The sequence below is a fragment of the Chryseobacterium lactis genome (genome assembly GCF_003815875.1).
Lineage (GTDB): Bacteria > Bacteroidota > Bacteroidia > Flavobacteriales > Weeksellaceae > Chryseobacterium > Chryseobacterium lactis.
This window is the reverse complement of record NZ_CP033924.1, coordinates 4,786,501-4,844,171: the sequence shown is the minus strand read 5'-3', so window position 1 is coordinate 4,844,171 and position 57,671 is coordinate 4,786,501. Positions and strand designations below refer to the sequence as shown.

The window sequence follows — 57,671 nt, the reverse complement described above, 5'->3', positions numbered from 1 at the left end:
TTACTTGGTTTTATGATTCCCGTTTTCGGAATCGGAGCCGCTCCGGCCATCGTAGCATTGCTGATCTATGCGCTTTTACCTATCATCAGAAATACCTACACCGGAATTACAGAAGTAGATCCAATGGTAATCGAAGCCGCACAAGCAATGGGAATGAACAGTAAACAATTGCTTTTTAAAGTTGAACTTCCTTTAGCAATGCCTGTCATTATTGCGGGAATCAGAACGGCAGCGGTGATCAATGTCGGGGTGGCGACATTAGCGTCATTTGTTGCAGCAGGCGGTTTGGGTGAATTTATTTTTGGCGGAATTTCCCTTAATAATACGAATATGATTCTGGCGGGAGCGATTCCGGCTGCGTTACTGGCTATTTTTTTAGACCAAATTATCGCAGTTATACAGAAGTCAGGCTATCAGTTTGTGAAGAAATTAAAATATATCGTTCCGGTTGTATTACTCATCACCGGAGTCATTTATCTTCTGGCTTCTGTTTCTGATCGTAAGCTTAAAGCAGGTTTTACACCCGAATTTATGGGACGGCAGGACGGTGACCTTGGACTTCGCTCAGTGTATGGGCTGGATGTACATCCTATGGTTGTCAGCGATGCTATTATGTACAAGGCAGCATACGAAAAAGACCTGGATCTGATCAGCGGATATTCTACAGACGGAAGAATCAAAGCTTTTGATCTGTATGTTTTGGAGGATGATAAAAAGATTTTCCCACCTTATTTTGCTGCTCCGATTATTAAGACCAAAACTTTGGAAAAGTTTCCCGGATTAGAAGAAACACTAAATCTTTTATCAGGAAAATTTAATGATTCCATAATGACGGATCTGAATTATAAAGCAGATTATCTCAAACAAACTCCTGAGAAAATTGCCAAAGATTTTTTAATACAAACGAATTTATATAAAAATCCACGCAAAGGAAATTCTCAAACCATAAAAATCGGGTCTAAAATTTTTGGTGAACAGTATATTCTTACTGAAATGTACAGGATGCTCATTGAAGGCTACACAGATTATAAAGTACAAACCAAGACCGGATTGGGTGGAACGAAAATCTGCTTTGATGCTTTAACGAATGATGCCATCGATTTTTATCCCGAATATACAGGAACAGGGCTCTTGGTTTTGTTGAAACCTTCTGCCAAAACAATAGAAGATGTTTCTAAAAGCCCGGAAAAAACTTTTGATTACGTGAATCAGGAGTTCCGGAAACAATATGGAATCGAATGGCTAAAACCTCTTGGATTTAATAATGCTTACGCTTTAATGATGCGCAGAAAACAAGCTCAGGAACTTAAAATTAAGAATATTTCAGACCTGAAAAATTATCTGGATTCAAAATAATGATCTACACATGAAATACAATTTCGACGAAATCATAGAAAGAAGAGGAACCGACTCTGTAAAATGGGATTGGGCAAAAGAAGATGTCTTACCGATGTGGGTAGCTGATATGGATTTTAAAACCGCTCCAGAAGTGATTCAGGCCATCTCCGAAAAAGTTTCGCATGGCGTTTTTGGGTATGGTACAATTCCTGAAAATTTCAATCAATCGGTGATGGATTGGTGGGAAACTCATCATAATTTTACCATAGAAAAAGAATGGCTTTTGCCTGCGACAGGAATTCTTCCGTCACTTTCAGCGATTGTTCGTACGTTTGTGAAACCTGATGAAAACATCATTTTGCAAACCCCTGTTTACAATCACTTTTTTACCATTTTAGAGAATTACGGCTGTCATATTGTTTGCAATGATTTAAAATATAAAGATGGAAATTATAGCATCGATTTTGAGGATCTGGAAAAGAAAGCTTCTGATGCGAAAACGAAACTTTTATTGTTGTGCAATCCACATAATCCGGTTGGGAAAGTCTGGACCAGAGCAGATTTAGAAAGAATTGCCGAGATCTGTTCCCGGAATAAAGTGATGGTAGTTTCTGACGAAATTCATTCCGATTTGATTTTTAATGATCGCCGGCATATTCCATTTGTTTCGGTAGCTCAACATTACGAACTTGAATCGGTGACTTGTGGGTCTCCATGTAAGACTTTTAATTTTTCAGGTTTGCCAATATCATATCTTATTTCCTGGGATAAAAATATTCTGGAACAGACACGTAAGACTTTAGAACTTCAGGAAAACAGTTATCCTAATCCCATTGCTATGGAAGCCTTGATTGCAGCCTACACAAAAGGACACGAATGGATGAATGAACTTAAAGAATATCTGTATCAGAATTTTATATTTCTGAAAAATTTTTGCAATGAACATTTGCCGGAAATTAAAGTAATCCCATTGGAAGCCACTTACCTGGTTTGGCTGGATTGCAGTGCATTAGGTAAAACTTCTGATGAATTATCGAAAATCCTTCTGACGGAGGGGAAAGTCTGGCTTAATTCGGGAATGATGTATGGTGAAAACGGGGAGGGTTTTCTCAGAATCAATATCGGATGCCCAAGGGAGCTTCTGACGGAAGGGCTGGAACGATTGAAAAAAGCTTTGAAGCAATAAAATGATAATGCTTCCCTTTTTATTTGTTGTTTCTGTATGAAGCAGCTTTTCAACTTAAAATATTCTTTTAATAACAGATTAAAAAGCATACAGGAAATATTCTGATTGTTTTTTTAATCTTAACAACCGCTGGAATTTCAAAGGCAATGCTAAGGAATTCTTCAAATGGAATGTGATTTCGTCAGCCGGATCAGCAACATCAGAGTTTCTGTTAGGATGATTTTAGAAAAAAACATAATTAATTAGCAAAGAATCTGACAAATACACATAGATTTGAGCAATAGACTCATCCATGAAAAATGTACATTTCGAAAATTGTTATAAGTGTCATTTTTAAACTCGAAAATATATGAAATCAAAAATTCTAACACTTTTATTATTATGCCTTTTTATGACAGGATATGGGCAGACTAAAAAAAAATCTAAAGACGGGGCTGATCCAAAATTTGATAGTTTAAAAATCTCTGCAGAAAAATTAATGAGATTGAAAAAGCTCAAAGGTCTTAGTGTGGCTGTTTTTGAAAATTACAAAGTAATCTGGACCAACCAATGGGGAGTGAAGGAGGCTGGTTCTCCGGAAAAAATTGATGTAAATACGGCATTTTCTACAGCCTCAATATCCAAACCGATTACTGCTATTGTATGTGCAATTTTGGAAGAAAAGGGGCTGATTAACTTAGATGAGCCTATTTCGAAATATATTAAAAGATGGGAGTTACCAAAAAGTGATTTTACAAAAGACACTGAAGTAACCTGGAAACATCTTTTATCTCACACTTCCGGAACGTCTCAGGGCGGATTTGAAGATTATTATCAGGGTGATTCCATACCGAATATTGTACAGAGTTTAAATGGTATATTATTACCAAGAACCAAAGAACCGATTAAATTTTTGTTTAAACCGGGTACCAACTGGGAATACAGTGGTGGCGGGTATGTTATTGTACAGCTTGCCCTTGAGGATCATTTACAAAAGCCGATGTCAGCCATTGTGAAAGAGTACCTGCTTGATCCCTTGCGGCTTAAGAATTCAACGATGATTCAACCTAATGAAAAGGGGTTTCTTACCAATATTGCCAAAGTGCACAATGATAACGGAGAGATTATAAGAACTGGAATACCAATCACACCACAGGTTGCTCCTTCAGGTCTATGGTCAACTCCTTCCGATTTGGCTGTTATCGCTATAGAAATGCAAAAAGCATTATTGGGAAAAGGGAATAAGGTTATTTCTTCTCATGTTGCCAGAAAAGTTACGGATATCGTAACGCTTATGGGTCCAAGAGGTTGGGGGTACGGCTGGCAGCGCGGTGTAGGCTGGGGAAATCAGGAATGGTTTTTTCATGATGGGTCAAATACAGGAGTGGGTGGTGATGTTCTGGCGAATATGAAGAACGGCAGTGGGATTGTCATTTTAGCGAATGGGGACAAGCCAAACAGGTTTCCATTGATGAGCCACGTTAAAAACAAAGTTTTCAACATACTTCATTGGAACATTCCAAAAGATACAAAGCGGGTAAAAAAAGTACCTGAAAATTTGGCTAAAGTAGTCATTGGGGTATATAACGAATTTCTTCTGGGGTATACCCGAATAGGGATGAATACAATATTTCAGGAAAATAATGAGCTGTATATCAATTCACCGGTTCTAAAGCAGGATATAGGAATTGGAAAAAACAAAATGTATTACCTTGGTAACAATACGTTTATGATTGATAACTATCCGAATCTTGTCCAATTTGATCTCAATAAAAACAATGAACTGGTAGGAATGACGATTTTTAAAGAAAAGGAAAACGTAAAAGAACTAATCATTCCTATTGAGAAACTTAAGACTGTAGACACGAAATTATATGATGCCTTTATTAATAATGATTCGGCAAAAGCCTTACTTCTATATCAGCAACTAAAAATGGAGTACCCAACCATTAACTTTGAAAATGCACTGAATAGTTTAGGATATCAATTGTATGCCGAGAACCGAAGCACAGATGCTTTTCATGTTTTTGATTTCAATGTAAAGGAGTTTCCAAAGTCGTCTAACGTATATGACAGCAGGGCTGAGTATTATTTTAATAATAAACAATATGTACTTGCAAAGAAAGATTATGAAAAATGTTTAGAATTAAATCCTGAAAGTGGAAATGCCAAAGAAATGCTTCTCAGAATCAATAATCTTCTACAACAGTAGGCGTAGTAGTTATCTGAAAAAAGAGATTCTTCACAAATAGATTTACAATTTGATAATGGTATGATGCGTTGGTAAGGTGTTTCAAATATGCGGTGTAGTGTGCTTATAATAGCATTTAGTCTGGAATGCTTTCTACCATTGATATATTTAAAATAGGATAATGTAAAATTTTATTCAAAAATCATCATTATGTCAAATAATTTATTAATTTTGTCAAAAACTATAACCTGAAATGAGAAAAAAAAAGATTTCCTATATATCTTTTTTAATTATCCTAATGGCTGCTATTTCATTCACTATGACAAGCTGTTCCGGAAGGGATGAAGATGTTAACACAAAAGCTGATGATCCTGTCTATAAAGTTGAAATTAAATACACAGGTGATCTCCAAAACTGGGAAGAGAAATTATCAGTCTCCACATCATTTAAAGACAACGTAACTCCAACGATAACCGGCGTAAGTATAGATTCATCTCAAAAGATATCTGATACCGGCTATATTTTTACATTACCCGTAAGTTCACCTTCTAATAAAACATTTAAAACCAGTTCAAATGTTATCGGAATTTCAATAAACGGTAATATTACAAAGAAGAATTCGAATGCCGGTCAACTGACTGCCACAGTAAAAGTTTACAAAAATAATGCTGTGAAATTCGAATCACCATTTGTTTTTGATTCTACAAATACATATCCATATTACAATATAAATGTTGATTAATATCTAGTAGTAACAAGGATATTTGGAATTTTAGAATTAAAACACACCTAACCCGCCATTTCTTAAAATTTTAATTGTTTTTTATAATCATATCCTATACATGGTGTAGGACACAAAATCTGTGTGACCATTTTTGGGCTGGTCTTCCAATATGTATGCGATTTATAAAATGCAACATTTATAAATTGAATCGTTGTTGCAAAAAATTTTAAAATTTAACCATGAATACAAAAAAACTAACAAGATTAATCGTTTTAATGATTATGATAGGGTCAACTTATATGATCGCGACATCGGGGCGTTCTAAAAACCCTTTACCTCCTAAACCAACAACTCCACAGCCGGCAATTCCCGATAAAACATTAGTTGTTTCCCTACAATCGGTGAGCGCTTTACCAAAGCCTTCTTTTAGAAATCTTCCTTGTCCGTCATATCCTTATATTGGATCGGGTAATGGTAATGGGCCTGCACAAACAATTTATGATCAGAACAAGTATTATTGTCTTATTACGGTGAGAAATGTCAATGATAATACCTGGGGAGTGAATGGAGTAAAAACCAAAGTATGGGATGTAGCTAATCCTTCTAAAACTACAATTGAAGTTCAGGTTCCCGGAGGACATAATTACAAAGTAACAATTGATTACTACGAAGTTAGAAACGGTTTTTGGACCGATAATGTTTATGCAAGAGGAAAATGGACAACAGAGCAAAATTTTAATGCAGGCTATGTTGGGCAATGGAATTTTAATCAATGGGCATTTATGTCAAGACAATAATAAATAAAATACTTATGAAAAAAATATTCGCATCACTCTTTTTTGCAGCATTATTAACAATGTCTTGCTCTAATGAAAGCACAAACATTACCAAAGCAGATGAAAAATTAGCTACTTACCAGGATGTAATATCAAAAATCTATAATTCAGAAGCTAAAAACCACATACTTATTGAAAACCTGGGAGGTCTTTATAGTAAAAACAGGATGTTTAGTATATCCTCACGCTCAAAGGGTGCAGAACCACTAGGTATTACTTTTGGGGGTAGAGAATATAGCTCACAGGTTAACTATTCAGAATTTGGGAACTCCTGGATCAGCAATGTTGATAATTCTAGTTTATTTGGAAAGAAAATTAGTATCAGTCAAAAAAACGGTAAATTAATTTTTGCACAAGAAACAAACTCCACTACTGCTAAAGGTGAGCAGGAAGGTGCATCAGGTATCCACGTTTATATACCTGAATTAGTGCAAGTTGGTGTTTCCGGTCTTGTGAACGGAAAACTGGTTCCCGGTACCGTTATTACATGGAATAAGGATCCTAAGAATGAAAACGGGATGATATTGGGCGTTGAATATAACCCTTATGAACAAGAAGATTTAGTGATAAGAGAATCAAAACCAAACAATGAAGTCGTTTATGATAAGGTGGAAGATAACGGAAGCTATACGGTAACAAAAGAAGATCTTGAGAAGTTTCCTAAGGGAGCCTTTCTATCTTTTTATATTGGCAGAATGGCATATACAATAGATTCATCAGGCTCTGTTGTGAATGAGACATCAGTGGGAGCATTAACTGCGGTACGCGCTGATTACCAAATCAATTACTAAGTTAAAAATTTATAATAAAAAGAAGGTTGTCATTCTAAATGGCAACCTTTAAATTATTGATTATGCTTAAATATTACTTATTTATTTTCCTTTTTATTCTACCTCTTCCCACCTCATTAGCACAGGCGCCCAGAACTTCAGACGGTAAAGAATTAATTTATAATGTGAGTATAGGCTCTATAATCGGAGTCGTTGGGGCAATTATTAACAAGAACAAAAATGAGAAATTAGGAAAGGTCGTACTAAAAGGCTTTTGCCAGGGTGCGCTAGGTGGCTATTTAACTTTTGAAAGTAAGAGGCTGGTAAGACTTTCAGAAGAAGAAAATGACTGGAAATTAATATGGGCTGCCAAATTGGTCAATGCAGCAGGAACTTCCATCAAAGAAAATGCAGCTTTAAACAATAATTTCTGGGAATACTGGCATCTTAATTTTGGATTTAGCAGAATTGAACTGATTGCCAAAGAAAAATTAGAAGTAAAATATAAACTAATGCCGGTAGCATTTATTTATACGCTCGGTGTCGCTTTACAATCTAAATCAAAATTTGAATTAAAAAGGACTCTGCAAAACGGACAAGTTATCTTCTCAAACAGCAGTGATCTTTTTGAGAAATACAACACGCTTGCAGCGACCTATCCGGGAGTGATTGTATATAAATCTTCGGAGCATGATAATGTACAGCTCATCCCGCATGAGGTGATTCATATATTTCAGGCAAATGATTTCTCAGTTACAGAAAGCTTTTTACGTAAACCACTGGCAAATATGAATGCAAAAAGTAAAACATTAAACAAAATAAACAGTTTCATTCATTATGATTTCAGATATGTACCATTTATTTTATTAAATAATTTGGAATTCAAAAATTCAACATACTATTACCAGAACTTTTTTGAACGGGAAGCTGGGTATTTCTCTGATACCTTTGATCAAAATCTGCTGAAATGATCCTTAGATACCTGAAATTACTGACTTTATTTGCTTGCATGGCATTTATATCCTGGAATTATATTGGAATAATTTTCATCGCTAACTTAGTTGTCCTATATACATTTTTAAACGATATCCAGCACAGGAGCTTCGGATATCGATTTGTATATATCTTCCCTGTGTTTCTGGCGTTAAACGTTTTTGCAACATTTTGGCTTTTCACAGTGGATGCTACTAATTCTATAATAACATATTTGGCGAACTCTACAGTAATGACACTTTTCTTTGTCCTTATTTCTTACTTGAAAACAAATAAAATAAGCAATAAAGTTACCTTGATAATTTTCTGGCCGATCAGTGAATGGATATTAACAAAATGGGATATTGCATGGCCTTGGTTGACTTTTGGAAATGTGTTGGCAAATCAATGGTTTTTAGTTCAGTGGTACTCTTTTACCGGGGTGTACAGCGGAACTGCCTGGTTACTGTGTATTGCGTTAATCATTTACATAGTAATCACCTCTGAAAATAGAAAGAAATATTATGCATTATTATTCCTGTTATTTTTGATTCCCATCCTTTCATTGTTTACCTATCTGAAACCAAATGATAAAATTTATAAAACAGAAAATATGGTGTGCTTTGTCCCTTCAAAGCAAGATATGAGTTTATCTAATTATGATAAAACTAAATTAATCTTACGATATCTTGAAGTAAAAAAGGCAGCTAAAGGACTCACGCTTATAACACCCGAGTTATTTTATTCTACAAGTTCCAAAGATCTCAAGTATAGCGAAGCTTCCTATCTTTTAAATAATTTCCTTACACTTAATAACTATAAAATTGTATTGGGTTCGGAAATTTTAAATGACAGCATTAACAAGTTTAACGGTATAACTTATGTTGACAAAGAGAAATCCTTATTTCGTACCAAAAAGAAATATGTACCGGTCACTGAATATACTTCACCATTTTTAACCCCTTTTTTTGGAAAATCCAATTATCTTAAAAATAATGTAGATGATGAATCACAAATAAGTAGAAGCCTACATTCATTTCCTTTTGTTTGTTATGAAATTTTATTTTCTGATTTTGTGGCAAAAAAATCTCTTAACTCTAACAAATTATTACTGTTAACAAGCGAAGAATTTATGAACAATTCTTTCTATGGAAGAAAGCAATATTTAGATATCGTGAGATTAAGAGCCATAGAAAACCATAGATATTTGTTAAAATGTTCATACGAAGGTAAATCCGTACTAATAGCACCAAATGGAGATATTGTAAAAATCCTGAGCGGAAATTATCAAAGTGTACATCTACCCCTACAAACAAAAAATACAATCTATCAATCGGTAATGTCGTTTTTATCATATTAACTCTGACGATAAAAATCACAACTAATAGTATGTAATTGATTGATTATTAGTTGTTAAAAACACACCAATTCAGAAAACTGGTGTGTTTTGTTCTTTGTGGACTCGGAAAGATATCTTCAAATACTTTTTATAAGATCACGTTTGTCTTGAAAATACCATTATTCTATCCATAGATGTCCTGTAGAATAGGTTCTGGCTTTACCTGCTACAATCACTCTCTCGTTTTTGTTTTCACAATAGAGCTGGCCGCCTCTTTCTGATAGCTGACGGGCAAAAAGCTGGTTTTTTCCTAATCTTGATGACCAGAAAGGAATGAGCGAGCAGTGCGCAGAGCCGGTTACAGGATCTTCGAGAATCGAGGACTGTGGCGTAAAATATCTTGAAACAAAATCGCTGTCAGTACCTTTTGCTGTCACTACAACACCTCCCGGATCCAGATTGATAAGATCAAAAACGGATCTTTCAATTTTGATATTTTTAATGTCTTCTTCAGATTCATATACCAGAACATAATCTCTTGATTTAAAGACTTCCTTAGGTTGTATATTGAGAGATTGAGCTATGGTATCCGGAAGAGTAGCTGCTTCAGGCATTCTTGACGGGAAATCCATCTCATAAACTCCGTCTTTTATATCCACTGTTAACTCACCGCTTTTGGTTTCGAAAATGATTCTGTCATTCTCATAGTGTAAGATGGAAACTAAGCAATGTGCTGTGGCAAGGGTAGCATGTCCACATAAATCCATCTCTATTTCAGGGGTAAACCATCTGAGGTGAATGGTATCGCCGTTATCAATAAAGAAAGCAGTTTCTGCTACAGCATTCTCACAGGCTATTTTTAAAAGGATCTCATCGGGTAACCAGTTTTTTAAAGGAACAACACATGCAGGATTTCCATGGAAAATCTCTTCTGTAAACGCATCTATCTGATATAATTCTAACTTCATGATTGAGAAAATTTAGGTATCTAACAAAGATAATTTATTTTGCGAACAGGCCTTTGGTTAATTGTATTCTTGTGAGAGATTTATAGGGGTAATCACAAAAATTGAGTTCAGATTCTATGATTCCCCTTTCTATTGGATTGAATCCGGCTGGGAAGATACTATACCACCCAATTTCTTCAGAAACTCAGAGGGACGGTACTGCATGACAGAGAAAAAACTATTGGTATATGCCTGAAGACTTTTATAGCCTACTCTAAAGGCTATTTCTGAAATAGTGAGTTCTTGCTCGTTCAGTAATTCAATGCTTTTTAGAATTCGAAGCAGTTGTTGATACTTACTTAAGGTGAGTCCGGTTTGTTTTTTGAAAATCCGCTCCACGGTACGAATTGATAGCGCTGCAATTTGACTTAAGTCTTCCATAGCTAAGTTTTCAGCATAATGCTCATGTAAATAAGCAGTGGCATTGCTGAGTCTCTTATCTGCCGGGGGGGTAATATACAATTGCTGGGAACGAACGACAAACTGTGGCAGTTCATTGAGTAAGGTTCCTAAAAATAATGTTTCGTTAGGATCTTCACGTAACTTTTTAGACCATTTTTCAGCATATTTGATCATTTCTTTTAGAACAGGAGGAACAAGAAAGACACTGATTTCATTATAAAATGGAGCTTCTTTTTCGAGATCAAAAAACATAATCATTAGTTTAATCTTCTTCGAGCCCCAATTGGTTTTGTGAATACAATTGGAAGGTATCCATGCAGCATGATTTTTAGGTAAAAGATAAATTTTCTCCTCAACAGTAAGATACTGAAAGCCGCTTTCCACATAGATCAGCTGACCTTTATTGTGGGAATGAAGTTCATCATTATGAACCCAGCTATCTTCAAAACATACTAAATAAGGTTTTTCGACCTTGTCTACATTAAAAGGATATTGCTCATTGTTCATGTCGTTCTACATTAACATTATGGTAAATATAAATAAAATTACCTAATTACTTTTGTATTTAAATTTATTCCAATGAAGTACACAGCAGGAAAAGGAGTTTCATTTTTTTTATTGTTGATGAATGTTTTAGTTGTTATTTTGATATCCGGCAGCCTTCGGTCTCCTATAACGGCCATTGGTCCGGTATTAGATGAAGTAAGAAATTCTTTGCATCTAAATCGTTTCCAGAGTAGTCTGCTCACTTCCATACCCTTATTTATTTTTGCAGGTTGTTCGGTAGTGATTAGTCGTTTTTCCCGCCGGTTTAGCATCAATAGATTTTTATTATATGCATTAATTATTCTTAGTTTCGGATTGTTTGTGCGTGTGTCGGGTTCCATATCGGCATTGTTTTTGGGCTCTGTTTTTATAGGTCTTGGTATAGCTATTGGTAACGTAATCATTCCGGGATATATCAAAAATAATTTTCCTAAACAGATTGGGTTGATGACTGGCGTATTTGCTGTGTCTATGAACCTTGCTGCTGCTTTGGCATCTGGCTATAGCGTTAGAATAGGACAATGGACAGGATATGGTTGGCGTGGTTCTTTGGGAATCTGGTTGGTGATAGCATTACTGGCATTGTTGGTGGTTGTGCTAGAACTTATTTTTAATAAAAATACATTGCAACAACAGAAAACTGATAGAAGTACATCAGATTTTAATATGTTTAAATCTGCTCAGGCATGGAATATTAGTCTATTTATGGGATTGCAGTCTCTGGTTTATTACTGTATTGTTTCCTGGCTGCCGGCTGTTTTAGGTGATTATGGTATGACTGGAAATGCACCGGGGTGGGTGCTGTTTACTATTCAGATTGCATCGATTCCTATTACATTTTTTGGACCAATTATCGCCAATAAGATGATAGATCAGAAAGGCATGGTTATTTTTGTTTGTGTGTCGATGTTGATAAGCATTTTGATGTTCATCTGGCTAAAATCTGACTCAGTATATTTTACCGCAATATTATTGGGGATTTCAAATGGGTTATCTTTTAGTCTTTCTATTTTATTCTTTTCATTGCGTACAAAATCTAGTGCCAATGCTATTAAAATATCGGGAATGGCGCAATCAGTAGGCTATTTAATTGCTGCTCTGGGACCTCCTGTTTTTGGTAAATTACATGACTTAGATTCAAGTTGGCAAAGCTCTTTTTATTTCCTTGTAGCAGCTATACTTCTGATGTTTCTTTTTGGTTTCAGGGCAGCGAGCAGAAGATATGTTGAAGATTAATTGTATAAACGAATATATTTCAGCTTACAAAAAAATCCCAACTCTCGTCAGGATTTTATTCGTTTTTCAGGTTTGTATTTTAATCGACCACAAACAAAAGCCTTATAACGCTTTAGTTGCTAAGTATATTTGATATTAAAATCGATAGCCGATACTCAATCCATACTTGGCAACCACACTATGATCAGTTTTGTCTGCATTGAACAAAAGTTTTCCGTAGCCTACGTTGGCTTCAAAAACCAATCCTTTTTTTGTGACCAGTTTATAGCCTAGTCCAGCCCCAAGTGCAACATCATAAACATCTTTATTTTTAGTGAATGTCAGGTTATCTGCTGCGTATACTTTTTTTCCATCAATGGAAGTGAACGCTCCAAATCCTTCGACAAAAAAACCGGAAGCATATTTTTTTCCAAAATAGTATCTGTAATAGGGAGAGATGTAGTAATTCATATCCTCATCTTTTTTATGATCATAAACAACAAATCCAGAGATTCCCAGTGATGAGTGTTTGTTGAGATGCCGTTCAAAGCCCGCTTCAACAGCACCGGATAATGGAGAGATTAAATTTAATTTAATTTCATTGTTTTTTTGATAAGGATCTGTACCGGTTTCACTTTGAGCATTGACAGAATAAAAAGCAAACAAAATGATGAGTAGTGAAAAGTTTTTTTTCATAAAAAAAGTTATTTGAATTATTTCAGGGCAAAATTCAAATAATAAAAATTAGAGTAGGTTTCAAAAGCTTAAAAATGGATAAAATGGTACTTATTTGCGGGTATTTTAATTCTATTATATTTTGTACAATTTGTAGATGGGCATACGAAATAGCGGGATCATTATTTAGAAAATGCCAGATAGAATCTTTATTTTTCGCAAGCTTAAATAAAAGTTAGGACGGGTTCCAAAATCTTAAAAATGGATAAAATGGCACTTACTTGATGGTGTTTTTATATTCATTGGGTGTCTGACCGGTAACTTTTTTAAAGGCCTTATAAAAAGTCGTTTTTGAGGTAAATCCGGATTCTAATCCCATCGTCAACAAATTATAGTTGTCATATTCCGGATCTGATATCATTTCCTTGACAGCTTCCACCCGATATTGATTAATATAATGGGCAAAATTGTCTCCTGTTATTATGTTTACAATTTGTGAAAGATATCCCGCGCTTATGCCTAGTTTTTCAGCAACTTTTTCTCTGTTTAATGTGCTGTCGGTATAAATGTGCTGATCTTTGCAAAGAAGTTCCAGTTTTTGAAAGTAAAGATTATCAGCCGTAATAGATTCCTTATACTCTTGGGGTGTACTATCTTGTACAATTTGCAAACTGGGATATGAAATAACTGAATCATTATTTAGAAAATTGTAGACGGCATCTTTGTTTTTGGCCAGTTTATATTTGTAAATGCCTTTATACGCTGTCCAATGAATGATGAATGTTGCAAATAAAGCCAAGGCACTCATCGTAGACGAAATATCATAGTTGAAAAATAAGCCGGCTAGAGCGGTAATGAGCCAAACAAATAGCAATAAAGAAACAATCGTTAATAAGGTAAGTATCCATTTTTTTTCCTGTGAATCTTTCAAATGTCTTATCATAAAATAAGAGTAAATTGGCAGGAACGGAATGAATGTAACGGCTAAAAAAAGTTGGACCAGCCCAAGTATCTGGATGATCATGATGCCTGATTCAGAAAAACTATAAATCCCTGCAACATGATCGAGGTCGTTGATAATATTAAGGACAGCGGAATAGGCAAATGGAATGAAAAACAGATAATTTTTTGGTTTACCTTTTCCAGCGTGATCAGTCCTGTTTTTAATAAACAGGAATAGGAAAGCAGGTATTAGAAATACCCACTCGATGTTGTCTGCAATATGCAGCAACGGATAGCGAACAAATGCTCCTTCAATATCAAAAACATGATTCAGTAATTTAATTGAAATTGTAAATAGCAAGCAGGCTAAATATTTATTTGAATTGCTATTGAACAAAGAAGATTTTAAAATAACTAAACCTAAGATTATTCCCTGGAAAATCGCAATACTTAAAAGTGCTGTATAAATCAATTTTTTTTAATATAAAAGTTGCTTTAAAGATAACCCTTTCATACGAATTGATAAAACGAATTGATATTAACACCGATGAATTTTTAGGTTTTGAAAAAGGAGTTTAACTCAAATTATTTCATTTGTTTGATTCCTGCCAGGTTATACTTTTCAGAGTTGTGATAAGCCAGACAAGTTTTAAAAAAATACCGATTAAGACAGTAATCATTTATAACAAAACCAACTGTATTTTTCTGAATATGTACTGAAAATAGAGATAAAATTAAGTATTATTGTATTAAAATAATCTGTTTGATGGAACACTGGGAAATCATATTGTTTTTTTTAATCATTGCTTTCATTTATTCATCGGTAGGGTTTGGCGGCGGGTCAAGTTACCTTGCTGTTTTGGCAATGTATAGTTTTCCCTATCAGGAAATACGGTTAACGGCATTGATCTGTAATGTTATTGTGGTTGTAGGCGGGGTTTATATTTATGTCAAAAACAAACAAACCGACTGGAGCAAAATATTACCCATCACTCTCGTCAGTGTTCCGATGGCTTATCTGGGGGCTGTTTTAAAAATAAGTCAGGAAACTTTTTTTCTGATTCTAGGCATTACATTAATCATAGCGTCCTTATTATTATGGATAAAAACAGACGCGAAAAATAATGAAGAGACTTCTGTATATAACGAAGGCTCTTTAATCAAAAACGGCTTTTTAGGAGGAGGAATTGGTTTTTTATCAGGATTAGTAGGGATCGGCGGCGGAATTTTTCTTTCGCCTCTGTTAAATCTCATGAAATGGAGTACCCCAAGAAAAATTGCAGCTACCTCAAGTGTTTTTATTTTGGTCAATTCAATATCAGGGATCTTCGGCCAGGTATCAAAGCTTTCCGCAGATATGGATTATGTGAGAATTGGAAGCCTGTGTTTTGCCGTGTTTATTGGCGGACAAATAGGTTCAAGAATGTCTCTGAATTGGAATCCATTGGTGATCAAAAGAGTAACTGCCATACTGGTTTTGATAGCAGGAATAAATGTTTTAATAAAATATTGGTAATAAGCTAAAATTAAAATGACAATTAAAATATTAGCATTCGGAATAACGAAAGATATTCTCGGAACAACAAAAAAAGAAGTTGAAATAAATGAAGGTACAAATGTGGGTGAATTAAAAGAACTGCTGGAAAAAGATTTTCCGGAACTGAAAAGACTGAAATCGTATTTCATTGCCATTGATGATGAATATGCGGAAGATCATCAGATCATCACAATCAATAACGAACTAGCAATAATTCCCCCTGTAAGTGGTGGATAAAGATATGGTTGATATAAAAATAACAGACGATATACTGAGCATCACAGATTGCTTTGCTCTTGCTTCCGATCCGGCATGCGGAGGAATTGCATCATTTGTAGGAACAGTTCGTAATCATACCAAAAACAAACCGGTCATTCGTTTGGAATATGAGTGCTATGAATCTATGGCCCGTAAAGAAATACAAAAAATAGCAGATAAAGCCATTTCTTTATTTTCGGTAAAAAATATTGTAGTCCATCACCGCACCGGAATTTTGTTTCCCGGAGATGCAGCCATTATAATAATAGTAAGTGACGGTCACAGAAATGCAGTTTTTGATGCATGCAGCCATATAATTGAGAATATTAAACAAACCGTTCCCATCTGGAAAAAAGAAATTTTTGAGAATGGAGAAGAATGGGTTTCTGCACATCCTTAATTGAAGGAATAAAATTTTGTACCTTTACGATACCAGTTACTAAATTATGAAAGCCCATCTGTTATCAAATAAGTCGGTAAAGCAGATAGAAATTGTCAAAGTTAAGGATAACAACAGTTTACCCTGTACAGATGATATTTCCGTCGAAGAGCCTTTGGAAATCAGGATTTCCTATGAGGTAGCGGGTAAAAAAGAGCATAAAAATATATCTGTAACAATGCGGACTCCGGGAAATGATAGGGAGCTGGCCGTTGGTTTTTTGTTTACGGAAGGAATTATTTCCAGCCGTCAGCAGATTAAAAATGTTTACAGCCCGGAAGCAGAATGTTCAAGAAACAGTGACAACATTGTTATCGTAGAGCTTATAGAAGATTTTGTTCCCGAATTAATGAAAACCGAAAGGAACTTTTATACTACTTCCAGCTGTGGCGTATGCGGAAAAGGCTCTATAGAATCTATACGCACAGTAAGCCCTTTTCTCCATCAGGAAAAAGAAGATATTATTATTTCTCTTGAAACATTATATCAGTTATCCGAAAAATTAAAGTCTTTCCAGAATAATTTCAGCGCTACAGGAGGTATACATGCTTCCGGTATCTTTGATGTAAATGGTAATCTGCTTGCTTTGCGTGAAGATGTAGGAAGACATAACGCATTGGATAAACTTATAGGGCATACATTATTTACAGGTCTGCTTCCTCTTAACGATACTATTCTGGTTTTAAGCGGAAGAGCCAGTTTTGAGCTCATTCAGAAAGCGGCAATGGCCGGAATAACCATCGTTACAGCGATAGGAGCGCCATCCAGTCTGGCGGTAGATCTGGCAAAAGAGTTTGACATTACTCTGATAGGGTTCCTCCGGGATAACCGCTTTAATATCTACCATTCCGGCAGCTGTTTTAAAATTGAAAATTTGTTATGAAAATAAGAATTAAAGACAACTCAATAAGATTTCGTCTCACTCAATCCGAAGTGGCTGAATTGGGACAAAAAGGAATCATCTCAAGCTTTACAGAATTTGTAGACCGTCCATTTATTTATACTATTGAAAGCACAGATGGAGAAGAACTGTCCGCGGCTTTTATTGAAAACAGGATGGTTTTGAAAATGCCTGAAACCATGGTGTCTGAATGGATTTCCACAGACAGAGTTGGTTTTGACGGACAAGCCGGATTGGTAAAGATTTTAGTAGAAAAGGATTTTGTCTGCATCGATAATACGTTGGAAGACCAAAGTGACAACTATCCTAACCCGAATCTAAAATGCTAATTTTTAATTTTTTTTAAAATTTAGAAATTATGGAAAACAAAAATGTATTCAATAAAATAAAGGAAAGCGATAGCCAATTACCTTCAGCAGAGCCTCCTTATAAATTGCTGGATTTGAAACTCAAGCCTCCAAAAGTTTGGGCTGCGGGAATCCCGGCTGTTATCCATTCATTAGATCAATTGGTGCTCAATGCATCCGTTCTTCGTGGAGGCAGGGCACTTTTCAGCATGAATCAGTTTGATGGTTTCGATTGTCCGAGCTGCGCATGGCCGGATCCCGATGACGAGCGTTCCCGATTAGGAGAATATTGTGAAAACGGAGCAAAAGCTTTAGCTGAGGAAGCCACTTCAAAAAAGATCGGGGCAGAATTCTTTAAAGAAAATTCGGTATATGATTTAGCAAAACTGACAGATTTTGAAATTAGTCAGCTTGGAAGAATCGCCGAACCTATGTATTTGCCTAAAGAAGGTAAACATTATCAGCCTATCAGTTGGGATGATGCCTTTTCAAAAATTTCAGAAAAATTAAATGCTTTGGAATCTCCGGATGAAGCTATATTTTATACTTCAGGAAGAACCAGCAATGAAGCAACCTGGGTGTATCAGTTATTTGCCCGTGAATTCGGAACCAATAATTTTCCGGACTGCTCCAATATGTGCCACGAGACTTCCGGGTATGCACTTTCAAGAAGCATAGGGATCGGAAAAGGAACGGTAAAGCTGGAAGATTTCTACGATACGGACCTCATCATCATCATCGGCCAGAACCCGGGAACCAACTCACCGAGAATGCTTTCCGCACTGACTAAAGGAAAGAAAAACGGAGCGAAAATTATGGCCATCAATCCGCTTCCCGAAGCTGGATTGAAGGGTTTTAGAAATCCTCAGGAAGTTCGTGCTTTGCTGGATAAGCCTTATGAATTATCAGATCTGTATCTTCCCGTAAGGATTAATGGAGATATGGCACTTTTAAAGGCGCTTCAAATTTTGGTGCTGGAAGAAGAAGCCAAAAATCCGGGAAAAGTTCTTGACCAGGATTTTATCATTAATAAAACAGCAGGCTTTAGTGAATTGATTGAAGAATTAAAATTGTATGACCTTGATTTTTTATCGGCTGAATGTGGAATTTCGATTGAAAATCTAAGGGAAGCCGCACAAATGATTGCCTCAAAAAAACGCATTATTATTTGTTGGGGAATGGGAATCACGCAGCAGCACAATGGAGTGGAAATGATTTATAATATTGTGAATCTCTTATTGATGAAAGGCAGCCTGGGAATTCAGGGCGGGGGAGTTTGTCCTGTTCGTGGTCATAGTAATGTACAGGGAAACAGAACGTTACTGATCAATCATCATCCTACGACTGAACAATTGGATCGATTGGAAGAATATTATGGCTTTAAAGTTCCGAGAAAAGGCGGCTATGATGTTGTGAATGCATTAAAAGCAATGCACGAAGAAAAGGTGAAATTCATGTTCTGCATGGGTGGTAATTTTCTTTCTGCAGCCCCAGATACAACCTTTACGGCGGAAGCAATGCGAAAGCTGGAAATGTCTGTAATTGTTTCTATAAAATTAAACAGAAATCATCTTATCCATGGAAAAGAAGCTCTTATTTTGCCGGTAATTTCCAGAAGTGAAAAAGATATGATTAACGGAGAACTTCAGCATGTGAGTACGGAAAACTCGATGGGCGTTGTAGAGTGGTCAAGAGGTGTTCTTGATCCTATTTCAGATCATTTGATTAATGAAACTCATGTTGCCTGCAGAATGGCAAAAGCTGTTTTGGGTAAACGTTCCGTCGTGGATTGGGATAAGTTTATCAACAGTTATGATGCCGTTCGCAATGATATCGAACAATGTATTCCAGGATTTGAAAACTATAACAAGAGAGTAGTTCAGAAAGGTGGTTTCTATCTTCCGAACGAACCGAGGGATGGTATTTTCAATAGTGAATTTTATCCGGGAAAAGCAGCTTTCAATATAACGGCGGTACCGGACAATTCGCTTGCGGATGACGAATATCTGATGGGAACAACCAGAACGCACGATCAGTTCAATACGGTTGTGTATGGATTGAATGACCGTTATCGCGGGATTTTCAATGAAAGGAGGGTTGTCATGATGAATGAAAAAGATATTGAGAAAGCCGGGCTAAAAGAAGGAGACCACGTAGATCTTTTCAATTATGATGATGGTATCGAAAGAATTGCACCTCTTTTTATTGTCGTAAAATACCCCATTCCACAGAAGAGTACCATGACTTATTTTCCGGAGACCAATGTTTTGGTATCGATCAATAACGTGGTTAATGGAGCCAATATGCCGGCTTCCAAATATGTCCGTATAAAGATTCGTAAGCATAGTCCTGAAATTTTTAAAAAGATTGAAGACCATGTCATTGCAGCAACCGGAACCAATGCAGAATAATAGCCCGTATTATTACTTAAAACTTTCAAATAATAAATAATAAATCATGGGGAAATTGTTTTTTTTCATCCTGTTTTCTTTTTGCAGTTTAGCATCAGCTCAGACTGGTTTCAAACTAAAAATTTCCGGTGAAATTACTCAAACTTTGGAATTGAGCTTATCTGATCTTTCGAAAATGCCTCGGAAAAATGCCACAATGAAAGATAAAGAAGGAAAAGTCCATTCTTATACCGGAGTTTCTGTTCTGGATATTCTTGCTGCAGCAAAAGTGCCTTCAGGGAAGGAGTTACACGGAGAAAACATGTCAAAATATCTTCTTGTTAAATGTGCAGATGGATACCAGGTGTTGTTTTCCTTAGCAGAACTGGATCCTTCAATTGCCGATAAGACAGTGATTGTGGCGGATACTGTAGATGGAAAGCCATTACCAGATGGAAAAGGTCCGTTACGAATTATTGCTGAAGGAGAAAAAAAGCCCGCCCGAAGTAGCTATCAGGTTACCGAACTTATCATCGGAGCAGTTAAAAAATAATTATAAAAAACAATATTTTTAAAATTCAATAATGATTATACGAAAAAAGGAAAACTGGTTCAGAATGCTTTTTGTGTGGCACGGTTCCGTTTTACCTGCCTTACTTCCCCGTTTGGGACTACTTCTTATTATTTCTCTGCTAGTTACCTATTTTCGTGGGATAATTTTTTCGTTTAAGGTTCCTTTAAACCCGGCACCGCTTACATTATTCGGGTTTGTATTGGCCTTATTCCTGGGGTTTAAGAACAATGCAAGCTATGATCGGTTCTGGGAAGGGCGAAAACTGTGGGGTGCTTTGTTGAATACAGCACGCTCATTGACACGTCAGGCAATGACCCTTAAAAACATAAATAATAATGTTTCAGTTCACGATTTTGTTCAGCTGCTGAGCGCATTTATCTTTGCATTGAAGCATCAGTTGAGAGGAACAGAGGCCAATGAGGATTTAAAATCCAGACTTAATGAAGACCAGCTGAAAATAGTCTCAGCTTCAAAATATAAACCGGCAGTTATTATGCGACTACTTGGAGAATGGGTTCAGAAGGCAAAAGATGAAAGCTGTTTAGATTCTATCCAACAGGCACGCTTTGATGAGAATTTTGATAAGCTCTCTGATATTTTGGGAGGATGCGAAAGAATCGTTTCAACCCCGATTCCCTACAGTTACCGTGTTCTGCTACACCGGACGGTGTATATTTATTGTTTCCTGCTACCTTTCGGGCTTGTAGATTCGCTGGGATGGTTTACACCGCTTATTGTTGTGTTTGTTGCTTATACATTTGTTGCATTTGAAGCGATAGCTGATGAAATTGAAGAACCGTTTGGCACAGATGCAAATGATCTGGCTCTTAACAGTATGTGTACTATGATTAATGAAACCATTCATGAGATGGCCGGAGAACAGATTGCTGTTTCTCAAAAAATAACTCAGAATATTATTGATTGATTAAAAGATTTGGTTTGCAGGCTTATTGAGTTTTTTTGTGAATGCCATCTTTTAATGAAAATACTTCTTTTTCAGGGAAAATCTTTTTTATTTTTCTTACAGCTTCTGCACTGCGCTTGCCGGATTGGCAATAGAATAAAACAGGTCCGGAACAACCGGAAATATAATCTAAATGATCCTGCAATTCTTCTACAGGAATATTGGTTCCGCCAATATTGAAATGTTGATGTTCCTCCGGTCTGCGTACATCAATAATTTCAAAACTATGCTTCTCCTGCATGAGTTGTTCAAAAGTAACGATCTGGACAGTTTGAGGCAAATCTGTAATCTGGACAGACGTTTTTCTTAATTTAATAATTTGGGCGCTGCCGTTCAGAACGTTAATCATCCAGAGTTTTCCTGCCAATGAATCTTCAGGATTTGTAAAATATTTTATAGTTTCACCGGCCTGCATACAGCCAACAATTCCTGCCAGGGTAGGAAGTACTCCGCCTTCTCTGCAGTTGGGAACCTGCGACTCTTCTGCATTAGGAAAAACATCACGATAATTGGGAGAGTAAGTGCCGTCTTTTTGTAAGACATTCCAAATGCTTACCTGACCTTCATACTGGTAAATGGCACCATAAACCAAAGGTTTTCCAGATAATACACAAGCATCATTCAATAAACATTTTGTTTCAAAATTATCTGTTCCTTCAATAATCAAATCAAACTCCGAAATCAAATTCATCACATTAGAAGAAGTGACTTTAAGACGATAAGGAATTATGGACACAGAAGGATTTTGTTGTTGCAGCTTTTTTGCGGCGGCATCTACTTTACAGGTTCCGATATCATCGGGTGTGTATAGAATTTGTCGGTGTAAATTACTTTCGCAGACTGTATCATCATCTGCAAGACCAATTGTTCCAACACCTGAAGAAACAAGATATTGAGCCGAAGGACAGCCAAGTCCTCCCATGCCTACGATCAGAATTTTAGCATTTTTAAGTAATTCCTGGGACAAAATACCAAATCCGGGTAAAGCAATCTGGCAATGATAACGTTCAAGCGGGTCACTCATTTGTTTTTATCTTCAATTAAACCTATTTTCTTAAAATCTCCTTTGCCTTTGCCATATCTTCAGGGGTATTCACATTCATTAAAGCATCCGGGTTGGCAGGCTTCAGGATTAATGTATCGCTGTTGATCAGAACTTTTCTGGGGCACGTATTTCCCAATCCTAAAAAATTCAGGAGTAAAGGATAGCTTTTAGGCTCCCAAATGGTAATCAATGGTTCGGGTAAGCCGTCAAAAGGACTTTCGTAGGTTGTCGCTGCTTTTTCCGGGTTTCTGGATTGTATCAGAAATTCTAATGAATTTTTGTCCAGAAGGGGAAGGTCACAAGCTACTACCAGCCATGCTTTATCTCTTTGAGAACGTAATGCGGAAAGTATTCCGCCGAAAGGACCCATATTTAAAAAAGTGTCGGTAAGGAAATTGTAATTTGTATCAAAATTTTCCAGCTGGTCTTGTCTGCATGAAATAAAAACTTCATCACAAATTGCAGCTAAAAGATCAGCGGCATAATACTTTTGTTCTTTGCCATGCCAGTTGATTTTGTCTTTAGGATTTCCAATACGCTGGCTTTTTCCTCCGGCAAGTACCAGTCCGTTTAATGTGGGGAAATCATTCTCTTTTAAAATCATTTTTACCTCCTGATTTTTCTATTAGTTTTATTTCTTTAATCACAATATCATGGCTTAATGCTTTGCACATATCATAAATGGTAAGTGCGGCAACCGATGCGCCTGTCAATGCTTCCATCTCAATACCTGTTTTTGCTTCGATTTCAGCAGTACAATAGATTTCAATCTCATCCTGAGAATTGATTTCAATCTCTATTTCACAATTATCCATACCTATCGGATGGCAGAGTGGGATGAGGTCACCAGTTTTTTTCGCGGCCATTATTCCTGCAATGATTGCAGTCTGGAAAACAGAACCTTTTTTAGTTTTAAAGTCATCTTTTTGAAGCGCTTTCAGAATATTTCGGGGAAGTATCACAACCGCTTTAGCGACTGCTTTCCGGTGCGTTATTTTTTTACTGCCAACATTTACCATGCCCGGCTGCCCCTTTGTATTAAGATGTGAAAAGTTTGTCATGAGTAAGATTAAAAATTATATTTCCATATTTTATATACTTCGCCTTTCTTACATTCTGTTTTTTCCAGAGGAAGTTCTATGAATGCATGGGTATCGGCAAGATGGGAAAAATCCCCGGAACCGTTGGTGTCGACTGATTCTGCAATTAATTGTCCGGATTGATTAACACTCAGTTTTACCTGTGCAAAATACTGAAGCGGAAAAGGAAAATCTATATCGTTTTGTAAAACGGCATACTGTGTTGTTTCCGGAATTCTTAAAGATCTTTCCAACCAGGGAATAAAATACCTGTGTAAGCACATAAATACGGAAACCGGATTCCCCGGAAATGCAAAAACTAATTTTTCATTTGGACTTTTTCCAAACCAGAACGGTTTTCCCGGTCTTTGTTTTATTTTGTGAAAAAGCTTTTCTATCCCCAATTCTTCACAGGCTTTGGGGAGATAATCAAATTTTCCCATAGAAACTCCGCCGCTCATCAGCAAAATATCATATTTATCAATACATCGGGAAAGTTCTTTTTTTATGAATTCAAAATCATCATTCCAATGCAGCCAATCTGCATTCATTTTATATTTTTCCAAAACGGATTTTATGGTAATTCCGTTGGAACGTCTTATCTGAAATGGAGTAGGAGTGGTTTCAGCCGAAATCATTTCGTCTCCGGTGGAAATAATAACAACTCTGGGAAGTTTTTTTACAGATAATAATGTTTTCCCGACTGACGCAGCAATTCCGAGAATAGCGGGAGTAATTACCTGATGGGCCTGTACCAATATTTCTCCAGTTTTTTTATCTTTTCCCTTCCTATGGATATTCTGTCCTTGTTTAAGATCGATCGTAAGACTCGCGATATTGTTGTCAATCGAAATGTCTTCATACCGGATAACCGTATCTATCGAAGTATGTAGCGCTGCTCCGGTCATAATTTCAATGCATTCGTCCTCATTGTCTATGGAAAAAGGAACTTCTCCGGCTGCCTGCACAGCTTTAATTGTAAAAGAGCGAATTCCCTTTTCATACGAATTGAAATTTATCGCAATTCCATCTACTGTGGGTCTGTTAAAAGGAGGCAAATCGCAATCGGCCACAATATTTTCAGCTAAGACTCTGCCTAAGGCATTTTCATAGAAAATCTCTTCCGTTCCAAAGTCTTTAATTTGGGAAAGTATGATTTCTTCTGCCTGTTGTACGCTAATCATTTCCATAGTTATCCTCCTATTGTTGCCATTGACTGATGAATTTGCGATTCGGTCAAACTCAGTTTTTGAGCTTCCCATCCGTCTTTTGATTTATTATGTATGCTGTTGATAATAATATTTTTCAGCTCTTCATCTGTTTTTCCTGCACGGATTTCATCTTTTAGATTGACACCGCTACCTTCATATAAACACGTTCTTAGAATACCTGAAGGAGTGATTCTTACCCTGTTGCAATCTCCGCAAAATGACCGTGTGTAAGCTGCAATGATCCCTACATCACCTGTAAATCCGGGAATCTTATAATTATACGAGGTTGAACTTTTAGGATCATCTACTTTTTGGATTTCGGGAAAACACTCTTTTATATAGCTGTAAATTTGTGTGAAATTCCATTTCAAAGAAATGTCAGTATCGCCGCCATTAAAAGGCATTTCTTCAATAAAACGGACATCAACAGGAAGGTCTTTTGCAAGCATTACCAAAGGTATAATATCTTCCATGTTTTCCCCTTCCATCACTACCGTATTGATTTTTACTTTTATATCATTTTGTAATAAACTATATAAGGTCTTCATTACCTTATCAAAACTATTTCTTCTTGTAATTCGTAAAAAGCGTTCCTTATCGAGGGTGTCAAGACTAAGGTTGACGGATTTTATCCCGTATTTTTTTAGTTGCGGAATATATTGTTCAGTAAGAAGGCCGTTGGTTGTTATACTTAGGTCAGTAAGTCCATCTAGTTGAGATATATTCTGGATGAGTTCTATACTGTTTTTTCTGACAAAAGGCTCTCCTCCTGTTATCCTGATTTTATTTACTCCCATTTCCGTAAATACAGAGCAGATTCTGAGCATCTCTTCATCAGTCATTAAATCCTTTTGCTTAATCCAGGAAAGGCCCTTTTCCGGCATACAGTAAGTGCAGCGAAGGTTACACCGGTCCACGATAGCGAGCCGGAGATAATTGATATTCCTTCCAAATTTATCGGTCAACATTTTTAAATACAATAGGACGTATTACAAATATACTGATTGTTTTCCTACCAATAGGTTATTTGGCTGCCCATTGTGGAATCATGTTTATTACCAGTTTTTGGAGATCCACCAGATTGATTTTTATTACGTTACCTCTATCTGTCTGGTTTAACAACCGAAAATCAGTTTTCAAGCTTCAATATGACCTGTTCAACCTATTTGATCTTCTCACCATTTTTATTTTGAAATAATTTTACTCTAACAAAAGATCAACATTATGAATACGACATTGAATTTTAGTAAAAGGGTGCTCGTTACTTTATCGCTGATTATTTTTACAGGGATAGGATTATCATCTTTAAAAGCACAGACTTATACAACTGGTGAGAAAAGTTTAGAAAATGAAGCTATCAGATCAGCTTTTCAAAATACAAAAAAAATAAGGGCCGGACTGCTGGATGTGGGGTATGCAGAAGTAGGACCTAAAACAGGGAAACCAGTGATCCTTCTTCATGGATGGCCATACGATATCCATAGTTTTGAGGAATCCTCTGCTATCCTTGCCGAAAAGGGGTATCGGGTTTTGATACCTTATTTGAGAGGTTACGGAACAACCACCTTTGTGTCTCCCAATACAAAACGCAATGGCCAGCAAAGCGCTGTGGCACTGGATATCATTTCTTTTATGGATGCTCTAAAGATAGATAAAGCAATTATTGGTGGTTTTGACTGGGGGGCAAGAACGGCGGATATTATTGCAGCACTATGGCCAGAGCGTTGCACTGCTTTAGTGGCTGTTAGCGGTTATCTGATTGGAAGTCCAAAGGCAAATGAAAAACCTCTTCTACCAAACGCTGAATTTTTATGGTGGTATCAATATTACTTTTCGACTGAAAGAGGTTATAAAGGCTATAAAGCCAATACTGCAGCTTTCAATAAACTGATCTGGAAAACAGCCTCACCAAAATGGACTTTTGATGAACAAACCTACCAGCGCTCTGTAGGAACATTTGATAACCCTGACCATGTTGATATCGTCATCCATAATTACCGATGGCGTCTGGGATTGGCTAAAGGGGAAAAACAATACGATGTACTTGAATCCAAACTGGCGCAGTCTCCTGATATTACAGTCCCAACCGTTACGCTGGAAGGAGATGCAAACGGAGCTGCGTTCCCGGCTCCCGAGAGTTACGCCTCTAAATATACCGGAAAATATGTGCATCACACAATAACAGGAGGAATAGGGCATAATTTACCACAGGAAGCTCCAAAAGCATTTGCAGATGCCATCATTGAGGCAGATTCCATGTCTCAGATTAGAAAATAAACTTATCTGAAATTAAAGACCAACAGCAATAGCATCATTATTGGTTATTGTAGTTCTACGAAAAGAAGATTGAGACAAGAATAATTAGAAGAAGAAATCCTTATCTTTATACATGCCTAAAGTCAAAATGAGCAAATCTTTTCATAATTTGAAGTTTGAATTTTTAGATAACATAGAAATGTTTTCATCTGAAAATGAGATAGAATATTTTCCATTTCATTTTCATGATTATTTTTGTGTATCTCTTATTTATAAGGGGACAGAACATCTCCAAACACTAGGTGGAGATCATTATGCAATTTCAGGCACGATTAGTATTACTCAGGCAAATGAAGTGCACAAAAATAGTTCAATTGATACTTTACCGTATAGTTATAAAACTTTTTATATAAATCCAGATGTATTAAAATTTTATAATAATGGAAAAACAATTAATCAGCTTGAGCGTACCATAGATGATCCTGGTTTATTTCAAACATTTAGTAATCTGTCTATAAACGGAGAAAACAGTCTACAGGATATGGAAAGTGCCCTAAAAAAGCTTGTTTTTTTTGGAGAAAAAGATAGCGGAAAACAGCTGGAATCCTCATTTTCCCTCATTGATGAGATCGCAGATAGTATTCCATACATACCCATAAATCTGGAGAGTCTTTCTGAAAAATTTTTCAAGAGCAAATTTCATTTTGCCCGTGAATTTAAAAAAGCGAAAGGAATTTCTCCTCTGGCTTACATTATGCTTAAAAGACTAAAAAATGCAAAGAGGATGTTGCTTCAAGGAGAAGACATACTCACTGTTTGCTATTTAATGGGATTTTATGATGCTGCACATTTAAATTCTGCGTTCAAACGTTTCTTTGGAGTTACATTAAGAATGATAAAAAACAGCAATATTATACAAAATATTTAGGTAAAAGTGAGATATTTTTGTATATATATAACTATGTATGGAGCGAATTTTAATAACTTTATTTTTTTTAGTATTAACTACCACAAATGGAAAGGCTCAATATATCCAGAAGCTGTCCCCAAAAGTACAAGTTGGAGTTAATAAAAATATCGAAACCTATTTTTTTGCCGAAAAACTGGCGGTGGAACATATTGGTTACTATGTGTTTGATCATAATACAGTAGATTATTCCCACCAACCGATTGTCTATTTTGGTTTCCAACATTTTAAAAAATATAAAGAGAAACCTTCAATACTTCGCATTGCAGAACTATTAAGACAGATTAGAGATCTTTTGCATGATAACGGACCCATATTAGACCATCTGCTTAATCAAAAGGATTTTCCGGCGGAAGGTCAAATTTATGATGGTATACAAGTAAAAATTGATCCACAGATAAAAGAACATCCGGAAGTAGAGCCAATGATTAAAGAACTTACTGATAGTCTTAGGAGCTTTTATACCCATGCAGATATTGGAAGTTTTATAAAAAAAAATAATGCATTTTATAAGGGGGCACTAACAGAAACGGCAAAAGATATTACGCCTGACAGCTATCAATATATGGAAAAATGGTATGGACAGATATTTCCTGGCTATATGCTTTATATTTCACCTGCTATGCCCATTACACCTGGTAAAGACAATTATAGAGGCTTTGGGCCTAATATTTTGTCGGCTGACGGTAAAATTCCTTCTATGGTTGTAAGTTCCAGTAAAATGCTTCCTTTGCAACAAAATCTAGCGTCATACCGCCATTTCGGATTTGACAATCCAAAAGTAACTTCCTTTATTAGCGGCCATGAAATCGGACATACTTTCGTTAATCCATTATTAGATATTTTCAAAGATCAGATTCAGGCAGATTCTGCATTATATACACATGAGCTTGCTGCTTTAGTAGAAAAAAACAATATTAGAGGATGGTATGTATGTTTAATTGAACATCTGGTTAGACTCGGTGAAATCCGTGTTGCTTTAGCAATGAAAAATCCACAAGAAGCTGAACGTCTTAGACGTATACACATTGGAGAGTTTAAGTGTGTTTTAATACCAATGTTGGAAATTAAGATCGCTGAATATGAGCGTAACAGAATAAAGTATCCTACTTTTGAAAGCTACTTACCCAAACTGCTAAGTTATATATCTTCATTAACTCCCGAAGAAATTAATATTCAAGTTTCAAAGTACAAAAATTATAAAATGTGAGTGTATTGTGATTGTTTAATTTTAAGGCATTTTATTGTATCTTTAATGATAATTAGATAGTTAAATGGAAATAAAAAAAGATCAAAATTTAATCCACTTCTTATGAACTTGACAGGAAGCTATTCAAACTCTGCTTTTTAAGATCTTAAATATATTTTAGGTGTATGTGGTTGATAATTATGACTTTATAAATTTTGTTTTGGTTTGAATCCTGTTGAATGTTTTAGCTTGTATCTTTTTTTATTGGTTAATTGAACTAGATTTACATACATTTATAAGCTAAAAAGGATGACCATAAAAGTATATAAACCTGAGAACCCCATACTGAAAAAATATATTGAATGCTTTTATATCCTCGAACAGACTTCTGAAGAATCCTACACAACTTATTTCACCTTTCCAAGCATCTATACCATTGTCACCGCCAGTGAGAAAACAGAAACTCTGGCCACCAAAGATAGAATAATAACGAGATACTGCCAGTACAATCCAATTGAAACGAACTTGGTAAGCAATTTTAATGAGCCTGTATTGGTTAGCTATGAAGGCCTCATCAATGAAGTTACTACGTACTTCAAACCATTGGGGATCAATGCTTTTATACCCAATGATTTAAGAGATTATTCAGAAGGAAGCTTTCCTGATTTTAATCCATACGAGGATTATAAAGAAACTATGGCAGCTATTCTTTCGATAAAAGACCCGCATGAAAAAATAAGGGCAATAGAATTGTACTGGCTTTCAAAATTTCGACCGTTTGAAGATACCTTGTTGACACAGGTACTGGCTGAAATGTTCGATACCAATAACATCAATCAGTCTATGACGAAATTGTCATATACAACCGGCCGGTCGCGAACAACGATCAACAAGCATTTTGATCAACATATTTGTAAAACGCCCTCCCAGTTCAAGAAGATTATCAGATTCAGAGCCGCTATTCAAAGTCAGCTTGATGATAAAAATGGAGTTGGGCTATCCTATAGTGTGGATTATTTTGACCAGTCTCACATGATCAGGGATTTTAAAAAATTGACAGGTTTTACGCCAAAAGTTTTTTTTTCAAAAACAACAACACTTGAAAAAGATCTCATAAAATGGATGTTTATTTAGTGGGGTTTACAAAAATACAATGATGCCGGTTGATTAAGTGGTAACATTACAGCCTAATAATATCATTCAATAGTTTATGAAGCTCATCCTAATCATCCTGTTATTTCCATTTTTTATTTTTGGACAGAAAAATAGGTCAGCTACTCTTGCGGAATATATGCAAGCCCAGGTTGATATCAATAATTTTAGTGGAACTGTTCTTGTGTCGAAAGACGGCCATGTTTTACTGAAAAAAGCGTACGGTTTGGCAGATTATGAGTGGAATATTAAAAACACCATAGACACTAAATTTCAGTTGGCTTCAGTTACAAAACAATTTACTGCCACAGCGATACTTCTATTGATTGAAAAAGGGAAACTGTCTCTGGATGATAAACTGAGTAAATTTCTGCCGGATTATCCCAGGGCCGATAGTGTTACAATCCATATGCTATTATCACATACCTCCGGCTTGGCTATGGGTTTTAAAGAAATTGCCGTAAGCTCGATGGATAAGGATTCTGCCTATGCAAAAATAAAGAAAATGCCTTATGAATTCTCTCCCGGAACTAAAAGCGGATACAGTAATATCGGCTATTATTTATTAGCTAAAATTATTGAAAAAGTATCAGGTGAGAAGTACGCCGCTTTCTTAAAGAAGAATATATTTGAAAAAGCAGGAATGAAGAATACCGATGTCAGTAATAATGAATCTATAGTTGAAAAGAAAGCAAAAGCTTACTATCACACAGAAAACGGGCTGATTCACAATCCTTATATCAACTGGGAAATTAATGTAGGGCATGATGGGGTTTATTCTACCGTTGAAGATCTGGCCTTATGGGATAAAGCACTATATGGAACAGGTATTCTTTCCGCACAGATGAAAAAACTAATGTTTACGCCCTATGGCACTGAAAACTGGGGATATGGCTTTATCATCAATCCGTTTTACAATCACGGGCATCAGTTAATTGCCCATGATGGTGGCTTTTTTGGTACCATGACCTCCTTTAACCGATTTACGGATGACAAACTTTTTGTGACTGTACTTTCCAATAATGAATCATTTTCCTATATCATCAGTTATGGACTTTCCGCCATTGCGTTGGGAAAAGAGGTGGAGCTTCCTTACAAACACCATCGAATTGAAATAGACCCAAGTTTATATGATCAATACGTAGGTACATATGATAAAATTACCATATTGAAAACTGACGGTAAACTTTATTTTAACAGTACGGAAATGGAGCTCATCCCAGAGTCTAAGACCAAATTTTTTAGGGCTGATAATCATGACAGAACCATTGAATTTATTCCGGATAGTAAAGGACTTTACAATTCTATAATTCTGACAAAAGGTGGGGTAAAAGAAGTGATAAGAAGGAATAAATAGTTACAATAGTCTTGAGGTTGAATTGCCTACAATTAGATATGGTAATGATATACTTTTTTTGTTTCAACGTTAAATTTTGCAATAGTTTGAATGTCATGACAAAAATGATAATTTAGTCTTAGATAAATATCTTATAAGACTAATGCATTCAATCATTAAAAAATAACTAAACAAAATAATATGAAAAAAATAATACTGATTCGATTCTTCTTATTGGCAATATGCTTTGTATCAGGGTCTAAATACCATTCACAATCCAAAACTTATGAACCCGTTTCAAAGGAACTTTATAATACGATTATAAAGAAAGATAGTCTTCTTTTCAGTGCAGCCAATGCAGGAGATATTAGTACGCTTAAAACTTTTTTCACTAAAGATCTTGAATTCTTTCACGATGTCGGAGGTTTAGCAGGATACGATGAGACCATTGATAATTTTGCAAGAGTGGCCAAAAATTATGGATACACCAGAAGGATTCTTGTTCCTAATAGTGTTGAAGTATACCCAATAAAAGATTATGGAGCAATACAAACAGGTCTTCATCAATTTTGTCGTCTGGAAAATAAAGAATTAATTAATTGTGGAACTTTCAAATTTGTACATATTTGGAAACAAACTCCTGATGGCTGGAAAATTTCGAGAGTAGTCAGTTATGGACATTAGCTTCACTCCAACTTATTGAAGGAAGGTTAGGCTTTTTTGTGTAACAAACAAGCCAAACAGATTGTTTGGACTGGTGGTTTTTTCCAACCATTGTCTTCAACCTGTTTGGCTTTAAGGAAAATAGGTTTCTACTTCCTTGTTAAGCATTCTGTTGTTCTAACCATTTCAAAATCGACTGGGTCGTTTCTTCTGGCTTTTCTTGTTGAATCCAATGGCCGCAATCCAGACTCACAATATCCAGATTAGGAACAATATTTTTTAGGTTTTCAGATTGGGGAATCGTGTCCTGTTCACCATATATCATAAGAGTCGGCTGATGAATGATTGGGGGTACGTCCGCCATTAAGTGCCAGTTTCTATCAAGGTTTCTGTACCAGTCTATACTTCCTGTAAACCCTGATGATTCGAAAGCAGAAACAAATACAGACAGTTCGTTGTCTTCCATTAAAGGTTCTCCCAGTGGATTTTCTGCTCTTGCAAGATTGATCATTAGCATTCCGGGCTCTGGTGGTGTTGGAGGTACATTTTTGCGGAATATGTTACGGAGGAACTGAGAGGTGTTTTCAGTCATTATAGCATCTGCTACTCCCGGCTGTCGATTGAAGTGAACAAAATAGAAGTCTCCTCCAAATATAGCTTCCATCAACTCAATCCATGGTTGTTCTCCACGCTCTTGATAAGGCAAGGCCAGGTTTATTATTTTATTTACCCGCTCAGGATGTAATAGTGCCAGGTTCCAAACAACATTTGCACCCCAATCATGACCAACAAAAGTGGCATCTTCATATCCAAAGTGATCGAGTAGTGCGACCAGATCACCTGTCAGGTGTACAATATCATATTCAGTTACTTCGGTCGGTCGGGATGAGTTGCCATAACCTCTCTGGTTTGGAATGATCACATGATACCCAGCTGCAACCAATGCTGACACCTGATTACGCCAGGAAAAAGCATGTTCCGGAAAGCCGTGGCAGAGTACAATAGGTTTTCCAGCATTCTGTTTACCTGCTTCAAAGACTTCCAGCTCTACACCATTGACTGAAATAAGAGTGGGATTGGGAAAATGGGTTGAGCTAAACACTGAGCTAATTTCGTTTGTCATTTTTATTCTTTTAAAGATTAATTAATGATGCAAACTTACACCTGCAATGTGACAGCAGTGTGTCAGCAGTCAAAAATAAATTAGATCTATTACCTTCTGCTGCTGCAAAATCTCACCGACTTTGAGCTGGTAAATAAGATCATTTTCATTACATAAACTTCCTGATTTTACCAGCCTGCCGGCAACCGGGTTAGAAGTTGCTACTGGTCTCATATAGGCATTGAAATCATTTTCAAAAGGTATGTTACTTTTGCCGTAGATGCGAAATGTAAAAAGGTAGAGGGGGTTTAGTAAATTAATTGATTTTCAGTATAATAACGTATTTTTGTTTTCAATGAGTTCGGGACAACTGACCAACCTAATATAATTAATGAGATAAGATTGTGTATTATGTTCCGGTAATTCAAAATTATTTTACACTTTAACCAATTTTAAATTATTTGTATGAGAATTACGTTGAATTTGCCTATCGCCAGCTGTATAGCAGGTCTTGCCTTTTTCACTGGTTGTTCAAAACAGTTAGCTCCGGAAAGTACTGGTAAAAAACCAGGGATCAGTCAAAAAATTAAAGCAACAGGGTTTGAAGTTGATGACAATCCCGCATGGGTAGAAGATTTTAATCAAAAAGATGGTTTTGATACCACAATATGGTCAAAAATACCTGCAGGAAAATCTGACTGGGATAAACACATGAGTGACAACAATGCATGTTATGCCATGAGAGACGGTAAACTCGTATTACGAGGAATTGTAAATCCCAATACTTCGATTGACTCCAGGCCCTATTTAACAGGAGGTGTGCAATCAAAAGATAAGAAAGACTTTGGTTTGGGGCGTATTGAAATCAGGGCAAAATTTAGTTCAGCCAGAGGGGCGTGGCCGGCGCTTTGGATGCTTTCATCAACAGGAAACTATCCGGAAGGGGGTGAAATAGATATTATGGAGCATTTAAATTATGATAAACTTGTCTATCAAACGATTCATACCAAATATACACTGGCTAATGGTAATCCGAATGTTCCTCAGCGTTTTGCGCAGGTTCCGATTGCCGAAGGTTTTAATACGTACGCCATTGAAAAGCATCAGGATAGTATCGTGTTTTTTGTTAATAATAAAAGAAGTTTTGCTTATCCCCGTACCACCACAAATCAGTTCCCTTTTGCGGACGTGAATCATTATTTATTGCTGGACATGCAGCTTGGAGGTAGCTGGGTAGGGCATGTTGATCCGACAACATTGCCTGTAGAAATGGAAATCGACTGGGTGAAGTTTTATCCGCTGCGCAAAGTCTCCGGACTTTGAGCCGGTAAATAAGATCATTTCCTTTACGCTTGCTCCAAAATTATGAACGGCCAGACCACAAACGAATATAAAAATATCAGGAAATAAGTACCAATTTATGCACTTTTAAGCTTTTGAAACCTCTTCTCATTTTTGTTATATGAATTTTGCATGTAAATAATTCAAATTACATGTTATGAAAAAGTTCTTATTACTAGTTGTTGTTATTTTTATCACCTCATGCAGCAATGACGATTCAAACTCCTCAGCCGATAGAAAAGTACAGGCACAGCAAAAACTTGATAAAGCTTTGTCCAACTTCCCGGGCTTAAGCCTTAGTGTAAAGACAGCTTCAGGGAATTATACCCTGGTTGCAGGAGACGCGGTAATTAATGAAAAGCCGATGGCTGCTTCTGCCCTTCATTATATGCAGAGTATTTCAAAAACCTTTACCGCAGTGGCTGTCCTAAAACTGAAAGAAGAGGGCAAAATTAATCTCGATGCCAGGGTAAACACCTATCTTCCTGATATTTGTAATCATCTGCCAAACGGAAATATCATTACGGTAAGGCAACTGCTTACGATGGCATCAGGCCTTCCTGATTATTTAGATAACGAACAGTTTTTAAACGATGCTGTTACAGGGCCACTGCCTATGACGAGCGAACAGGTATTGAGCTATATATACAATCAACCCGCAAAATTTGCACCCGGTACTTCATTTGGCTATTGCAATATAAATTATCACTTGCTGGCTCTTATTATAGATAGGGTTACTCCAAACGGGCATCGAAAGTATATTACGGACAAAATAATTAACACCATTGGACTTTCCAACACCTATTATATAGCGGGCTCGGCAAGCACTACGGCTCCTCAGGGGACGACGGCCAGCTATCTGGAAATAGATGGCGCTTTTACTGATATGAGCCACTTGCAGTTGGGTACAGTCCTTACGTTCATTGGTGATGATGGTATTGTGGCTTCTGTTCAGGATATCGCGGGATTTTACTACAAGCTGCTCCATGACAAAACGGTATTGTCACCCGCATCACTGGAAGAAATGAAGGTTGCGGTGAGTGATCAGGGTACTCCGGTATATGGTTTAGGGCTGTATTTTTATAAAACCAATAGTGGCCTGCAAGCCATCGGCCACGAGGGTAGTGGGATCGGAGCCGGTGCCTATGCTTTTTATTTTCCTTCCAAAAATACCAGCGTCGTCCTGTGTACAAACGCGGGAACGCTTACCGATGCTATAAAAGAGAAACAGTTACGGACATTGTATGATGAAATTACAGGGATATTGCTTGAGTAAAAACTAATTTAAACCGCTGCATCTCGTTCCTTATTTACGAAGATATCTGATAATAACGAGCCATTAGCAAGCAGTAATGGAAAGAGGAGTGAAGAAATTGCCATTGGTCTCTTCATCAACATCGATACTATCCAGAGTCTGCTGTGCAACGTCTTCTGATTTTGAGCTGGTAAATAAGATTATTTCCTTTATACTTGCTCCGAAGCCAGGAGACTTCAGAGAACGGGGGATTTAATTTCCATACATGGAATAGTCAGGTGAATATATGCTTTGGTGTGTTCAATCTTGTAGTGGGTTGAATGTATTATGAATAACATATTTGATTTATTATTACATTAGTACTATGTTAATTTTAAATCAATTATGAAAGCATTGGTCATTTCAGGAGGAGGGAGCAAAGGTGCTTTTGCAGGCGGGGTAGCTGAACATCTTATAGAACATAATAAAAACGACTATGAACTCTTTGTAGGGACTTCAACCGGAAGTCTTCTGATTCCTTTTCTGGCTCTTGGAGATATCCAAAGAATTAAAAAGCTATATACCACCATCGAGCAGTCCGATATTTTTACGGTTTGTCCGTTTAAAATAACGAAGAAGAACGGTGAAGTAAAAGTAGGGATCAATCATCTGGCGATTATCAGGCAGTTTATAAAAAGACAAAAGACATTAGGAGACAGTACCAACCTCAGAAATCTTATCCGCAATAGCTTTACAAAGCGGGATTTTGAAAAAATAAAAGAGCTGAAAAAAGAAATTGTAGTCACAGTAGCCAACCTTACAACGCAGCAAATAGAGTATAAGTCTTCTAATGAACACAGTTATGAGGATTTTTGCGACTGGATCTGGGCTTCATCCAATATGGTTCCTCTAATGAGCTTATGCCGGAAGAACGGAAATGAATATGCTGACGGAGGCTTTGGAAACCTTATCCCTTTACAGTACGCCCTGGAAAAAGGAGCATCATCCATAGATGCCATTGTATTGCGGCTGGAAAAAACGTCATACAATAATCCACCTCTCCAGAATGTATTGGATGTTTTTGCCCGTACCACAGATTTTATGCTGAATCAGATTGCCAGTGACGATCTTATTATTTCACAGTTGGAAGCGGCAACCACCAATGTACACATCAATTTCTTTTTTATCAACAGGATACTTACCACCCATTCATTTATATTTGATAAAGAGGAGATGACGAAATGGTGGCAGGAAGGACTGGAGCTTTTCCAAACCACCGAATGCAAAAGTTTATTGTTAAAAGCGAAGCCTGCAGACCTATGAATTTTCAATCGTAAAGTCTTTGGATTTGACTGGTAAATAAGGTTATTTTCTTTAAATTTACTCCAAAGTCAGGAGACTTCAGAGAGTGAGGATTTATCCAATATCTTGTAAATGGACTCTATATTTTGAACCATTTTGCCATACTATTGTAGGATTCTTATTTTTATACTTTTCTTTTATTACTTTAGAAATATGTTCATTTGCAATCATATCACTTTCGTAAATATTAGGGAGCTTGAAAGTACGCTTATAATTAAGATGTAATTCTTCAACTAAATTTTTTGCAAAATCAAAATTTTCTAAATCATAAAAAATTTCAAATTCATCTAAACCAACTATGTGCTTTCTTGATAGAAAAGAAAAATACGATAAAATGCATTCCAAAATTGTTTTATGAGAAAACTTATAATCTCCATTTGAGTTTCTGTTTAAAAGTGTTCTGCTACGAATCTCTAATTCGTTTAAATTGATATTATTTCTCACGGCAATTGCTTGTGATTCTTCAAAACTTATAAAATATCCATTTTCTTTATAGTTATTATAAATAGATATTGCTAGTTCATATGTGAAGAAATATAAATTGTTTTTAAAGATATATCGTTCTGAATCAAAATATTTTTTGGATTCTCTGTCAATCCAAGCTTCAATTAATGTTTCATATACTTCAAATTTTAAGAAATCACTCCTATTTAATTTTACCAAATCCTCAATATAGGATAGTAACATAGGGCGGAAGAAAATATCTTTTGTACTCAGAATAATTTTTTTTGCCTTTTCCTTTTTTTCAATTTCCCAAAATGGGAATGTATTATGTAGATATTTGTTAACATCAGTTTGATTAAATGGAGAAAGGTAGACCTTTTTGATAATGTGAAAACCATTCCCTTCTGTATTATATTTTTTTATTTTTAGTTCGAATGGTTCATCCTTTTCATTTATAAAAAAATTAGTTCGACAAGTTATTATTACTTGTTTAAAATGAGATACTAAATTTATTAATTTGTCAAAGAATAAGGCATAATTATTTGTCTGTTCATGGAAAAAAAGATTAGATTCATCGAGAGCATCTAATAGTAATATAGTTTTTTCAGGATCTGAAATTTCAGAAATTATTTTTTTTAATTCATCAAAATTTTCTCCTAAAGGTAATAGCTTTATTTTTGTGTCTGAAAAAGCAATATTTCGAATGTTTTTGTTATAGAGTCTAAATAAGTTTAGAAGAAATGTAGTTTTTCCCATGCCAGCATCTCCTAAAATTAAATAAAATTTCTGTTCAATGTCTTTTATTCTAAAAACATTCTTTAAAAAAAAATTAAGCAAATCCTCACGAACTACAAATGCAAAATTACTATTGTATTCAATTTCGTTTGAAGGATCTATATTTTGACATTTTGAACGGATATACTTTTTTTTAGCAGATTTTAGAACTGAATTTGTATAATATGGTTTAAGATTAAGATTGTTTTTTCTTTTTAAAAATAAACTATATAAGTATTTAGTGATGATGGTTATTGCTGTACCAATAGCTCCGAAGTTTATAAATCCAGATAAGATTTTGGATATTTGAGGCTCAAAATAGCGATTGAAAAAAGTTTCAATTAGTTCATTCATGGTTAAGTTTTTATATTGTATATCTTAAGCATTTGATAACGATAATTATAAAATGCTAACCCGATATATAATCTTCTGATTTACAGTTTGTTTTTGAACATGTTTTATTAAATTTTAATGTCATTAATTTAGGCCTTAATTGTAGTTAAAACATAATTTAAATTCTCAAATGTATAAATCAATGGATTAAGTTTCTTACGGATTTCTGTAATGAACAAAAATAAAAAACATCTTAGAATTTTGATTCGTATTTTTACAGGATTTCCTCTGCTGCATAAAATCTTCCGACTTTGAATTGATAATTAAGCTCATGTCCTTTAAACTTGCTCCAAGGGTGGGAGGTTAAAGTGAACAGAGGAACTGACTAACTGTATTATAGAAGTTTTAAAATTCTAATTCCAGTATTTGTGGCTTATTTTTATTAGACATAAATTTCCAAATACTATAATCCATATCCCTTCTTGATATTTCTAAAATATCGGCTGTATATTCTACAATTTTTTTTGCTGAATTATAATTTACAAATTCGATATCAGCTTTTACTAAAAAATTTATAATATGCCTATCAACAGCTATTGTTTCTACATTCATCAACTTAAGGAAATAATCTAAAGTCTTATTACCAATACCTTGTATATTTAAAAATTCATTAGCATGGATAGGATTTTGCAGATGAATAGATAAATCGTAGCTGTCAGATATTCTGTTTTCTACTAAATATTCTATAACAGATTTAAACCTAGATATTTTTATTTCGTTTTTCCACTGTAAAAACTCTGATATGTTTGTTTGTTCTAAAATAGTAATTAAGCCATTTAAATCATTTGCTGATTCATAATTTTTATAAATATTTAATACCCGAGGAAATACAACTGTTTTATAATTTAACCCCGCTTGGAGAATTATATCAGCCAACACAGCTCCTAAATGGTTATTATAAAAGCATATGTTACTCTTTATTATATTGAAATCAGGATTGTTTTCAATAAACTTTATTAAATTATTTATTTCTATATTATAATTCATCTTTAATTCTTTTCAATGCATCTAGCCTATCAACACAATTAGGGCATGCTCCACAAGGTATTATGGGTGATGCTTGGCATGAAAAAGTTTTTCCTATAGGAGCATTTAATTCTATACCAAGTTTTGCGACTTCAAATTTAGACAAATTTCTAAAAGGCATTTCAATTTTAACAGATCCATATTCACTAAGCAAAGATTCAAGGTTATTAAAGAATTCATTTGAACAATCTATTTCTTTTGCATGGTTACTATTAATAAAAGCTGAATAAACAGAATTATAATTTAAAGTTCTTGCAAAAGATGCTGCAGCGGTTAATAGCAATACATTTCTATAGGGAATATATAAATCATCCGCAGTAATATTATCTTCCCATAAATTTGCAGGATTGATAAATTTTGAATTAGAGAACTTATATATATCTGAAATATCTATTATTTCAAGGTCATTCAAATGTTTTTCGGGAAGAACTACTTTTAGGCTCTGTAATTCTTTATCAAAACAATGTTGACCGTAATTTATTATCAATGGAGTGAAGTTTATATTATTTTTTATAAATAAATAACATAGAGTTGTAGAGTCTAAACCTCCAGATACAAGGATTACACCTTCATTTAGATTCATCATAATTTAGAGCTTAATTGAAATACTTCACTGACTACTTCATCCATATTATTTGAAATAAAAGTAACAGAATTTGTTAACATACAGTTTTTAGCAATATCATAGGGGTCAAAGATGATAATAGGCATTCTTTTTTCAGATGCGATTCCTATCTCGACTAGTGTTCCAGGATCATTATATAAAAGAGTCGCAATCATAAGCTGACATTCATTTAATATTTTCATGTCATTTTGATAAATTTGTTTTTTCTGATCTTCACTATCGTCTTCATTCATTTGGCCATTTTCTTTAATTGGCCTTCTAGGACGAAAATTATGATATTGTAAAGCCTGAAATAATAAATCTATGTGATTGGTATCTACAAAATCAAAATCAGGGGCTGCTAAGTAAATATTTATATTACTTCTCTTTTCCCAATTTAAAGTTATTCCTGTGAGATTTCTTAGATTTTCAATCGGTATCTCCATATAACGATTTACGGCTTCTTTGAAATTATTTGGAAAAGTAGTTGAAGCATATTCCATGGCTATAAAAGAAGCGATGGTTAAATTATCAAATATATTATTATAAATTTCAGATTCAAAAATAGCATTAAATACATCACCAACTCCTACCGAATGTACGACAGGTTTTGTTTGCGATGAAACTTGATATACCTTTTTTTCATTGAACGAATATAATCTAGTTCCTCCTCTGTTTTCTTTTAATATAAGTTGATTACAATGTGGTTCAAAGAAACTTGCAAATTCCTCAAAAGAAAAATTATCATTATTAGTTATAAACTTTTTAAAAATTTTTGATGATGTGGATACATAAATATTCTCAAATCTTGTTTGAGTTACCTTTAGAACTTCAATACTATTTTCGCCTAATTCTAGACTAATTTTTTGTTTTTTATTTTTTACTTTAGATAGTACTTCCTGTATGTCGAATTGACCTAAAGTTATTAATATCCGATTTTCAGTTATAACTGGATCATTATTATAGTCAAAAATTATTTCATCACGTAGAAGTAATTCATAACCTTGGTCACCAATCTCTTTTGGTTCACTTATTAAAATTATATTTGGAGAGTTTGTGGTTGTTGCTATTTTAAATGTAACTGGGTTTCCAAGGGTTTCAGTAAATGTTTTTATTCTTTCATCTAAATATTCAGGCGATATGTAAGCTATTTCATATTTATTAGATACTGCCCATAGAGCTCGAGCTGAGTGAATAATACCACCTAACCGCATTTTAAGGTCATCCTTGCTGTTTTTTAATGTAACATCTACCATGATATCTCCTAAGAGACAAATATTATTCATTAGGCGTTACATTAATTGTTACTGTTGAAATGGGGGTTATAGTTGTGCTTGATATGATTCCGACATAATTGTAATCTTGTAAGCATGCTATTAAATAATTAAATTTTGTAGGCAAATTTCCAATTTCATAATCATTTAATAAAGCTACAATTCGCGTTCCATTGAATGATATGCTAATTTTAGAATTTACCTCTGGTAGTTTATTGTTAGTGGTGTAATATGTTGATATTTCAACATCTTCCAAGTCTGTAGAAAAGGCTTTACCACATTCAGAATTAACTGAGCTGCCACCTTGGTTAGGGTTGTTGCTCTTATGTCCTTGAAAATCAGAAAAGTTTCCAGATCCTGTACTGCCCATAGTTTTTTAGTTTTAGTTAAAATGTAATATAATACCAAATATATAAATTAATATATTTTGATTTTTATGGTTTTCCGTAAACACCAAAAATAAAAATCTCCCTAAAATTTTCGATCAGTATTATCACGGAATTTCTTAAAGATTGCGAAAATTTAATCACAAAAAAATCCCAACTCTCGTCAGGATTATTCATTTATAAGTTTAAAGAAATCAGATAAACTAATTTTTCTTGCTTCACATAGTTTAAAAAGTGTTTCGACTGGTATTCTGTATGTTTCTTCACTTTTAATTTTTCTAATGGTACTTTCTTCTACACCATGATTTTTGGCAAAAGAATTTTGTGACTTGCCTTCTTGAAGCCAAGGTATCAACCATTTTTTTGTAATGTATGAACAAATTTTCTCGTTTATATCTGTCATAAAACAAATGAAATAATTAAATAATAAAAAACTACGGTCGATCGACCGTAATTGAATTTCTTTTATTACATTTATAAAAAAATACAACCTCATGAAAAAGATAAAAACATATTTCGATACTCGGTTTCGGGCAGACAAAAAGCACTCAGGGTTGCAGCTGATGGAAACTTTCTTCCACTTCAATGAGCTGGATGATTCCAAAGAAATGCTTAGTAACTTAGTGAACTATGCGGTAAAGAGAAATAGCTGGATCCATAAAGATCCGGCGGTCATCTTCCAGTTTCATCAGTCGATGAGGTCATTGATCCGGGCAGGATATCTCATGATGCTAAAGGAAAGAAAATGGACTGTTGATACCCAACCGGATAAGATTTCCCCGTGGCTTCTTGGCCTGCTTTCTGAGAAGGAATACCGGAATCCGGTGCTGGTTTTCAAAAAAGCATTCAGAGCATACACCCTCAAAGAATTTGATTATTTTATGTCCGGAATCGTCTATTTCTCCATGGGTGTCTATGAAAATCTACCGGAAAGAAATATCGTGATGCCCTACATTCATACGGTTAAAATGCTGGATGCGGCACACCTTATCATTCAAAGAAAGAGAGAAAAGAAAATGGCTGACATCAATTCAGGATAAGAAGTTTATGTAATATGGACCTTAAACAATTGAATAGCTTCTGGTTTGAAAAAAGAGGGTAGTATTTAAACCATTAAGAAAAATGAAGATTTTAAGGAAAGTTAAGATCTATCAAAGATGGATAGGGCAGTTCGCTTAAAAATAGCTTTAGCTGTTCCCTTAACTTTTCTTAAACCCTTAAAAAATCTTAATGGTTCAATATATTTAATCAAGAAAAAATGCCCCTGAAAAGGGGCATTGTATATTATTGTGCTCTTACTTGCTCTAGCTTTATGAATATTTTAGTAAGATTGGGTTGGGCACTGCCTGAAGTAGGCGCTCCTGCCATAATAGTTGCGGTATAAGCGGTTTTAGAAGAAGGATTACTGTCTATCCAGGTGTATCTTCTATGCTCAGGTCCGCCACTGGCTCCATCTATAATCCCTATGTTCCCCCAGTAGGCGGTTCCTATTGGCCCTGTGCCTTGAGGAACCCAGGAAGTTGATGAATCTGCCATACCGCCCCAAACTCCTGAAGTAATATTGTTGGTTGTTACCGCTGAACCAATATAACCACCATATTCGGTATTATAATTCCAATACAGATTAACGGTAGAGCCTGTATTATTAAACAATTGTACATTAGGAACTGCAGCGGTTGTACCACTTGTGGTATCAAATATTACCCTGATCGAATACTTACCATCCGGGGTAGCAAGAGGGAAAGTATAGGCCTGTTTCCCGTTGGGATCAGTTGTTAGGGTAGAATATCCCATCACAGCGACAGATGAAATGTCTGCACGGCTGGTATTTCCCACTGTAGCGGTGCAGTTTTGTCCAGCTGTTAGGAAAGGAATTGCAGTACTGGTCATAGGAAGAGTCATATCATTAGCCGTGGTAGGAGTCCCAGTGACTGAGAATACCAATTCGCCATCACCAAACTCTAAAGTTCCAGGTCTTAGCTGGAAGGTTAATCCGTTCACTGTAAAAGGAGCTCCTGAATTATACGAACCTCCGTTTCCCTGGTTATAGGTAATTCTCAGGTTTCCATTGAAAGGAGTACCGGGAGTATACGTAGAAGGATTTAAGTAAGCCGTAGTACATTGTAATGCGGAAATTGAGGGAGCGATGGTATTTGTTGCTTCCGTAAGTCTTTGCCATACTGCTCCATCAAAATAATAATAGCCCATAGCAGTAACATTGATACGCTGTCCTGTGGCATCTCCACCGGTAACATCCGTAATATAAATCAATGCTCCTCTCTGATCGCTGCCATAAGTTGCGGTATTTACAGTAAGTTCAGCTCTTGTAAGCCTCGGAGCCTGCAATCCGAATGTTTGGGTGTTATCCGTAATCACTCCTGAATTATCTCTTTTAGCAGATACATCCACAGTTGTTTTTGGTATAGTCGTATTGAAGCCTACTTGGGCAAACGAGAATCCGGAAATCAGAATAGCACTGAATTGTGTAAATTTTGTTTTCATATTAAGGTGTTATTTGGGTAAATCAAATATAACTTTTTTTAATGAAAAAATAAAAAAACGCCCTTATAATTGAAGAAAATTAATTAATTAGTAATATTCTATTACAATATGTGAATTGGAAGTTGGCTTGTAATGTGTTTAATTTCAGTGTTTTAAGTTTGATTAATGCTATTTGTATCAAATCCTGTCAATTCTATTTTTCTCTAAAATAAGATGATTTTTTTTTGATATATAGATATTTGTATTCATTATTTTATTTCAATCGGTTTTAATATCGTGAATATATAAACAAATTATAGTATAGCTAAATATAAATGGTTATACGTGAGTCTGATAGATTGTTCAAGGTTTAAAATATACCCGTCGATTTTTCTTGATAAAATTCTAAATCGTAAGCACTTTTTTTGGTTATCAAGAGAACTTGAAGAGACAGTATTCAAATTTTTATTTAAATCACATTCTTACACGTTTATAGATGATTTGATTTGTTTAGTCCAGCGAGAAAATAATTACCTTCCCAACTCCTAAAAGCAGGATTATTTTTTAGTGGACAAAAGCGGGTCGATTTTCAAAATCATTTCCTTCGCATTCTTATTGGTTGGGTCCAGCTCTAATGATTTCTGATAATCGTTTTTTGATAATTGATATTCTTTTTTATTGAAGTAGGCTTCGCCACGACTGTCATAAACGTTAGCTGATCCGGGAAACTCAGAGACATTAAGACTGAAAATTTTAAGGGCTGCATCTACATTTCCACTTCTTAATAGTTCATATCCTAGCTTATTAAGCTCACCTGGGTTCTCAAAGCTATATTCATTTTTAGATTTTTCTTTGAGTACATAGTATGTTTCTATAGCTTTAATAATGTCACCGAGAGATTCCTTTCTGATCTCCTGATAAATAGATTTTTTAGGAATTTCATACTCTTTTCCCAACATTAAGTTGTGAATAATATGTCCCAGATCCCACACTCTGTTTAGATTATTAGACACCAGAATTATTGTAATATTATTTTTAAAATCATTTAAATAGATGGATTCAAATTTATAAGAAACTCCATTGTGTCGTTGTAGGTCTTCTTTTTCAAAGTATCTGCCAAGTGACCCACCTTCATCTTTTGCATATGGGTTATTCAGCAAAGTTTGAAGAGATTCTTTGGAAATTAATCGATTAGAATTCAATGCATCAATCCATTTATAAAGATCATTGATGTCTACCCAAAGCCATCCGCTGATAAATTTTAGTTCCGGGCATCGGACATTATCCATATCATAACAGGATGTTCGGTTTTTATAACCCAATTTAGGTTCAAATACCGAATTGGTCATTTTCAATGGTTTCACAATATTTTTAATAACAAATTCCTCGAATGATATTCCGGTAACCTTCTCAATGATTCTTCTTTGCAAAAAGACATTGCCATTATCATACCTGTAGCCGGTTCCCGGTTCAAACAATAAGGTATCATTGCTTTTCAAAATCTTCCATGCACCTTCATCATTGATGATCGTTAACCCTGACTCTATTCGGGGCATGCCACTGGCATAATTAATAAGATGTCTTATAGTGACCTTTTCAGCCCATTTTGGTAACCCTAAATTAAATTTGGAAACCTTGTCATCAAGATGAAGAAGACCACGTTCAACTAAAATCATGATGGCAACAGCATTAAATTCCTTTGCAATGGATCCAATATTAAATATCGACTTATCATTTAGATGGGTTTGTCTTTTTTCATCAGTAAAACCAAATGATTTCTGATAGATGACTTTATTATTTTTAGCAATAAGGACATTTCCATTGAATAAGCCTCTTTCATAGGATTTTGCCATTAAGGAATCAATTGAGCTGATGAGTCTTTTTTTCATTTTATCACCTGTGGTATCTGTTTTTTGTTGCGTAGCGAGTTGAATATTTTTCTCGCTTTTCTGTGAAAATACAGATATTGAAAAAAGAAAAAGAAAGGGTACAATTATATTTTTCATGAGTTTTTTTGAATTTAATTTTTTTGATGCAAATATGCATCAGAAAGTCACAGGACGCGACCGATTAAAAAAAATCGAACTCATTTTCTGAAAATAATTTGATTTTACAAAGCTTGTTTTCTGTAATCTGTTGGTGTTTTTCCTGTATATTTTTTGAAAGAAGTATTAAACGAAGATTTTGAATTAAAACCAACATAATATAAGATTTCTAAAACAGTCAGTTCTTTTTGAGACGGATCTTTTAGGATTTGCATTGCTTTTTCAATTCGATATTCATTAACGAAATCGAAAAAATGTTTATCCATATACAAATTAATCAAAGTAGATAAATCTTTAACGGACATTTTTACTTGTTCTGATAAATCCTGAATGGTTAATGAGGAATCCAGATAAGGTTCTCTTTCAACCATAAAGTTTTTTAAAAATTCGATTTGTTCATTTTTTTCCTCAACTATTAATGAGGTGCTTTTTTGTTTGGGAACAACTTCTGTAATAGGTTTCAGATCAGAATTCACTCCTCGGAAAAACTCAGGATTATTTAATGCAACAAATAGATACCAACACGTACAAAATAAAAATGCAAACCCATCAAGCATTACAATCCAAGCCCGGATCTCACCCAGCCCAAAAATAAAAGTGACCAGCCATCTTATCAAAACTATAAAATGTAAGACATAATATAGAATTGTTATGGTATATAGCGCGTTAAGGATGGAAATATTGGGGTTTGTATAATTTTCGAGATACACCGTTTTAGATTTTCTGATCACCAGAAATGAAGCAATAAAATAGACTTGAAACAAAAATTCGAAAAGAAATTGAAAAAATTGCATGAGAGGCATATCATTCATGCCATTGATAAAATCTATTTTCGAGGCTCTGTCTACAAAATAAATTCCCCACATCAAATACAAATTGTAAGCAACAAACGGAATCGCATGCAGTAAATGTTTTCGTTTTAATCGAAAGTTGTAGTAACAAACGGACAATACATAGAGATAAAACGATGCCGGAACCAAATAAACAATACTCCAGCGAAACGCTTCGAGGTTGATATAATTAACCGGAAATTCGCGCTGCAAAAATTTTAAGGCATCTACAGCATTTGTAAAGAGAAAAAAAGCAAGAAGGCAATTTCTTAGTTTGTACTTTGTTTTAACAGTAAGTAAAAACAGGGCAAGAAGAAGCACTAAAAATATTCCTGCAAATGCTGTTATTTCCAAAAAGCTGTATTTGTCCATGGTTTTTAAGAAGAAATACAAATGTAATTCTTATGAAATTAAAATAGGATACTATACATTTAAATGTAGTGAATCAAATAATATTTGTTTTATAATCAACCTGGTTTATTGGTGTAAGAAATAGAATTAACATTTTTATAATATATAATCGGGCACATCCGGGTATATAATGTCATAATTTTTCTATATTTAGAAGAAGTATAGTAAAGACAATGCCAATAAACCTATTACCTCCGGACGGAGGCATGTTATATAAAGAAACAGATATGGCTCAGTTTTTCCCTGAGCCGTTAAATGCACTCACTGCTGTATTATTTTTAGCCATAGCCATTTTTTGGACCATTAAAATAAGAGGTAATTTTAAAGAATATCCTTTTTTAACCTACTGCCTGGTTTTATTATATATTGGCGCCATAGGAGGAACTATTTATCATTCATTCAGACAATGGCCGGTATTCATTATGATGGATTGGCTGCCCATCATGTTGCTCTGTTTATCTGCCGGATTTTATTTTGTAGCTCAGATTACCAGATGGTACTATGCTGTAGTAACGGTTCTTATATATCTGGTGCTCATGTTTGCTTTGAGAAATTGGATTTTGATAGATAACACTTCTCTTTTTATCAACATAAACTATGCAATCATGGCTTCATTTGTCCTTTTCTCAGTATTGAGTTATTTAATCTATACCCAATGGAAAGCTGGTAAATGGGTGGGCTTTGCTTTATTGTCGTTTGTTCTCGCACTTACTTTTCGTATAGCCGATAAATGGGAATGGTTGAGTTTCGGAACCCACTTTTTATGGCATACTTTTGGGGCGGTCGCCACATTTTGTATGTTTAATTATATCTATCTTACGCGGAATACAATTAGAAAAACATAAGAACCTGTTTAAATTTTATTTGGAAAAAATGTATACATGATTATCAATCCTTGGATTCCTTTTAAATTTGTCGAACCTTGGGTTTGTGATTGAAGGAGTTTTCCACAGCTCCGCAATTTTCATGGATGGTTGTGTATGATTTCTCTCGCAGATTTTGCAGACGACGTTGATTGTATAAACAGGCTAAACCTTATAGGTTTTAAAACTCATGCATATTAAAAACCTATAAGGTTTGATCCGATAATTCCCAAAAAATCTCAGAATTCTTATGGGTGAAAAATCTGCTCAATCTGGGGGGCATCTGTGAGAATAATAAGAATCTTTGATTTTTTTAAACTTAAGTGCTCTTCTCAGTATTTAGCATGTCACTAAAATAAACTAAAGTGTCTAAAATCTTTTGGCCTTTTGTGGTTTAATCAAAAGTTTAAACGGCTTTTTTTGTGAAATTCACAGTTTGATTCTTTTAAGTTTGAAAGAAAGATGATTTACTTATATTTGCCCCGCAAAGCAAATTCAAATGTTCAAAAAAGTAAGTACTGTATTTATTCTTGGCTTTTATGCGGTTTTTTGTTCGGCCCAGCAGGTTCGGCCTTCCAAATCATCTGAAATTTACCGCGAACTCAAAACATTGAAGCATCTGCCTAAAGTTTTATACCTTGCGGCTCATCCTGATGATGAAAATACAGGATTACTCTCCTGGTTAATCAACGACCAGAATGTAGAAACAGGCTATTTGTCTTTAACCAGAGGGGATGGTGGTCAGAATTTACTAGGCACAGAGCAAGGACCTGCATTGGGTTTAATCAGAACGCATGAGCTTTTAGAGGCAAGAAAGTTAGACGGTGCCCAACAGTTTTTTACCCGGGCAATTGATTTCGGGTTCTCTAAAAATACGACCGATACCTTTAAACAATGGGATGCAGACAGCATTACAGCAGATGTAGTTTGGGTAATCCGTAAATTCCGTCCTGATGTTATCATTTGTCGTTTTCCTCCTACTGCTGCGGCTGGTCACGGACAACATGCGGCTTCGGCTGTGGTTGCGGAAAAAGCTTTTAAGCTCGCAGGTGATAAAAATGCTTTTCCAGATCAACTAAAATATGTTAATACATGGCAGCCCAAACGTGTACTGTGGAATACTTTCCGTTTTGGTGGGGTTAATACGACAGCTGAAAATCAACTGAAAGTTACCGTTGGGCAATATGATGCGCAACTGGGAATGGGCTACGGTGAATTGGCAGGATTAAGCAGAAGTTTGCATAAAAGCCAGGGTGCGGGAACACAATCTGTGGCCGGCATCAGAACTGAATATTTTAGTCACGTTATTGGCGAGCCAGCAAAAACGACCCTTTTTGATGGAGTAGTGAAAACCTGGACTTCACAAGGAAATACTGACATTGACCAGTCTTTAGATACAATTATTTCCGCTTTCAATTTCAACGAGCCAGATCAGAGCTTGCCTGCTTTGCTTGCTTTGCGAAAAAAGGTTATGACGTTGAAAGATGGAGATCTGAAAAGGGATAAACTTAAATCTCTTGACCAAATTATTTTAAGCTGTGCCGGATTTATGGGCGAGGTGGTTACCAATCAGGCTGAAGCTGTTGCCGGGGATCATTATAATTTTAGGTTAAATTTGATTTCAAGAGCTGCCAATCTTGTCGTTTTAGACCATGTAAAATGGTTAGGGCAGTCAGAAAGTTTCAACAGAAAACTATCAAAAGATTCTTTAATTACTATTCAGCATGACATCCAGATTCCTGCTGATGCAGCACTCACAGAACCTTACTGGCTAGCAAAACCACCTACGAATGCGGCCACTTTCTCTGTTCCAAATGATACTTTAGTCGGTTTGCCTGAGGCAGAATCGCCACTGAATGTTTTACTTGGTTTAAAAATCGGTTCGGAAAATTTTCAGGTTAAACTTCCTTTATCGTTCAAGAAACTAGACCCAGTACGCGGTGATGTAGTTGAAGCCTTGCGTATTGTTCCTGCATTGGAACTGAAATTTACACAACCCCTTTATTTGGTCAAAGAAAATGAAGATTTACATTTGAGTTTAAATGTTAAGGTTAATTCTAACAAACAGTTCAATAAAGGAGTTCTAAACCTGATGTATAATGGAGAGCGATTAGGCGGTACTGATGTAAGTTCAATTAATGGGAAAGATATTACCATCGATTACGTTATTCCAAAAACTAAGCTTGCTTCAATTAATTCATCTCGTTTGCAATTGGATGCCAATTTTGTTGCAGATGGAGTCACATATAATAAAAAACAAATATTAATTCAGTACCCGCATTTACCATCCTTACAATATTTTGCGCCTGCCACGGTAACCGTAATGAAAGGTGATATTCAGGCAAAGGTTAAAAAAGTGGGGTATATAGAAGGTGCGGGCGATTTCATTCCTGAGTTTCTACGCATTGCAGGTATTCAGGTAGACGTGTTAAAAGATGAAGATTTTTATGGCAACATAGAAAACGGTAGCCAAAACAAGCTATCGCAATATGATGCCATCGTACTTGGTGTTCGTGCCAATAATACGGAGAAAAAGCTGGGTCGTTGGATGCCTTTTTTATGGTCTTATGCAAAAGCTGGCGGTAATCTGGTGATGCAGTACAACACCAACCAGGATACCACCGTTGACCAATTGGGAATGTACAATTTCAGTATTGCCAATAAGAGGGTTACCGAAGAAAATGCAGCCGTTAAGTTTTTAAATCCAAATCATAAATTACTGAACTTTCCGAACAAAATTACTGCGGATGATTTTAAAGGCTGGGTACAGGAGCGTGGTGCCTATTTCCCTGCTCAATGGGATGCAACGTATGAACCGCTTTTTGAAATGCATGATACAGATGAAGAACCTCTTCAGGGATCAACGTTATATGCCAAATACGGAAAGGGTAATTTTATTTATACACCGTTGGCATTTTTCAGACAGTTGCCTGCAGGAAATGTGGGTGCGGCACGTTTATTTTTTAACTTTTTATCTGCACAGAAAAACTGATGAACAAGCAACTTAAAAACTGGAATATCTGGTACATACTATTAGCTGTTGCATTAGTATTGCAGATCGCATTTTATTATTGGTTTACTAAATTCTGGGCATGAGTACTATAGATTGGACAGTTCTTATTTTTACACTTGTTGCAGTGGTGGTGTACGGCGTATTCATCGGTCGTGGCCAAAAAAGCAATGAATCTTACCTGAAAGCAGATAATAAAATGCCCTGGTATATTGTGCTTATCGGTATTATGGCTACGCAGGCAAGTGCCATTACATTTCTTTCAGCACCGGGCCAGGCGTATACAGACGGGATGCGTTTCGTTCAGTATTACTTTGGTTTACCCTTGGCGATGATTGTGATCTGCATCACTTTTATCCCGATTTTTCAGCGCTTAAATGTTTACACCGCTTACGAATATTTGGAGAACCGTTTTGATAAAAAAACAAGAGTACTCACTTCACTGCTATTTCTTTTTTCAAGAGGCTTATCAACGGGAATCAGCATTTACGCCCCGAGTATCATTTTATCAAGTGTTTTAAACTGGAATATTTACTTAACGAATGTTTTAACAGGTGGTATTCTGTTGATTTATACCTATGTTGGCGGTGCGAAAGCGATCGCTCACACCCAAAAATTACAGTTTCTCATTATTCTGGGAACCATGGCTTTTGCAGGGTATCTGCTTATTCAGAATATGCCGAACGGAATTGGTTTTAACGATGCACTTTATCTGGCCGGAAAATCCGGAAAGCTCAATGTCATCACCACAGAATTCGATTGGAAAGATAAATACAATATCTGGAGCGGGCTGATTGGTGGTTTTTTTCTGGCCCTTTCTTACTTCGGTACAGACCAGAGTCAGGTCGGAAGGTATATTACGGCGAAAGACAATACCAATGCAAAAATGGGCTTGCTGTTGAACGGATTAGTTAAAATTCCGATGCAATTTTCTATTCTCCTGATCGGTGCTTTGCTTTTCGCTTTCTTTTCTCTAAAACCGGCTCCCATTTATTTTAATGAAAGATCTTATCAATATTTAAAGGAAACAAAACCTGAACAGGCTGCGTTTTTTGAAAAAGAACATCAGGATTTACAACTCAAATTTAATGCAGAATCTAAAGAGATTTTAAAATTAAAAGAAACTAATTCGCCAGAACTTAATAAAACAATTCAGGATTTTAAAAATACACAAACCGAAGTAAAAGCACTTCACGGAAGGGTAGAGGAAGCGATCAACAATTCAAACTATAATGCGGAGAAAACGGATACCAATTATATTTTCCTGTATTTCGTGAAAAACACACTGCCTGTAGGAATGATAGGTTTATTGTTTGCTGTTATTTTTCTGGCCAGTTGGGGTTCCATTTCCGCAGCGCTGAATTCCCTTGCCGCCTGCTCATTGAAAGATGTTCATTTGATATTCAGAAAAGATATTCCTGATGATGCCACCGAACTGAAGTATAGCCGTATGCACACTTTAGCCTGGGGTATTTTCTCCATCGGCGTTGCCATGTTTGCGACTCAAATGGGTTCCCTCATTGAAGCGGTTAATGTATTAGGCTCTCTTTTCTACGGTCCAATATTGGGGATTTTTCTTGTTGCATTTTACTATAAAAAAATCACTGGCCCCAATGTATTTATTGCTGCCATTTTATCAGAAATTACGGTGATTGCCGTTTATCAGTTTGATATCGTTTCTTTCCTTTGGCTTAATGTAATTGGCGCAGCGGCAGTCATTCTATTTTCTGCAATCGGGTTATTGTTTTATAAGCCGAAAGCATTAAATTCGTAAACAAATAAACAACAACTAAACAAATAAATAAAAATAGTATGAAAACAATGATTAAATCTGCTACTATGCTTTTTGCTGCAATGACAATTTCAGTGAATGCCTTTGCTCAGGACACTAAAAAACCTGCCAGCCCTCCGGCTACAGCAACGGGAAAAATTAAAGATGCAACCATTACGATAGCTTATAGCAGCCCTTCTGTTAAAGGACGTACCATCTGGGGTGGGTTAGAAGCTTATGATAAAGTTTGGCGTGCAGGGGCTAATGAAGCAACAACTTTTGAAACGGATAAAGATATAACCGTTCAAGGTAAAAAACTGCCTGCAGGTAAATACAGCTTTTTCTTAATTCCTAAGGCATCCGGAACCTGGACTGCCATTTTTAACAAAGAGCCAAAACAATGGGGCGCCTATAAATACGAAGAAGCTAAAGATGCTTTACGTGTTGATGTAAAAACAAAAGCTTTACCGGCAACACAGGAAACCTTAGTGTATAAAATAAACAGTAATGGATTCACAATGGATTGGGATAAAATCTCAGTTCCTGTAGAAATAAAATAAATTTCAATATAAGAAATGAAAATCCCGGTTAATCCGGGATTTTTTTGTTTTAAATTTTGATAGAGTATTAAAGATCAGTACAGAGGCAATTTCAGACTGTTGATTTCAAACAGGCTAAGCATTTTGAATCAGTCTCAAAAGTTGGGGAAAATTTAAATTTTACCTTAAAACAGAAAGATTGTGATTAAGAACAAACAGACTAAATGGGTTGTTCTTAATTGACCTAGGAAGAAGCAGCGTTAAGAAAATTGAGATTGAATCCGTTAAAAAATTTCCACTGTCTGAGCATGGCTGATATTTTGAGTCGAAGAAGAACCATTTGATTCCATTCGAGTTTGGAAATTTTAGGAGTCAATGTCAATTTTTAGCGGATGATTCCAGTCTTGAATTTTTGAATACTTTTGTTTCAAGACAAAAGTATTGATAAGAAAAAAAATCAATTTACATCCATGTATTTCTATGCTTGTGTCAAACATGAGACTTCAGGTTATAAAAGCCTGATAAATAATTGTTTATGGGTGAAAAAAAGAAACAATTATCAAATGGTTGTCTGCTGTAATTTATTGTTTTTTTTGCATTTCCAAGTTGGTTTGTGGTATTTTCACTTTACGGAATCAGAGAAATTGGATGTTCATCAGAATCTGTTCCATTTTGACAGTGCTTATGATATGGCGAAAGATATCTTTCATTTTTAATAATTATTTTAAGTCTACAAGGGTTTCTTATAATTCTGTATAGCCCAGATCAGTAATGCATTTTTTTCTTTGAGAATACCCAGTTTTTCTATAATTCTGGTACGGTGTCCTTCTACTGTTTTTTCGGATAGGAAAAGAAGTTCTGCAATTTGCTTACTGGTTTTTTGACCGGCTATTAATTCTATTATTTTTCTTTCAGAAAGGGTTAATAGATTGATTTTGCCGAGGTCATCAGTGTGTTCTATCGTGTAATTTTGAAGTAATGTCCCGGAATAATATTTCTTTCCTAAAGCAATTTCTTTCATACATCTTTCCAAATCAGGAGCCGCTTTTTCTTTTAAAATATAACCATCTACTTCAAATTCTTTTGCTTTGTTCAGAACGCCGATTTCATTGTGCATGGTAAGGATGATCACTTTAGTACGCCATTTATTTTCCATTACTTTTTTGGCCACTTCCAATCCGTCCAAACCCGGCATATTTAAATCTAAAACAGCTACATCCGGCAAATAAATCTGAATGTAATTAAGTGCTGCAGTTCCATTAGAACAGGCACTCACTACGTTATATCCCAAATTGGTAAGGTAAGAAACAGTTCCATTCAGGGTTAAAGGATGATCGTCTGCAACTAGAATTTTCATGTTATTATTTTTTTATTTGAACTACTATTTTTGTGCCTTTATCAGTTGACGTGATATGGGCTTGTCCACCAATTGCTTTGCTTCTTTCTATCATATTGTGTAAACCGAAAGCATCCTTTTTTTCCAGCGTTTCCTTTACATTAAAACCTTTTCCATTATCAATAATTTCTAAAATAACGGTGTCTTTATTCTCAGTTAAAATTACTTTTGCTGCGATAGCATCTGCGTATTTTATAATATTTGAAACAGCTTCCTGCACAATTCTATAGATTTGTAATTCTTTTTCAGTCGTGAGGCCATTTTGATAATTGATTTCGGAGGTGATCATAAAACGATGTGTATTTTGGATACGTTCTATGAATTGCTCCAAACTGGCTTCGAGTCCTATTTTTTCAAAAAGAACAGGATGTAAATTTCTGCTGATGGCTCTGATGTCATTAATAATGCTATCCACCTTTTCGTTTAATTGAAGTTGGCTTACCTCAAACGAATGCTTAAGCGATAATAGCTCATGGCTCACACTATCATGGAGGTCAGAGGCAATTCTTTTGCGTTCTTCCTCGGTTTTATCCAGAAGGTTTTTGGTAAACTGTAATGATCGTTCTTTTTCTAAAGACAATTTCTTCTGTTTTTGTTTTAAATAATAAATAATAATTGCCAATAACAAGGTAATAAAAACGAGTATTAAAGCCACAATAACAGCATTTTTATTGATAATAGTTTCTTGTTGGAGTTTAATTTCCTGTTCTTTTTCTTTCGTTTCATATTTTGCTGCAAGTTCTAAATTGATCAGCTTACTTTTGGCGCTCGATAAGCTATCCTTTGTACGGTAAACTTCATTACTATAAAAAACAACCTTGTCCGGATCTCTGCTTTGAATTGCTTTTTCCAATAAAACAGTGAAAAACAGGTTGGCTCTTTCGTAGTTTTTATGCTCAAGCAAATTGGGTAGTGAATGTTCTATATATTTTGTGTTACTCGTTTTAACATCTTTATTGATTTGATATAAAGCCAAAGTCGCCAGGTAATCCTTTTGCCAATTTTGAGAGGTATTTTTTTCTGCAACAGGCTTTATCCTGTCTAAAACTATTTGGGCTTCGTTTAATTTATTTTCTTCAATGAAAGCTTCTATTTCGTAATCAGAGATACAGAGCAGAAGTACATCATTATCATATTGGCTGGCTATATATTCTTTGTAAGTTTCGTGGATGTATTCATTTTTTAACTGATGCTTATTAAAAAAGCCATAAACTGAACATTTGTTATATTTGCCCATAAAATAATCATAGGTGTTCCCGGTTTCTTTAGAGATCTTTATCACTTCATCCGCACTTGCGATTGCCTTCTGAAAAGAACCGTTTGCTTTGTAAATATTGACATAATTCGATTCTACAGAAGCTATACTTTCCTGATCTCTGATTCTGATGGAGTAGTTTCTTGATTTTTCATTCGCTTCTATGCTGTTTTTTAGATCCCCTAAAACAAAATAAGTATATGATAAATCATAATAAGCACGAGCTATTTTGTAACAACTTTTGTAATCAACCGGCTCTAAAGCTGTAATTTTTAAAAAGTAATCCTTAGCCTTATTGAGATGGTCTCTGTCAAATTCTAAATTGCCATAATAACTATCAATGTAAATTGTTTTTAATGGTGGTAGTTCACTCCTATATTTTTCATCAAATTCTTTTACAACTTGGGTAAGACGAGAGTCAAAATCATAAAAATAAACAAATTTTGTAGTCACTAAATCCAGAATTTTGGAAGCGTCCGAATAATTACTTTGAGCCATTTTACTGTGATAGTAGTCCAAAAAAACTTTCAGGTAATGTTCTTTATCTGCGTTATAGTTTTCATTTTTTCTTAACCAAACTTTTGTAGGCTCTTCTTTTGGCGGAGTTACTTTTTCAAAATAAAAATTTTCCTTTTTTTCTCTACATGATAATGTGAAAAAAGTAATGAATAAGAATATGATTTTCTTAATCGCAGGCATA

Annotated in this window: 53 protein-coding genes (1 of these 53 running past the window's edge); 32 read left to right on the top strand and 21 right to left on the bottom strand. The window is 35.3% G+C overall.

The window, feature by feature from the left end:
• The 8 genes from EG342_RS21655 to EG342_RS21620 all read left to right on the top strand — a co-directional run.
• Positions 1 to 1,356 carry the 3' portion of an ABC transporter permease/substrate-binding protein gene (locus EG342_RS21655; RefSeq protein ID WP_103289833.1) on the top strand. 210 nt of this gene lie to the left of the window's left edge, so 1,356 of the gene's 1,566 nt are visible here — the last part of the coding sequence; its start codon lies beyond the left edge, outside the window; the stop codon is at positions 1,354 to 1,356.
• A 10-nt stretch (positions 1,357 to 1,366) separates the two neighbouring features.
• Positions 1,367 to 2,524, top strand: a complete 1,158-nt coding sequence (locus tag EG342_RS21650) for a MalY/PatB family protein (protein ID WP_103289830.1) — start codon at positions 1,367 to 1,369, stop codon at positions 2,522 to 2,524.
• Between the two features lie 349 nt (positions 2,525 to 2,873).
• Complete coding sequence (locus EG342_RS21645) at positions 2,874 to 4,715, top strand: serine hydrolase (protein WP_103289828.1); 1,842 nt, start codon at positions 2,874 to 2,876, stop codon at positions 4,713 to 4,715.
• A 232-nt stretch (positions 4,716 to 4,947) separates the two neighbouring features.
• Positions 4,948 to 5,436 (top strand): hypothetical protein, encoded by a 489-nt coding sequence (locus EG342_RS21640; RefSeq protein ID WP_103289827.1) that lies wholly within the window; start codon positions 4,948 to 4,950, stop codon positions 5,434 to 5,436.
• Between the two features lie 221 nt (positions 5,437 to 5,657).
• Entirely contained in the window at positions 5,658 to 6,215 is a 558-nt protein-coding gene (locus EG342_RS21635) for a hypothetical protein (protein WP_123868151.1), read from the top strand.
• 14 nt (positions 6,216 to 6,229) lie between these two features.
• Positions 6,230 to 7,045 (top strand): hypothetical protein, encoded by an 816-nt coding sequence (locus EG342_RS21630; protein WP_123868150.1) that lies wholly within the window; start codon positions 6,230 to 6,232, stop codon positions 7,043 to 7,045.
• A gap of 62 nt (positions 7,046 to 7,107) precedes the next feature.
• Entirely contained in the window at positions 7,108 to 7,995 is an 888-nt protein-coding gene (locus tag EG342_RS21625) for a hypothetical protein (protein WP_123868149.1), read from the top strand.
• Positions 7,992 to 9,356, top strand: a complete 1,365-nt coding sequence (locus EG342_RS21620; protein WP_103289816.1) for a hypothetical protein — start codon at positions 7,992 to 7,994, stop codon at positions 9,354 to 9,356. Before EG342_RS21625 ends, EG342_RS21620 begins: the two co-directional genes overlap by 4 nt.
• 158 nt (positions 9,357 to 9,514) lie before the next feature.
• Here the strand turns inward: EG342_RS21620 and EG342_RS21615 are convergent, their stop codons facing one another.
• Positions 9,515 to 10,303: a PhzF family phenazine biosynthesis protein gene (locus EG342_RS21615; protein WP_103289813.1), complete on the bottom strand. Its 789-nt coding sequence runs from the start codon at positions 10,301 to 10,303 to the stop codon at positions 9,515 to 9,517.
• A 129-nt stretch (positions 10,304 to 10,432) separates the two neighbouring features.
• On the bottom strand, positions 10,433 to 11,251 hold the full coding sequence (locus EG342_RS21610; protein ID WP_103289811.1) for a helix-turn-helix domain-containing protein: 819 nt from the start codon (positions 11,249 to 11,251) through the stop codon (positions 10,433 to 10,435).
• Between the two features lie 72 nt (positions 11,252 to 11,323).
• Here EG342_RS21610 and EG342_RS21605 point away from each other — a divergent pair, with 72 nt between their 5' ends.
• On the top strand, positions 11,324 to 12,526 hold the full coding sequence (locus EG342_RS21605; protein WP_103289808.1) for a CynX/NimT family MFS transporter: 1,203 nt from the start codon (positions 11,324 to 11,326) through the stop codon (positions 12,524 to 12,526).
• A 135-nt stretch (positions 12,527 to 12,661) separates the two neighbouring features.
• Here EG342_RS21605 and EG342_RS21600 read toward each other — a convergent pair whose 3' ends face one another.
• Complete coding sequence (locus EG342_RS21600; protein ID WP_103289805.1) at positions 12,662 to 13,201, bottom strand: DUF3575 domain-containing protein; 540 nt, start codon at positions 13,199 to 13,201, stop codon at positions 12,662 to 12,664.
• 256 nt (positions 13,202 to 13,457) lie between these two features.
• Positions 13,458 to 14,594, bottom strand: coding sequence for a helix-turn-helix domain-containing protein (locus EG342_RS21595; protein WP_103289802.1), 1,137 nt, complete (start codon positions 14,592 to 14,594; stop codon positions 13,458 to 13,460).
• A gap of 294 nt (positions 14,595 to 14,888) precedes the next feature.
• Between EG342_RS21595 and EG342_RS21590 the strand changes: the two genes are divergently transcribed.
• Genes EG342_RS21590 through EG342_RS21555 form a run of 8 tightly spaced genes read left to right on the top strand, consistent with a single transcriptional unit; the run spans position 14,889 to position 21,493 of the window.
• Positions 14,889 to 15,638, top strand: a complete 750-nt coding sequence (locus EG342_RS21590) for a sulfite exporter TauE/SafE family protein (RefSeq protein ID WP_103289799.1) — start codon at positions 14,889 to 14,891, stop codon at positions 15,636 to 15,638.
• 15 nt (positions 15,639 to 15,653) lie between these two features.
• On the top strand, positions 15,654 to 15,896 hold the full coding sequence (locus EG342_RS21585; protein ID WP_103289796.1) for a MoaD/ThiS family protein: 243 nt from the start codon (positions 15,654 to 15,656) through the stop codon (positions 15,894 to 15,896).
• Between the two features lie 4 nt (positions 15,897 to 15,900).
• The gene (locus tag EG342_RS21580) at positions 15,901 to 16,317 is read left to right on the top strand and encodes a molybdenum cofactor biosynthesis protein MoaE (RefSeq protein WP_103289793.1); all 417 of its coding nucleotides are present in this window, start codon (positions 15,901 to 15,903) and stop codon (positions 16,315 to 16,317) included.
• A 46-nt stretch (positions 16,318 to 16,363) separates the two neighbouring features.
• On the top strand, positions 16,364 to 17,239 hold the full coding sequence (gene fdhD / locus EG342_RS21575) for a formate dehydrogenase accessory sulfurtransferase FdhD (protein WP_103289790.1): 876 nt from the start codon (positions 16,364 to 16,366) through the stop codon (positions 17,237 to 17,239).
• The gene (locus tag EG342_RS21570; protein WP_103289787.1) at positions 17,236 to 17,586 is read left to right on the top strand and encodes a DUF7009 family protein; all 351 of its coding nucleotides are present in this window, start codon (positions 17,236 to 17,238) and stop codon (positions 17,584 to 17,586) included. Before fdhD ends, EG342_RS21570 begins: the two co-directional genes overlap by 4 nt.
• A gap of 29 nt (positions 17,587 to 17,615) precedes the next feature.
• Entirely contained in the window at positions 17,616 to 20,015 is a 2,400-nt protein-coding gene (locus EG342_RS21565; protein ID WP_103289785.1) for an FdhF/YdeP family oxidoreductase, read from the top strand.
• Between the two features lie 46 nt (positions 20,016 to 20,061).
• Positions 20,062 to 20,547, top strand: coding sequence for a molybdopterin-dependent oxidoreductase (locus EG342_RS21560; protein WP_103289782.1), 486 nt, complete (start codon positions 20,062 to 20,064; stop codon positions 20,545 to 20,547).
• 31 nt (positions 20,548 to 20,578) lie between these two features.
• On the top strand, positions 20,579 to 21,493 hold the full coding sequence (locus EG342_RS21555) for a bestrophin family protein (protein ID WP_103289780.1): 915 nt from the start codon (positions 20,579 to 20,581) through the stop codon (positions 21,491 to 21,493).
• Between the two features lie 22 nt (positions 21,494 to 21,515).
• Here EG342_RS21555 and EG342_RS21550 read toward each other — a convergent pair whose 3' ends face one another.
• From EG342_RS21550 to moaA, 5 genes are read right to left on the bottom strand one after another with little or no spacing between them, the layout of a single operon-like run.
• Positions 21,516 to 22,556 carry a HesA/MoeB/ThiF family protein gene (locus EG342_RS21550; protein WP_103289778.1) on the bottom strand — a complete coding sequence of 347 codons (1,041 nt, stop codon included), beginning with the start codon at positions 22,554 to 22,556 and terminating at the stop codon, positions 21,516 to 21,518.
• A gap of 22 nt (positions 22,557 to 22,578) precedes the next feature.
• Positions 22,579 to 23,181, bottom strand: a complete 603-nt coding sequence (locus EG342_RS21545) for an NTP transferase domain-containing protein (RefSeq protein WP_103289776.1) — start codon at positions 23,179 to 23,181, stop codon at positions 22,579 to 22,581.
• Complete coding sequence (gene moaC / locus EG342_RS21540; protein ID WP_103289773.1) at positions 23,162 to 23,638, bottom strand: cyclic pyranopterin monophosphate synthase MoaC; 477 nt, start codon at positions 23,636 to 23,638, stop codon at positions 23,162 to 23,164. Before moaC ends, EG342_RS21545 begins: the two co-directional genes overlap by 20 nt.
• Before the next feature lie 8 nt (positions 23,639 to 23,646).
• Positions 23,647 to 24,846 (bottom strand): molybdopterin molybdotransferase MoeA, encoded by a 1,200-nt coding sequence (locus EG342_RS21535; protein WP_103289770.1) that lies wholly within the window; start codon positions 24,844 to 24,846, stop codon positions 23,647 to 23,649.
• 2 nt (positions 24,847 to 24,848) lie between these two features.
• Positions 24,849 to 25,835, bottom strand: coding sequence for a GTP 3',8-cyclase MoaA (gene moaA / locus EG342_RS21530; protein WP_103289767.1), 987 nt, complete (start codon positions 25,833 to 25,835; stop codon positions 24,849 to 24,851).
• Positions 25,836 to 26,091: 256 nt separating this feature from the next.
• Between moaA and EG342_RS21525 the strand changes: the two genes are divergently transcribed.
• From EG342_RS21525 to EG342_RS21500, 6 genes are all read left to right on the top strand, one after another.
• Positions 26,092 to 27,144, top strand: coding sequence for an alpha/beta fold hydrolase (locus EG342_RS21525; protein WP_103289764.1), 1,053 nt, complete (start codon positions 26,092 to 26,094; stop codon positions 27,142 to 27,144).
• Positions 27,145 to 27,256: 112 nt separating this feature from the next.
• Positions 27,257 to 28,051 (top strand): AraC family transcriptional regulator, encoded by a 795-nt coding sequence (locus tag EG342_RS21520; RefSeq protein WP_103289762.1) that lies wholly within the window; start codon positions 27,257 to 27,259, stop codon positions 28,049 to 28,051.
• 37 nt (positions 28,052 to 28,088) lie between these two features.
• Positions 28,089 to 29,300 (top strand): DUF4932 domain-containing protein, encoded by a 1,212-nt coding sequence (locus EG342_RS21515; protein WP_103289760.1) that lies wholly within the window; start codon positions 28,089 to 28,091, stop codon positions 29,298 to 29,300.
• Between the two features lie 288 nt (positions 29,301 to 29,588).
• On the top strand, positions 29,589 to 30,413 hold the full coding sequence (locus EG342_RS21510) for a helix-turn-helix domain-containing protein (protein WP_103289758.1): 825 nt from the start codon (positions 29,589 to 29,591) through the stop codon (positions 30,411 to 30,413).
• A 76-nt stretch (positions 30,414 to 30,489) separates the two neighbouring features.
• The gene (locus EG342_RS21505; RefSeq protein WP_103289755.1) at positions 30,490 to 31,788 is read left to right on the top strand and encodes a serine hydrolase; all 1,299 of its coding nucleotides are present in this window, start codon (positions 30,490 to 30,492) and stop codon (positions 31,786 to 31,788) included.
• Positions 31,789 to 31,968: 180 nt separating this feature from the next.
• Positions 31,969 to 32,451, top strand: coding sequence for a nuclear transport factor 2 family protein (locus EG342_RS21500; protein ID WP_103289753.1), 483 nt, complete (start codon positions 31,969 to 31,971; stop codon positions 32,449 to 32,451).
• 139 nt (positions 32,452 to 32,590) lie between these two features.
• Here EG342_RS21500 and EG342_RS21495 read toward each other — a convergent pair whose 3' ends face one another.
• Positions 32,591 to 33,553 carry an alpha/beta fold hydrolase gene (locus tag EG342_RS21495; RefSeq protein ID WP_103289751.1) on the bottom strand — a complete coding sequence of 321 codons (963 nt, stop codon included), beginning with the start codon at positions 33,551 to 33,553 and terminating at the stop codon, positions 32,591 to 32,593.
• A gap of 444 nt (positions 33,554 to 33,997) precedes the next feature.
• Between EG342_RS21495 and EG342_RS21490 the strand changes: the two genes are divergently transcribed.
• The 4 genes from EG342_RS21490 (at position 33,998) to EG342_RS21480 (ending at position 37,430) form a co-directional block, all read left to right on the top strand.
• Positions 33,998 to 34,855, top strand: coding sequence for a glycoside hydrolase family 16 protein (locus EG342_RS21490; RefSeq protein ID WP_103289748.1), 858 nt, complete (start codon positions 33,998 to 34,000; stop codon positions 34,853 to 34,855).
• A gap of 175 nt (positions 34,856 to 35,030) precedes the next feature.
• Positions 35,031 to 36,149 carry a serine hydrolase domain-containing protein gene (locus EG342_RS21485; protein ID WP_103289746.1) on the top strand — a complete coding sequence of 373 codons (1,119 nt, stop codon included), beginning with the start codon at positions 35,031 to 35,033 and terminating at the stop codon, positions 36,147 to 36,149.
• A gap of 76 nt (positions 36,150 to 36,225) precedes the next feature.
• A complete protein-coding gene (locus tag EG342_RS25270) occupies positions 36,226 to 36,384 on the top strand; it encodes a hypothetical protein (RefSeq protein WP_164465217.1) in 159 nt (52 codons plus the stop codon).
• Between the two features lie 128 nt (positions 36,385 to 36,512).
• The gene (locus EG342_RS21480) at positions 36,513 to 37,430 is read left to right on the top strand and encodes a patatin-like phospholipase family protein (RefSeq protein ID WP_103289743.1); all 918 of its coding nucleotides are present in this window, start codon (positions 36,513 to 36,515) and stop codon (positions 37,428 to 37,430) included.
• 93 nt (positions 37,431 to 37,523) lie between these two features.
• Here EG342_RS21480 and EG342_RS21475 read toward each other — a convergent pair whose 3' ends face one another.
• The 6 genes from EG342_RS21475 to EG342_RS21450 all read right to left on the bottom strand — a co-directional run bounded on the left by EG342_RS21475 (position 37,524) and on the right by EG342_RS21450 (position 42,773).
• Positions 37,524 to 39,041 carry an NACHT domain-containing protein gene (locus tag EG342_RS21475; protein ID WP_103289740.1) on the bottom strand — a complete coding sequence of 506 codons (1,518 nt, stop codon included), beginning with the start codon at positions 39,039 to 39,041 and terminating at the stop codon, positions 37,524 to 37,526.
• 384 nt (positions 39,042 to 39,425) lie between these two features.
• A complete protein-coding gene (locus tag EG342_RS21470; RefSeq protein ID WP_103289737.1) occupies positions 39,426 to 40,067 on the bottom strand; it encodes a hypothetical protein in 642 nt (213 codons plus the stop codon).
• The gene (locus EG342_RS21465; protein ID WP_213083892.1) at positions 40,057 to 40,692 is read right to left on the bottom strand and encodes a 7-cyano-7-deazaguanine synthase; all 636 of its coding nucleotides are present in this window, start codon (positions 40,690 to 40,692) and stop codon (positions 40,057 to 40,059) included. Before EG342_RS21465 ends, EG342_RS21470 begins: the two co-directional genes overlap by 11 nt.
• The gene (locus tag EG342_RS21460) at positions 40,689 to 41,996 is read right to left on the bottom strand and encodes a nucleoside 2-deoxyribosyltransferase (protein WP_103289735.1); all 1,308 of its coding nucleotides are present in this window, start codon (positions 41,994 to 41,996) and stop codon (positions 40,689 to 40,691) included. The genes EG342_RS21465 and EG342_RS21460 overlap by 4 nt, the downstream gene beginning before the upstream one ends.
• The gene (locus EG342_RS21455; protein WP_103289732.1) at positions 41,989 to 42,354 is read right to left on the bottom strand and encodes a hypothetical protein; all 366 of its coding nucleotides are present in this window, start codon (positions 42,352 to 42,354) and stop codon (positions 41,989 to 41,991) included. The genes EG342_RS21460 and EG342_RS21455 overlap by 8 nt, the downstream gene beginning before the upstream one ends.
• Before the next feature lie 185 nt (positions 42,355 to 42,539).
• The gene (locus EG342_RS21450) at positions 42,540 to 42,773 is read right to left on the bottom strand and encodes a helix-turn-helix domain-containing protein (RefSeq protein WP_103289729.1); all 234 of its coding nucleotides are present in this window, start codon (positions 42,771 to 42,773) and stop codon (positions 42,540 to 42,542) included.
• A gap of 91 nt (positions 42,774 to 42,864) precedes the next feature.
• Here EG342_RS21450 and EG342_RS21445 point away from each other — a divergent pair, with 91 nt between their 5' ends.
• The gene (locus EG342_RS21445; RefSeq protein WP_103289726.1) at positions 42,865 to 43,410 is read left to right on the top strand and encodes a hypothetical protein; all 546 of its coding nucleotides are present in this window, start codon (positions 42,865 to 42,867) and stop codon (positions 43,408 to 43,410) included.
• A gap of 244 nt (positions 43,411 to 43,654) precedes the next feature.
• Here EG342_RS21445 and EG342_RS21440 read toward each other — a convergent pair whose 3' ends face one another.
• The 3 genes from EG342_RS21440 to EG342_RS21430 form a co-directional block, all read right to left on the bottom strand.
• Complete coding sequence (locus EG342_RS21440; protein WP_103289723.1) at positions 43,655 to 44,872, bottom strand: hypothetical protein; 1,218 nt, start codon at positions 44,870 to 44,872, stop codon at positions 43,655 to 43,657.
• A 536-nt stretch (positions 44,873 to 45,408) separates the two neighbouring features.
• The gene (locus tag EG342_RS21435) at positions 45,409 to 46,857 is read right to left on the bottom strand and encodes a serine hydrolase domain-containing protein (RefSeq protein ID WP_103289722.1); all 1,449 of its coding nucleotides are present in this window, start codon (positions 46,855 to 46,857) and stop codon (positions 45,409 to 45,411) included.
• Positions 46,858 to 46,961: 104 nt separating this feature from the next.
• Complete coding sequence (locus EG342_RS21430) at positions 46,962 to 48,098, bottom strand: helix-turn-helix domain-containing protein (protein ID WP_103289720.1); 1,137 nt, start codon at positions 48,096 to 48,098, stop codon at positions 46,962 to 46,964.
• 212 nt (positions 48,099 to 48,310) lie between these two features.
• Here EG342_RS21430 and EG342_RS21425 point away from each other — a divergent pair, with 212 nt between their 5' ends.
• From EG342_RS21425 to EG342_RS21410, 4 genes are all read left to right on the top strand, one after another.
• Positions 48,311 to 48,982: a hypothetical protein gene (locus EG342_RS21425; protein WP_103289717.1), complete on the top strand. Its 672-nt coding sequence runs from the start codon at positions 48,311 to 48,313 to the stop codon at positions 48,980 to 48,982.
• A gap of 517 nt (positions 48,983 to 49,499) precedes the next feature.
• Positions 49,500 to 51,992, top strand: coding sequence for a PIG-L family deacetylase (locus EG342_RS21420; protein WP_103289714.1), 2,493 nt, complete (start codon positions 49,500 to 49,502; stop codon positions 51,990 to 51,992).
• 100 nt (positions 51,993 to 52,092) lie between these two features.
• Positions 52,093 to 53,784, top strand: coding sequence for a sodium:solute symporter family protein (locus EG342_RS21415; protein ID WP_103289710.1), 1,692 nt, complete (start codon positions 52,093 to 52,095; stop codon positions 53,782 to 53,784).
• Positions 53,785 to 53,822: 38 nt separating this feature from the next.
• On the top strand, positions 53,823 to 54,341 hold the full coding sequence (locus EG342_RS21410; RefSeq protein ID WP_103289708.1) for a DUF2911 domain-containing protein: 519 nt from the start codon (positions 53,823 to 53,825) through the stop codon (positions 54,339 to 54,341).
• Positions 54,342 to 55,050: 709 nt separating this feature from the next.
• Here EG342_RS21410 and EG342_RS21405 read toward each other — a convergent pair.
• Both EG342_RS21405 and EG342_RS21400 read right to left on the bottom strand, forming a co-directional pair.
• Positions 55,051 to 55,677 (bottom strand): response regulator transcription factor, encoded by a 627-nt coding sequence (locus EG342_RS21405; protein WP_103289702.1) that lies wholly within the window; start codon positions 55,675 to 55,677, stop codon positions 55,051 to 55,053.
• A 4-nt stretch (positions 55,678 to 55,681) separates the two neighbouring features.
• Positions 55,682 to 57,670 carry a tetratricopeptide repeat-containing sensor histidine kinase gene (locus EG342_RS21400; protein ID WP_103289699.1) on the bottom strand — a complete coding sequence of 663 codons (1,989 nt, stop codon included), beginning with the start codon at positions 57,668 to 57,670 and terminating at the stop codon, positions 55,682 to 55,684.
• Position 57,671: the final 1 nt, after the last annotated feature.

Excerpts from the sequence above, each read along its gene's own strand:
- EG342_RS21650 (WP_103289830.1), top strand. The coding sequence starts at position 1,367 with ATGAAATACAATTTCGACGAAATCATAGAAAGAAGAGGAACCGACTCT.
- EG342_RS21645 (WP_103289828.1), top strand. The coding sequence starts at position 2,874 with ATGAAATCAAAAATTCTAACACTTTTATTATTATGCCTTTTTATGACA.
- EG342_RS21640 (WP_103289827.1), top strand. The coding sequence starts at position 4,948 with ATGAGAAAAAAAAAGATTTCCTATATATCTTTTTTAATTATCCTAATG.
- EG342_RS21635 (WP_123868151.1), top strand. The coding sequence starts at position 5,658 with ATGAATACAAAAAAACTAACAAGATTAATCGTTTTAATGATTATGATA.
- EG342_RS21630 (WP_123868150.1), top strand. The coding sequence starts at position 6,230 with ATGAAAAAAATATTCGCATCACTCTTTTTTGCAGCATTATTAACAATG.
- EG342_RS21625 (WP_123868149.1), top strand. The coding sequence starts at position 7,108 with ATGCTTAAATATTACTTATTTATTTTCCTTTTTATTCTACCTCTTCCC.
- EG342_RS21620 (WP_103289816.1), top strand. The coding sequence starts at position 7,992 with ATGATCCTTAGATACCTGAAATTACTGACTTTATTTGCTTGCATGGCA.
- EG342_RS21615 (WP_103289813.1), bottom strand. The coding sequence starts at position 10,303 with ATGAAGTTAGAATTATATCAGATAGATGCGTTTACAGAAGAGATTTTC.
- EG342_RS21610 (WP_103289811.1), bottom strand. The coding sequence starts at position 11,251 with ATGAACAATGAGCAATATCCTTTTAATGTAGACAAGGTCGAAAAACCT.
- EG342_RS21605 (WP_103289808.1), top strand. The coding sequence starts at position 11,324 with ATGAAGTACACAGCAGGAAAAGGAGTTTCATTTTTTTTATTGTTGATG.
- EG342_RS21600 (WP_103289805.1), bottom strand. The coding sequence starts at position 13,201 with ATGAAAAAAAACTTTTCACTACTCATCATTTTGTTTGCTTTTTATTCT.
- EG342_RS21590 (WP_103289799.1), top strand. The coding sequence starts at position 14,889 with ATGGAACACTGGGAAATCATATTGTTTTTTTTAATCATTGCTTTCATT.
- EG342_RS21585 (WP_103289796.1), top strand. The coding sequence starts at position 15,654 with ATGACAATTAAAATATTAGCATTCGGAATAACGAAAGATATTCTCGGA.
- EG342_RS21580 (WP_103289793.1), top strand. The coding sequence starts at position 15,901 with ATGGTTGATATAAAAATAACAGACGATATACTGAGCATCACAGATTGC.
- fdhD (WP_103289790.1), top strand. The coding sequence starts at position 16,364 with ATGAAAGCCCATCTGTTATCAAATAAGTCGGTAAAGCAGATAGAAATT.
- EG342_RS21570 (WP_103289787.1), top strand. The coding sequence starts at position 17,236 with ATGAAAATAAGAATTAAAGACAACTCAATAAGATTTCGTCTCACTCAA.
- EG342_RS21565 (WP_103289785.1), top strand. The coding sequence starts at position 17,616 with ATGGAAAACAAAAATGTATTCAATAAAATAAAGGAAAGCGATAGCCAA.
- EG342_RS21560 (WP_103289782.1), top strand. The coding sequence starts at position 20,062 with ATGGGGAAATTGTTTTTTTTCATCCTGTTTTCTTTTTGCAGTTTAGCA.
- EG342_RS21555 (WP_103289780.1), top strand. The coding sequence starts at position 20,579 with ATGATTATACGAAAAAAGGAAAACTGGTTCAGAATGCTTTTTGTGTGG.
- EG342_RS21550 (WP_103289778.1), bottom strand. The coding sequence starts at position 22,556 with ATGAGTGACCCGCTTGAACGTTATCATTGCCAGATTGCTTTACCCGGA.
- EG342_RS21545 (WP_103289776.1), bottom strand. The coding sequence starts at position 23,181 with ATGATTTTAAAAGAGAATGATTTCCCCACATTAAACGGACTGGTACTT.
- moaC (WP_103289773.1), bottom strand. The coding sequence starts at position 23,638 with ATGACAAACTTTTCACATCTTAATACAAAGGGGCAGCCGGGCATGGTA.
- EG342_RS21535 (WP_103289770.1), bottom strand. The coding sequence starts at position 24,846 with ATGGAAATGATTAGCGTACAACAGGCAGAAGAAATCATACTTTCCCAA.
- moaA (WP_103289767.1), bottom strand. The coding sequence starts at position 25,835 with ATGTTGACCGATAAATTTGGAAGGAATATCAATTATCTCCGGCTCGCT.
- EG342_RS21525 (WP_103289764.1), top strand. The coding sequence starts at position 26,092 with ATGAATACGACATTGAATTTTAGTAAAAGGGTGCTCGTTACTTTATCG.
- EG342_RS21520 (WP_103289762.1), top strand. The coding sequence starts at position 27,257 with ATGCCTAAAGTCAAAATGAGCAAATCTTTTCATAATTTGAAGTTTGAA.
- EG342_RS21515 (WP_103289760.1), top strand. The coding sequence starts at position 28,089 with ATGGAGCGAATTTTAATAACTTTATTTTTTTTAGTATTAACTACCACA.
- EG342_RS21510 (WP_103289758.1), top strand. The coding sequence starts at position 29,589 with ATGACCATAAAAGTATATAAACCTGAGAACCCCATACTGAAAAAATAT.
- EG342_RS21505 (WP_103289755.1), top strand. The coding sequence starts at position 30,490 with ATGAAGCTCATCCTAATCATCCTGTTATTTCCATTTTTTATTTTTGGA.
- EG342_RS21500 (WP_103289753.1), top strand. The coding sequence starts at position 31,969 with ATGAAAAAAATAATACTGATTCGATTCTTCTTATTGGCAATATGCTTT.
- EG342_RS21495 (WP_103289751.1), bottom strand. The coding sequence starts at position 33,553 with ATGACAAACGAAATTAGCTCAGTGTTTAGCTCAACCCATTTTCCCAAT.
- EG342_RS21490 (WP_103289748.1), top strand. The coding sequence starts at position 33,998 with ATGAGAATTACGTTGAATTTGCCTATCGCCAGCTGTATAGCAGGTCTT.
- EG342_RS21485 (WP_103289746.1), top strand. The coding sequence starts at position 35,031 with ATGAAAAAGTTCTTATTACTAGTTGTTGTTATTTTTATCACCTCATGC.
- EG342_RS25270 (WP_164465217.1), top strand. The coding sequence starts at position 36,226 with ATGGAAAGAGGAGTGAAGAAATTGCCATTGGTCTCTTCATCAACATCG.
- EG342_RS21480 (WP_103289743.1), top strand. The coding sequence starts at position 36,513 with ATGAAAGCATTGGTCATTTCAGGAGGAGGGAGCAAAGGTGCTTTTGCA.
- EG342_RS21475 (WP_103289740.1), bottom strand. The coding sequence starts at position 39,041 with ATGAATGAACTAATTGAAACTTTTTTCAATCGCTATTTTGAGCCTCAA.
- EG342_RS21470 (WP_103289737.1), bottom strand. The coding sequence starts at position 40,067 with ATGAATTATAATATAGAAATAAATAATTTAATAAAGTTTATTGAAAAC.
- EG342_RS21465 (WP_213083892.1), bottom strand. The coding sequence starts at position 40,692 with ATGATGAATCTAAATGAAGGTGTAATCCTTGTATCTGGAGGTTTAGAC.
- EG342_RS21460 (WP_103289735.1), bottom strand. The coding sequence starts at position 41,996 with ATGAATAATATTTGTCTCTTAGGAGATATCATGGTAGATGTTACATTA.
- EG342_RS21455 (WP_103289732.1), bottom strand. The coding sequence starts at position 42,354 with ATGGGCAGTACAGGATCTGGAAACTTTTCTGATTTTCAAGGACATAAG.
- EG342_RS21450 (WP_103289729.1), bottom strand. The coding sequence starts at position 42,773 with ATGACAGATATAAACGAGAAAATTTGTTCATACATTACAAAAAAATGG.
- EG342_RS21445 (WP_103289726.1), top strand. The coding sequence starts at position 42,865 with ATGAAAAAGATAAAAACATATTTCGATACTCGGTTTCGGGCAGACAAA.
- EG342_RS21440 (WP_103289723.1), bottom strand. The coding sequence starts at position 44,872 with ATGAAAACAAAATTTACACAATTCAGTGCTATTCTGATTTCCGGATTC.
- EG342_RS21435 (WP_103289722.1), bottom strand. The coding sequence starts at position 46,857 with ATGAAAAATATAATTGTACCCTTTCTTTTTCTTTTTTCAATATCTGTA.
- EG342_RS21430 (WP_103289720.1), bottom strand. The coding sequence starts at position 48,098 with ATGGACAAATACAGCTTTTTGGAAATAACAGCATTTGCAGGAATATTT.
- EG342_RS21425 (WP_103289717.1), top strand. The coding sequence starts at position 48,311 with ATGCCAATAAACCTATTACCTCCGGACGGAGGCATGTTATATAAAGAA.
- EG342_RS21420 (WP_103289714.1), top strand. The coding sequence starts at position 49,500 with ATGTTCAAAAAAGTAAGTACTGTATTTATTCTTGGCTTTTATGCGGTT.
- EG342_RS21415 (WP_103289710.1), top strand. The coding sequence starts at position 52,093 with ATGAGTACTATAGATTGGACAGTTCTTATTTTTACACTTGTTGCAGTG.
- EG342_RS21410 (WP_103289708.1), top strand. The coding sequence starts at position 53,823 with ATGAAAACAATGATTAAATCTGCTACTATGCTTTTTGCTGCAATGACA.
- EG342_RS21405 (WP_103289702.1), bottom strand. The coding sequence starts at position 55,677 with ATGAAAATTCTAGTTGCAGACGATCATCCTTTAACCCTGAATGGAACT.
- EG342_RS21400 (WP_103289699.1), bottom strand. The coding sequence starts at position 57,670 with ATGCCTGCGATTAAGAAAATCATATTCTTATTCATTACTTTTTTCACA.